The sequence below is a fragment of the Sphingomonas elodea ATCC 31461 genome (genome assembly GCF_000226955.1).
Classification (GTDB): Bacteria; Pseudomonadota; Alphaproteobacteria; order Sphingomonadales; family Sphingomonadaceae; genus Sphingomonas; species Sphingomonas elodea.
The window spans coordinates 1-46,675 of record NZ_AGFU01000032.1 but is presented as its reverse complement, the minus strand read 5'-3'; the positions used below and the strand labels follow the sequence as shown (position 1 = coordinate 46,675).

The following is a 46,675-nucleotide window of genomic DNA, read 5'->3' as shown; positions in this document are numbered from 1 at the left end:
CCCCCCGCCATGCCGGCGGTCGTGTGGCTGTGCATGATGCAGTGCGCATCGGGCAGATGGCGATGGAACAGCGCATGCTGGACGAACCCGGCGCGATTCACCGGATAGGGTGAGTCGTCCAGCTTGTTGCCGTCGATGTCGATCTTGACGAGGTTGGACGCCTTCACCTCGCTGAAGTGCAGCCCGAACGGGTTGATCAGGAACGCGCCGTCCTGGTCCGGCACCTTCACCGTGATGTGGTTGTAGATCATCTCCGACCAGCCGAGCATGTCGAACACGCGGTAGCAGGCGGCGAGCTGCTGGCGCGCCTCCCACTCGGCGTCGCTGACCCGGGGCGTGGGGGCGATCGCGGTTGCCATGGCACCTCTCCAAATTCTGTTTTCGAGCTTTGGGTATGCCATGAAGCGGCAGGGCGCCGCAAGCGTCAGCGAAAGCCGTAGGGCACGGCGCGGCGGCGATCGGGATCGATCTCGATCACCGATCCTGCGGGCGGGAAGGCGCGTTGGTCGCAGTCGAGGCGGGGGCAGATGCGGCACGAGGCGCCGATCGGCGTAGCGGCGCCGCCGGTGCGCAGCGCATCGGCATAGACGAAGTCGGCGGCGTGCGCCTCCTCGCACCCGAGAGCGACTGCATAGCGGCGCGGCGGGCGGCTGAAGCTGCCCGAGGGCTTCACCAGTCCCTTGGCCATCGAGACGTAGCGGGTGCCGTCGGGCATCTCGGCGAGCTGGACGAGAATGCGGTCCGGGATCGCCACCGCCTCGTGAACGATCCACAAGGGGCAGGCACCGCCGAGCGCCGCGAATTGCAGCCGCGTGGCTGAGTGGCGCTTGGTGATGTTGCCCGCCATGTCGACCCGGCAGAAGAATACCGGGAGCCCCTGCGCCCCCGGTCGCTGCAGCGTCGAGAGCCGATGGCAGGCCTGCTCGAAGCTCACCGCGAAGCGCTGGCGCAGGCGGTCGATGTCATGGCGCACCTCATAGGCGGCGGCGCGGAAGCGGCCATAGGGCATCAGCAACGCGCCCGCGGCATAGTTTGCCAGGCCGACGCTGAGCAGTTCGCGGGCGGCCGGCGAGGCGAGCCCGGCGCGGTCGATCACCAGCCGCATCTCGTTGGCGAATTCGTAGCGGACCAAGCGGTGGGCGAGAAGAAAAGCGCGGCTCTCCGGTGGCAGCGCATGGTTGAGCGCCAGCGTCCGCGCGCCCTCGTCGAAGCGGCTGAGCTCGCTGCCATCTCCTTGCGCACCGATCACCCGAACCCCGTGCCACAGCCGCAGCCGGTCCTCGAAGGCGCGCACGACATTGTCATCGTCGAGTGCCAGCGCGTCTGCCAGCAATTCCGCCGAGCGATCGATCGCATCGATGTAATTGCCCTCGGCCTGGAACCAGTCGCGAACTTCTTCCCAGGGCAGCGGGGCTGCGTCCCCGGAGCCGGTATCGAAGCGATCGTCGAGCACGCGCAGCTGCTCCTGGCTGCGGCGATAGGCGTCGTGCAGCGCCACCATGCGTCTGGCGAGCAGCGGCTGTTGTTCGATGCCCCGGCGGACATCGGCTTCGTCAACCCGGTCGGTGGGCACGCTGCTGTCGGTCGCGGCGTCGATCGCGCGGAGCAGCGCGGCGGTCCCGCCCTCGCCGTTGATCTCGGCTGCCTCCACCGGGAACTCGCGGGCGAGCGCAAGCAGCACCCCGTCGGTGATCGGCCGGTCGTTGTTCTCGATCTGCGAGAGATACGACACGGAAATTCCAAGCCGCTGCGCCATGCCTGCCTGGGGAATGTTCAGGCGGCGTCGCAATTCGCGCAGGCGAAAGCCTTCGAACAGGCGACGGCGGGGCAGGGGCAGGGGCGGGCACTGACCGGGCATGGCTCCGCATAGTCTGCAAAGTGTATCACCGCAACTTTGCAACATTGCATTTGCGGGCGTGGCATGTCCCGTTGCATGAGGCCTTCAACGGAGAGAAATGCCGATGTCGTCGACGATCGAGGAACTGGAACGCCGCCGTGCCGCTGCCCGCCTGGGCGGCGGCCAGAAGCGTATCGACGCCCAGCATGCCAAGGGGAAGCTGACCGCCCGCGAGCGCCTGGAAGTGCTGCTCGACCAGGGGAGCTTCGAGGAACTCGACATGTATGTCGAGCACAACTGCACCGATTTCGGCATGGAAGGTCAGGTGATCCCCGGTGACGGTGTGGTCACCGGATCGGGCACGATCAACGGCCGCCTCGTCTTCGTGTTCAGCCAGGATTTCACCGTGTTCGGCGGTTCGCTCTCGGAGCGACACGCGCAGAAGATCTGCAAGATCATGGACATGGCGATGAAGGTCGGCGCGCCCGTGATCGGCCTCAACGACAGCGGCGGCGCGCGGATCCAGGAGGGCGTGGCGTCGCTAGGCGGCTATGCCGAGGTGTTCCAGCGCAATGTGCTGGCCTCGGGCGTGGTGCCCCAGCTCAGCCTGATCATGGGGCCCTGCGCCGGCGGTGCGGTGTACAGCCCCGCCATGACGGACTTCATCTTCATGGTGAAGGATTCGTCCTACATGTTCGTCACCGGCCCGGATGTAGTGAAGACCGTTACCAACGAGATCGTCACGCAGGAGGAGCTGGGTGGAGCGGTGACGCATACCACGAAGTCGGGGGTCGCTGACGTTGCCTTCGAGAACGATATCGAGGCGCTGCTCGCAGCCCGCGACTTCGTGGACTTCCTTCCCGCCTCGAACCGCGAGGCGCCGCCCGAGCGCGCCAGCGACGATCCCTGGGATCGGATCGACGAGAGCCTCGACACGCTGATCCCGCCGAACGCCAACCAGCCGTACGACATGCACGAGCTGATCCGGAAGACACTCGACGAGGGCGAGTTCTTCGAGCTGCAGCCTGCCCATGCCGGCAACATCCTGATCGGTTTCGGCCGGATCGAGGGGCGCACGGTGGGCGTGGTGGCGAACCAGCCGATGGTGCTGGCGGGGTGCCTCGACATCAATGCCTCCAAGAAGGCGGCGCGGTTCGTGCGCTTCTGCGACGCGTTCGAGATCCCGATCGTCACCTTTGTCGACGTGCCGGGTTTCCTGCCGGGCGTGGGGCAGGAGCATTCGGGGATCATCAAGCACGGCGCCAAGCTGCTATTCGCCTATGCCGAAGCGACGGTTCCCAAGATCACGGTCATCACTCGGAAAGCCTATGGCGGCGCGTACGACGTGATGGCCTCGAAGCATCTGCGCGGCGACCTCAACTATGCCTGGCCGACCGCCGAGATCGCGGTGATGGGCGCCAAGGGCGCCGTGGAGATCATCTTCCGTGGGCGTACGCCGGAGGAAATCGCCGAGCGCACTGCCGAATATGAGCGGCGTTTCGCCAATCCGTTCGTGGCAGCGAGCAAGGGGTTCGTCGACGAGGTGATCATGCCGCACTCCACCCGCCGCCGGATCGCGCTGGGCCTGCGCAAGCTGCGGAACAAGCAGCTCGAGAACCCGTGGAAGAAGCACGACAATATCCCGCTGTGACGCGGGTATGATCGGGGAAATGCGATGAAACTCGGCCGTCTGAACCATGTCGGTATCGCCACGCCGTCGATCGTGGACTCGATTGCCTTCTACCGCGAGGTGATGGGGGCGACGGTCGTGCGCGACCCCTTCGACCTTCCCGCGCAGGGCGTGACGGTGTGCTTCGTCGATACCCCGAACAGCCAGATCGAGCTGATCGAACCGCTCGGCGAAGCGTCGCCGATCCACGGTTTCCTCGCCAAGAATCCGGCGGGTGGCCAACATCACCTGTGCTACGAGGTGCCCGACATTCACGAAGCGAAAGCCTGGTTCGAGGGCAAGGGCTGCAAGGTCCTGGGCGAACCGCGCATCGGCGCGCATGGCACGCCGATCTTCTTCGTGCATCCCAAGGATATGGGCGGTGTACTCACCGAAATCATGGAAACGCCGAAGGACGACCATTGATCATGAGCGCCGGACGCCAGGGAGAAGCAATGTGAGCAAGCCGACGCTCGATCAATGGTCCGCCGCTGCCGCCAAGGAGGTGAAGGGCAAGGACCTTAGCTGGCAAACACCGGAAGGTATCACTGTCAAGCCACTGTATACGAAGGAAGACGTGGCGGGAGTAGATCCCAGCCTTCCCGGGTTTGCACCTTTTACCCGCGGCGTGCGGGCCTCGATGTATGCCGGTCGTCCCTGGACCGTGCGCCAATATGCCGGCTTCTCCACGGCGGAGGAATCCAACGCGTTCTACCGACGCAACCTCGCCGCCGGGCAGAAGGGCCTGTCGGTCGCGTTCGATCTCGCCACGCACCGCGGTTATGACAGCGATCATCCCCGCGTGGTCGGCGATGTCGGCAAGGCCGGGGTCGCGATCGATACGGTCGAGGACATGAAGATCCTGTTCGACGGCATTCCGCTCGACCAGATGTCGGTATCGATGACGATGAACGGCGCGGTCATTCCGGTCCTGGCCTTCTTCATCGTGGCGGGCGAAGAGCAGGGGGTTCCGCAGGAGAAGCTCGAAGGCACGATCCAGAACGACATCCTCAAGGAGTTCATGGTTCGGAACACCTATATCTACCCGCCCGAACCGAGCATGCGGATCATTTCAGATATTTTCGCCTATACCAGCGCGAAGATGCCGAAATTCAACAGCATTTCCATCTCCGGCTACCATATGCAGGAAGCCGGCGCGACCCAGGTGCAGGAACTCGCCTTCACCATCGCCGACGGCATGGAATATGTGAAGTACGGCGTCGCCTCGGGCCTCGATATCGACAAGTTCGCAGGGCGCCTGAGCTTCTTCTTCGCAATCGGTATGAACTTCTTCATGGAAGTCGCGAAGCTGCGGGCCGCGCGGGTGCTGTGGCACCGGGTGATGACCAAGCTCGGCGCGCAGGACGAGCGCTCGAAGATGCTGCGCACCCATTGCCAGACCTCTGGCGTGTCGCTGACGGAGCAGGATCCGTACAACAACGTCATCCGCACCACGATCGAGGCGATGGCGGCGATGCTCGGCGGCACCCAGAGCCTCCACACCAACGCGCTCGACGAGGCGATCGCGCTACCCACCGATTTCTCCGCCCGCATCGCCCGCAACACCCAGATCGTGCTGCAGGAAGAGACGGGGATGACCAAGGTCGTCGATCCCTTGGGCGGGAGCTATTATGTCGAGAGCCTCACCCAGAGCCTGGTCGACAAGGCCTGGGAGCTCATCGAGCGCGTGGAGGCCGAAGGCGGCATGGCCAAGGCGGTCGCCGCCGGCTGGCCCAAAGCGATGATCGAGGAAGCCGCAGCGGCGCGGCAGGCGCGGGTGGATCGCGGCGAGGACGTGATCGTCGGCGTCAACAAGTACCGGCTGCCGAACGAGGATTTGATCGAGACGCTGGAGGTCGACAATGCCGCGGTCCGCGAGGCGCAGGTCGCCCGTATCCAGCGGGTGAAGGCTGCGCGGAACGAGGCGGCGTGCCGGGCGGCGCTCGATGCGCTGCGCGAGGGCGCGAAGGCTGGTGGCAACCTGCTCGAACTGGCCGTCGTGGCGGCGCGAGCGCGCGCCACGCTGGGCGAGATCAGCGCGGCCATGGAAGACGTGTTCGGCCGCTATGCCACCCGGCCGACGCCGGTGAAGGGCGTCTACGCCGCGCCCTATGCCGAGGACAATCGCTGGGCCGAGGTGGTTCGCGGCGTCAAGGCGGTCGAACGACGTCTCGGCCGCAAGCCGCGCCTGCTCGTCGCCAAGATGGGCCAGGACGGGCATGATCGCGGTGCCAACGTCATTGCCTCGGCCTTTTCCGACATGGGCTTCGAAGTTGTCAGCGGCCCCTTGTTCCAGACGCCGGAGGAGACCGTGGTGCTGGCGCTCGACAGCGGGGTCGATGTGGTCGGTGCCTCCAGCCTAGCGGCCGGGCACAAGACCCTGATCCCGGAACTCATCCAGGGACTGCGCGCCGCAGGCCGCAGTGATATCAAGGTGATCGCCGGCGGCGTGATCCCGCCCAAAGACTATGACTATCTCCGCGAAGCGGGTGTGCAGGGCATTTACGGCCCGGGCTCGAACGTCGTCGAATGCGCGGCCGACGTGCTGCGCCTGCTCGGCCACAACATGCCGCCGCTCGAGGCGGCCGCCGAATGAGCCTGGGCTTCTCCGTCGAGGCGCTGCTGTCCCGCGCGCGCGGCGGAGGGGCGCTGCGCATGGGGCTGGTGCGCGTGCCGGAGGCCGAGTGGCTGACGCCCGGGGCGGATTTAGCTGCGCGCGCGGCCGTGTTCGCGGCCGAGCCCGACTGCGTGCAGGTATTGCCGGAGGCGGAAGCGGCGGCGGCCGAAGTTGCGGCCATGCTGCGGCATCACGCCCGCACGCAAAACCGTCATCCCGGCTTTCGCCGGGATGACGGCCTAGATTGGAGGGCTGCCCCGGTCGCAGAAGCGCTGCGCAGTTCGGCCGCCGCGGTTTGGGAGGATCTCTGCATCCTCACGCCGGACGCATCCGGCCAGTACCGCCTCACCGCCGCCGCGCTGGCGTTCCCTACCGACTGGCACCTCACCGAAAAGCTCGGCCAGGCGCTCACCCCCATCCACGCCCCGATCCATGGCTATGCCGAGCAGCTGGCGGCAGGCGTCGACCATTTCTTTGCGACCCTCCAGCCCGGCCAGATCTTCGCCCGAGCCAACTGGTTCGTCGTCGCGAGCGATGCTTGGCGCTATCTGCCGCAGGAGGACCCCCAAGTCCGCTTCGCCCATGTGACTGCCGACAACGCCGGTGAAACCCTGTTCGTCCGTTGCGAGCGCCAGACGCTCCGCCGCCTGCCCCAAAGCGGGGCAGTCCTCTTCACCATCGGCATCCATGTCGAGTCGTTCGATCGCCTGAGCAATGGTGCCGTCGCGCGCGTCGCCCAGTCGGTCGCGGGGATCGGCGCGGGCGAACACGAACGTCGCGCTGCGCCCTTTTACGCCGAGGCACTCACCCGCTATGCCGAGCGGCGTAACCGTTCATCGGAGTTAGTTGCTTGACCCTCGAATCCCCCGTGCGCACCGACTGGACCCGCGACGAGATCGCCCAGCTATTCGACCTGCCGTTCACCGAACTCGTATTCCGCGCGGCGGAAGTCCACCGTGCCAACCATCCGGCGAACCAGGTCCAGCGCTCGACGCTCTTGTCGATCAAGACCGGCGGCTGCCCAGAGGATTGCGGCTATTGCAGCCAGTCGGCGTCCGCCGATACCGGCCTCAAGGCGACCAAGCTGATGGATCCGCGCGCGGTGCTGCAGGCGGCGGCGCAGGCCAAGGACCATGGCTCGACCCGCTTCTGCATGGGCGCCGCCTGGCGCAACCCCAAGGACCGCGACATGCCCGCCATCGTCGAGATGGTGAAGGGCGTCCGCGCGATGGGCATGGAAACCTGCATGACTTTGGGCATGCTCACCGATGCACAGGCCAAGACGCTCGCCGATGCCGGGCTCGATTATTACAACCACAATATCGATACCTCGCCCGAGCGCTATGGCGAGGTGATCACCACCCGCAGCTTCGAGGAGCGGCTGGAAACGCTGGAGCATGTCCGCGAGGCGGGCATCAACGTGTGCTGCGGCGGCATCGTCGGCATGGGCGAGACGCGCGGCGACCGGGTCGGCTTCATCCACGCGCTGGCGACTTTGCCGGTGCATCCGGGCAGCGTGCCGGTCAACGCGCTGGTGCCGGTGAAGGGCACCGTGCTCGGCGACATGCTGGCCGACACCCCGCTCGCCAAGATCGACGATATCGAGTTCGTCCGCACCGTGGCAGTGGCGCGCATCACCATGCCGCGCTCGATGGTCCGCCTCTCGGCCGGCCGCGAGAGCATGAGCGATGCCACCCAGGCCTTGTGCTTCCTGGCGGGCGCCAATTCGATCTTCACCGGCGACAAGCTGCTGACCGCAGGCAATGCCGGCGACGACAAGGATGCCGCGCTGTTCGCCCGCCTCGGCATCACGCCGATGGCGGCGGAGTGCAAGGTGGAGTTGGAGGCGGCGGAGTGAACTTGCCTCGCAAGCTGGCATTGGCGGGCTTTATTGTTATTACCCTGTGCTCGCTTGCGTATATTCCGCTTCTTTGGATCTCAATGAACCTGTTGAGCTATCCTTGCGAAGATCCGGCAGGCCAGCTGTCTTGCCAAGAAGTCGTGATCCGGGATTTTGCCTACCAAGTAGTTCCGCTTCTTCTGTTTTGGTTGGCCCTCGCATGGCTTTCATTCCGCAAATGGGGAAAATAGTGTTCAAGAAAATCCTCGTCGCCAACCGTGGCGAAATCGCGTGCCGGGTGATGCGTACCGCCAGGAAGATGGGCATCGCCACGGTCGCGGTCTATTCGGACGCGGATGCCCGCGCGCCGCATGTGCGGATGGCGGACGAGGCGGTGCGGCTCGGGCCCGCGCCGGCGGCGGAGAGCTATCTCAAGGCCGACCTGATCCTGCAGGCGGCCAAGGAGACCGGCGCCGACGCGATCCACCCCGGCTATGGCTTCCTCTCCGAGCGCGAGAGCTTCGCCAAGGCCTGTGCCGAGGCCGGCATCGCCTTTGTCGGCCCGCCGCCGAGCGCGATCGCGGCGATGGGCGACAAGATCGAATCCAAGAAGCTCGCCAAGCAGGCGGGGGTCAACGTCGTCCCCGGCTTCCTCGGCGAGATCGCGGACACCGAGCATGCCGTCCGGATCGCGACTGAGATCGGTTATCCGGTGATGATGAAGGCGTCGGCGGGCGGCGGCGGCAAGGGCATGCGGCTGGCCTATAGCGAGCAGGACGTCCGCGAAGGCTTCGAGGCGACCAAGCGCGAGGGGCTGGCCAGCTTCGGCGACGACCGGGTGTTCATCGAGAAGTTCATCGAGAGCCCGCGCCATATCGAGATCCAGGTGCTGGGCGACCAGCACGGCAACATCGTCTACCTCAACGAGCGCGAATGCTCGATCCAACGCCGCCACCAGAAGGTGGTCGAGGAAGCGCCGTCGCCCTTCGTCACGCCGGCGATGCGCAAGGCGATGGGCGAGCAGGCGGTCGCGCTGGCGCGGGCCGTGGGGTACTACAGCGCGGGCACGGTCGAGCTGATCGTCTCGGGCGCCGACAAGACGGGGCAGGGCTTCTACTTTCTCGAGATGAACACCCGCCTCCAGGTGGAGCATCCGGTCACCGAGGCGATCACCGGGCTCGATCTGGTCGAGCAGATGATCCGCGTGGCGGCGGGCGAGAAGCTGGCGTTCGGCCAAGACGAGGTGAAGCTGGACGGCTGGGCGATCGAGAACCGCGTCTATGCCGAGGATCCCTATCGCGGCTTCCTGCCGAGCACCGGGCGGCTGGTGCGCTACCGGCCTCCTGTGGCCGAAAATGCGGGCGAGGGCTATGTCCGCGTCGACGACGGTGTGACCGAAGGCTCCGAGATCAGCATGTTCTACGACCCGATGATCGCCAAGCTGATCACCTGGGCGCCGACCCGCGATGAGGCAGCGGACCTGCAGGTCCGCGCACTGGACCGGTTCCGCATCGACGGCATCGGCCACAATATCGATTTCCTCTCGGCGATCATGCAGCACCCGCGCTTCCGCTCGGGCGAACTGACCACCGGCTTCATCGCCGAGGAATATCCCGAGGGCTTCCACGGCGCGCCGGCGGACGCGGCGCTGGTGCGCAAGCTTGCCGCCGTGGCGGTGGTGCTCGATCTTGCCCGTACTACGCGGGCGGCGGCGATCTCCGGCCAACTGGGCGACCAGCCCGCACGGTCAACCGCCCGCTCGGTCCGCATCGGCGAGCATCAGTTCGACGCCTCGGTCGAGGATCGCGGCACCGATATGCTGGTGACGCTTTCCGGCAGCGAGGCGCCGCTTGCGGTATCGGGCACCTGGCGTGGCGGAGAGCCGCAGTTTGCGGCAACCATCAACGGCGCCGAGTTCGCCACGGCCGTCGATCGCCTCCGCACCGGCTGGAAGCTGACCGCGCATGGTGCCGCCCACCGGGTCGAGGTGCTGCCCCTGCACGTCGCGCCGCTGCGCCGGTACATGATCGAGAAGGTGCCGCCGGACATGAGCAAGTTCCTGCTCGCGCCGATGCCGGGGCTGCTCACCCGCCTGCACGTCCAGCCGGGGGACAAGGTGGAGGCCGGGCAGCCGCTCGCGGTGGTCGAGGCGATGAAGATGGAGAACATCCTCCGCGCCGAGCGCGCGGGCACCGTCAAGCTCGCTCATTTCAGCGCGGGCGACAGCTTGGCGGTGGACGCTCCTATTCTTGAATTTGAATGAGTTGCGGGGCATCGGTCCCACATCGGTACGATAACGTACGGGATTGCAGGTTGTGGATTCTCCGTTTCTGGGGTTGTCGCAGGCGCAAAGTCGTGTCTCAAATGGTCACAAATGGGACGTTCGACGGTTCGACCGACAACCACAGTCCCCACAGAGGAAAACAACGTGCAGGAAGAGGATGGCTTCACCCGCTGGATAGAGGCGTGCGCGGCGGGAGAGTTGCTCGGCCTGGCCAGCGCGGCATTGTGGTGGGTGACGGTCGATCGCTTTGATCCGGTGCCGATCGGGGCCAGCGCCGAGTGGCTGGCCTTCTTCCTCAAGGCGGGCAGCGGACTGATCCAGGGGCTGGTGCTCGGCTACCTGCAGGGCTGGGCGCTCCGTCGCCAGTTCCCGGCGCTCAACCTCCGGACCTGGGTGGCCGCGACGACGGCCGTCGGCGTGCTCGTCTGGTCCATCGCGGCCTGGTATGCGGTGTTTCCGTCGCTCGACGGCGACCGGCTGCTGCCGGCCGTTGAAACGCTGTTCCAGACCGCCGTCACGGCGGCAGGGTTCGGTCTGGGCCTCGGTCTGCTGTTCGGCATCGCCCAAGCCGTGGTTCTGCGCCGGGCGGCGGGGCAGACGCATTGGTGGATCGCGGTGAACGCGGTCGGCTGGGGCGCTTCGCTGCCGTGCATCTACATCGCGTCGGCGGTCGGCAGCACCGATCCGGGGAGCTGGGAGATCGCGCTGCGGGGACTGGTCGGCGGCATCGTCTCCGGCATCGTGCTGGGCACGATCACCGGCCTGTCCTTCGCGGTGATGCCCGCGCGCCGGCCGGCTTCAGCCGAGATGGGCCGCGAATAACATCAGCAAGCGTTCATACAGCGCGCGCTTGAAGGGCACGATCAGGTCGGGAAGGTCGGCGGGTTCCGCCCAGCGCCAGGCGCGGAACTCGGGATGATCGGTGACGATGTCGATGTCGTCATCCTCGCCGAGGAAGCGCAGCAGGAACCAGCGCTGTCGCTGCCCGCGCCACTTGCCCTTCCACACCTTGCCGATCAGGTCGTCGGGGAGGTCGTACTGCAATTCCTCGGGCGCTTCTGCGATCAACTCGGCATGGTGTCGGGCAACGCCGGTTTCTTCCCAAAGCTCGCGGAACGCAGCTTCCAGCGCGTCCTCGCCGGGGTCGATGCCGCCCTGGGGCATCTGCCAGGCCTCCAGCGTTGAATCGAGGCGCTGGCCGACGAACACGCGGCCGTCGCGGTTGAGCAACATCACGCCGGCACAGGGCCGGTAGGGGAGCGAGGCAGGATCGGTCATGCCGCTTTCCTAGGCGGAAGGCCGGCATGGCGGAAGGGCCGTCTTTCGCCGGTGCTCGCCGCTTCCTAGATCGCCCTGGTGATCCCTGTCGTCCACCATCCCGACTATGTCGCGCCGGCGCCCGCAGGCAGCGCCTATCTGTGGAACAAGAACGGCCTGGTCCGCGACCTGCTGCAGGCCGAGGGCGCCCGGGTAACCTGGCATGCGCCCGAGGCGATGCCGCGGCGCTGGCTCGAGGCGGTGCACGACCCCGATTATGTGGGCGAGGTGCTCGCCGCAGAGGTGCCGCCGCACAAGACCCGCCGGATCGGCTTTCCGGTGACGCCGGCGGTCGCGCGCCGGTCGGAGCGGGTGCCCGGCGGCACCTTCCTCGCAGCGCGGCTCGCCCAACGGGAGGGGTTCGCCGCGAACAGCGCGGGCGGCAGCCACCATGCGCTGGCCGATACCGGTGCCGGCTACTGCGTGTTCAACGATCTCGCGATCGCTGCGGTGCGGCTGGTCGAGGAGGGGCATGCTGCCCGCGTGCTGATCGTCGACTGCGACGTCCATCAGGGCGACGGCACGGCTGCGCTCACCGCCGGGCGGCCGGAGATCGCCACCTATTCGATCCATGCCGAGAAGAATTTTCCGGTTCGCAAGGCCCGCTCGACGCTCGACGTCGGCTTGCCGGACGGAACCGGAGACGCCGAGTATCTGGAGACGCTGGAGGCGACGCTGGTGCCGCTGCTCACCGGCTTCGATCCGGATCTCGTGCTGTATCAGGCCGGCGTGGATCCCTTCGCCGAAGACCGGCTGGGGCGGCTGGGGTTGAGCGGGGAGGGGCTTATCGCGCGGGATCGTTGGGTGGCGGACACGCTGCGGCGGCGCGGCATCCCGTTCGCGAGCACGCTCGGCGGCGGCTATGGCGTCGATGCGCTGGAAGTCGCGCGTCGCCACGCCACGTCGATCCTCACGCTCGGCGAAGCGGCGCTCGGCGGCGCTTGCAACGGGGGCCCGCAAGGCGCATCTGACCCGGCATGAGCCAATACCCAGCGCTTCGCCTCCGCCGCTCCCGCGCCTCGGCCTGGAGCCGACGCCTCCACGCCGAAACCGTGCTCACCCCCGCCGATCTTATCTGGCCGGTCTTCGTGACAGAGGGCAGCGCCGAGGAACCGATCGCGGCGCTGCCCGGCGTCTCGCGCTGGGGTCTGCAGGGAATCGTCGAGCGCGCGCGCGAAGCCCGCGACCTCGGCATCCCGTGCCTGGCGCTGTTCCCCAATACCCCCCATGCGCTGCGTACCGAGGACGGCCGCGAGGCGGTCAATCCCGACAATCTGATGTGCCGCGCCATCCGCGCCATCAAGGATGCGGTGCCGGAAGTAGGCGTGCTGACCGACGTGGCGCTCGATCCCTATACCAGCCACGGCCATGACGGCATCGTCGACGGCGCCGGCTATGTGCTCAACGACGAAACCTCGGCGGTGCTGACCGAGCAGGCGCTGGTGCAAGCGGCCGCCGGCGCGGACATCGTGGCACCCAGCGACATGATGGACGGCCGGGTCGGCCAGATCCGTAGCGCGCTGGAGGCGAACGGTCATGTCAACGTGCAGATCATGGCCTATGCCGCCAAATATGCCAGCGCCTTTTACGGGCCCTTCCGCGACGCGGTCGGCAGCCGGGGGCTGCTCAAGGGCGACAAGAAGACCTACCAGATGGATCCTGCCAATGCCGAGGAGGCGTTGCGGGAAGTGGCGCTCGACCTTGCCGAGGGTGCGGACAGCGTGATGGTGAAGCCGGGGCTACCTTATCTGGACATCGTGGCGCGGGTGAAGAGTGCCTTCGAAGTGCCTGTTTTCGCATATCAGGTATCCGGTGAGTATGCGATGATCGAGGCGGCGGCGGCCGTCGGCGCGGGCGATCGGGAGGCGCTGGTGCTGGAAACGCTGATGGCGTTCAAGCGCGCAGGCTGCACCGGCGTGCTGACCTATCACGCGCCGCTGGCGGCCCGGCTGCTCGGCGCGTGATCGAGACGGCGCGGCTGGTATTGCGGCCGCCCGAGCCGCGAGACTTTGACGCGCTTCACGCGATGTGGAGCGATCCGGACGTGATGCGCGATCTCGGCCCGGTGAAAACCACCGCGCATAGCCGCGCCACCATCGCGCGCCATCTGGGCTATGGGCCGAGCCACGGCCTCGGATTTCACGCGGTCGAACTGCGCGAGAATGGTGCGGTGATCGGCTTTTGCGGTCTGAAGCCGGGGGCGCCGGATACGCCGATCTCGGGTGAACTGGAGATCGGCTGGATGTTCGCGCGGTCCCACTGGGGGCGCGGCTTTGCCCGCGAGGCGGCGGCGGCGAGCCTCGACTGGGCCTGGGCGAACCGAGACGCCGCTCGCGTGGTGGCGATCACCGCCGCCTGCAACACCGCCAGCCGCACCTTGATGGAGCGGCTGGGCATGACCCGGTTCGCCGACTTCGATCACCCGATCCATGCGAAAGACAGCCATTTGCGTGCGTCCGTTGCCTATGCGATCGGGCGACCATGATCGAGACCGAACGACTGGTGCTGCGCGGTTGGCGCGATGCGGATCGCGCGCCCTTCCATGCGATGTGCAGCGACCCCCGCGTCATGGCGTTCATCGGCCCCCTCCAGACGCGCGCGGAAACGGATGCCGCCATTGACCGCCAGTTCGGCTGGCAGTCCGATCTCGGTCATTGTTTCTGGGCGATCGAGCGACGGGATGACGCGCACTTCCTGGGCTTCTGCGGCCTCAAGCCCGGCGCTGCGGGTACCCCGATCGAGGGCGAGATCGAAATCGGCTGGCGGCTGGGCTTCGAACATTGGGGCCGGGGCTATGCCCGCGAGGCTGCAGCAGCGAGCCTCGCCTGGGGCTGGGCACATCTCGCCGCGGACAGCATCGCCGCGATCACCGTCGAGGAGAATGCACGCAGCTGGGGCCTGATGGAGCGGCTGGGCATGCACCGCGTCGAGGGTGGGGATTTCGATCACCCCGCTGCCATCCCGGAACTGCGCCGCCACCGTAGCTACCGCATCGCGCGTTCATGATGGAAGCGCAGGGCGCGGCCCGACGCGGGTGGTTCGTCGCCGCGATTCTTGGCAGCTCGTTCCTGCTGTTTCTGATCCAGCCGATGGTTGCGCGCATGGCGTTACCCCGGCTGGGCGGTGCGCCGGCGGTCTGGAACTCGGCGATGCTGGTATACCAGGCATTGCTGCTGGTCGGCTATGGCTATGCCCATTGGCTCGGGCGGTTCCGGGTGCGGACTCAGGCCGTCATCCATATGGGACTGCTGGCCGTGGCCGCCTTGTGGCTGCCGATCGGTCTGGGTTCGATGCAGGTGCCGAGCGGTGCGCAGCCCGCCTTGTGGGTTCCTTGGCTGCTGGTCGCGGCCATCGGGCCCTTGTTCCTCGCCATCTCGGCGCAGGCGCCACTGCTCCAGCGCTGGTACGCCGTGTCGAGCCATGGGCGCGATCCCTATGCGCTATACGCAGCCTCCAACATCGGCAGCTTCGCCGGGCTGCTCGCCTATCCATTGCTCGTCGAGCCGCTGCTGCGGCTGCGCAGCCAGAGCTGGCTATGGACCGGGGGCTATGCGGTGGTGGTTCTTCTGGTGCTCGCCTGTGCGAGTCGACTGCCGCGCGACGAGGCGCCACCCGTCCGGCACGCCGCCGATCGCGCGCCGATCCTGCGCGATTGGGCGCAGTGGATCGTGCTCGCGCTGGTGCCTTCGGGGTTGATGCTGGCGACGACCACCTTCCTCACGACCGACATCGTCGCCGTGCCGCTGCTCTGGGTACTGCCGCTCGGCCTGTACCTGCTGAGCTTCCCCGTCGCCTTTCGCAGCTCGGCGCTGCTCGACGACCTGCTCCAGCGCTGCGGGCCGCTGGTGCTGCTGCTGTTCGGCGCGACGCTGGTCGCCGGGGATTCGCGCCTGGCCTATTTCAACGCGCTGATCGGGCTGGCACTGCTGTTCGCGGTGGCGGTCGCGTGTCATGCCCGCCTCTATGCGCTGCGCCCGCCGCCGGAACGGCTGACAGGCTTTTACCTAGCCATGGCCGTAGGGGGCGCGCTGGGCGGCGTGTTTGCCGGGCTGCTGGCGCCGGTGCTGTTCGACTGGACCTATGAATATCCACTGCTGATCCTCGCCGCCGGCCTGCTGATCCCGCAGCGCGCGCTGACCGGTCCGACGGCACGGCTCTGGTCGAGCCGGTGGCGGGTGCCCGTGGGGCTGACGCTGGGTGTCGCGGTCTTGGCGATCGTCGCCATCGGCGTCGACCCGCGATTGCTGGGGCCGATGCATGTCCAGCTCGCCTTCCTCGCCGTTGCCGCGATCGGGCTGGTGGCGATCGGGGCGCGCTGGCCGTTTGCGGTGGCGCTGGCGGGCGGGCTCTTCCTGTTCGGGGGGTATAACGCGCTCCAGACCTCGCTCAGCGGCGCGCGGACCCGCAGCTATTTCGGCGTCTACACCGTCAACGACCAGCCGGACGAGCGGCGGCTTGCCCACGGCACCACCCTGCACGGCGTGCAGCTGAAGGGCGTGCGGGCAACCCACCCGACCACCTATTACCAGGCCGGATCAGGTGTGGGGCAGGCGATGCAGGCGGTGCCTGCGCTCTACGGTCCCGCGGCGCGGATCGGGGTGGTCGGCCTCGGCACGGGGACGCTCGCCTGTTACGCAAGGCCCGGCCAGCACTGGCGCTTCTTCGAGATAGATCCGGCCGTGGTGCATCTCGCCCGCGATACCGGTGCGTTCAGTTTCCTCCGGCGGTGCGCGCCCGAAGCGGCGATCTCGGTCGGCGATGCGCGGTTGCGGCTCAGCGAACTTCCCGGCCGAAGCTTCGATCTCCTGACGCTCGATGCCTTCTCCTCGGACGCGGTGCCGATGCACCTGATGACGGCGGAAGCCTTCGCCAGCTATGCCCGGGTGCTCGCATCGGACGGGGTGCTGCTGGTCCACATCTCCAATCGCTTCCTGGCGCTCGCGCCCGTCGTCGCCGGCGCGGCGGAGGCGGGTGACTGGAAGGGGCTGCGCATGGTGCATGTGCCGAGTGCGCTCGAGCGGCAGGAAGAAGGCACTACCTCCGACTGGATCGCACTAAGCCGTTCGCCGCGGGTGCTGGCGGCGCTTCGGGCGCGGAGCGCGGAGTGGCGCCCGCTGATCGCCGAGCCCAGCTTCACCGGCTGGACCGACGACCATGCCTCGCTCGTCCCGGTGCTGCGTCTGCTGCGTACCGACGGAGAGTAGAGATCAGGCGGGGCGACCCAGTTCGCGGGCGATGGCAACGAACTCGGCGACGCTCACCGTCTCCGCACGGCGGCTGGCGTCGATGCCAAGGGTCTCCAGCGCCGCGAGCGCGCCCGGTACCGGCTTGAGGCTCTGCCGCAGCATCTTGCGCCTCTGACCGAACGCCGCCGCGGTCACCGCCTCCAGCAAGCGGAGTTGCACGCCCGCCGGCGGCTCGATCGGCACGACATGCACCACCGCGGACATCACCTTGGGCGGCGGTGTGAAGGCGGAGCGATGGACGTTCATCGCGATACGCGGCGTGCTGCGCCACTGGGCGAGGACCGCGAGCCGTCCATAATGCTCGGTACCGGCCTGGGCCACGATGCGCTCGGCGACTTCCTTCTGGAACATCAGCGTCAGGCTCGCCCACCAGGGCTGCCATTCTGCCGAGAGCCACCCGATCAGCAGCGCGGTGCCGACATTGTAGGGCAGGTTGGCGACGACATGGGGCTTGGCCGCGAAAAGCGCCGGTGCGTCGACTTCCAGGGCGTCGCCCTCGATCACACGGAGCTGATCGGGGAAGTAGGTGCCCAGTTCCTCCAACGCGGGAATGCAGCGGCGGTCGCGTTCGACGGCCGTGACCTTTGCGCCTGCCTGGAGCAGTGCGCGGGTAAGGCCGCCCGGGCCGGGGCCCACCTCGAACACCTCGGCACCGGCGAGATCGCCCGGCACCTTGGCGATGCGGCCCAGCAATTGTCCGTCGAACAGGAAGTTCTGGCCCAGCGCCTTGCTGGCGCTCAGTCCGTACTTCGCAATGACGTCACGGAGAGGGGGAAGGGTAGTCACGCTGCTGCTTCTGCCCGACGCCGGGCCGCTTCCGCCGCCATGCGGATCGCCGCAATCATTGCCCCGGGATGCGCGACGCCCTGGCCCGCGATGCCGAAGGCCGTGCCGTGATCGGGCGAAGTCCGCACGATCGGCAGGCCCAGCGTCATGTTCACGCCGTCGTCGAAATGCAGCGTCTTGATCGGGATCAGCGCCTGATCATGGTAGAGGCACAGGGCCGCGTCATAGCCGGCACGTGCCCGCGCATGGAACAGCGTGTCCGCGGCGAAGGGGCCGGTCGCGTCGATGCCCTCGGCGCGCAGCCGCTCGATCGCGGGCAGGAGTACATCGATCTCCTCGCGCCCGATCGCGCCGCCCTCGCCGGCATGGGGGTTCAGCCCGGCAAAGGCGAGGCGCGGATGGGAAATACCGAAATTCCGCTGCAACCCGCGCGCCGTCACCCGCCCTTTCGCGACTACCAGCTCGGGGCTGATCAGCGACGGCACCTGGGCCAGCGGCACATGGACGGTGATCGGCACGACCCGAAGCGTGGGGCCGGCGAGCATCATTACGGCATTGTCGGCAGTGATTCCGCAGCGCTCGGCGACGAACTCGGTCTGGCCCGGATGGGTATAGCCGATCGCATAGAGCTGCGCCTTGGATACCGGTCCGGTGACCAGCGCTCCTGCCGCGCCCACGCTGGCCAGGCCGGTCGCGAGTTCCAGCGCCTGCAACGCGACATGGGCGGTACCCAGCGATGGTGCGCCCGGCACGACGGCGCCGGTATCCCCGATCGTCAGGATCGGCAGCGCGGTGTCGAACGCCGCAAAGGCTTCGCGCGGATCGCCGATCGGCGCGATCGGGCCGTTCCACACCGCACGCACGGCAGCCGGATCGCCGACCGCGAAGAAGGGCGCGAGCCCCTCCACAGCATGCGCTTCCCACGCCTTGGCGGTGATTTCCGGCCCGATCCCCGCCGAGTCGCCCATGGCGACGGCTAGCGGAGCCAGGGTGGCGCCCCCGGCCACCACGTCAGCGATATTCGATCAGCGCATCGCGGCGCAGGTCGCGCAGCATCCGCTCGGCACGCAGGTTGACGCGCTGGTCTTCCAGCTGTTCCTGCACCTGCTCGACCGACGGCGCATTGGCGGCAGGCGGATCGTCGCGACCGCAGATCACCAGCACGCGCACGCCGTCCTCGATCGAGCCGAACGGCTGGGTCGACTGGCCGACCTGGAGCGGCAGGATCAGGTTCTGCAGCGCCGGCGGCAGATCCTTGATGACGATGTTGTCGCGATCGACGACCTCGGCACCTTCGGCCGCCGCGACCTTGCTCACGTCACCACAGCCGCGGATCGACTGGGTCGCCTTGGCGAAGGCGGCGGCACGGGTGCTGGCCTGGGCCTCGGTGGTGCCCTTGGCGAAGCTCAGCGACAGCTGGCGCAGGCTCAACCGCGCATCGCGCGGATCGGCGATGCCCACCTTGTGCTTGTCCGCCAGATACACGATCGAGAAGCCGGCAGAGAGCGGGATCGGCCCTGCCACCTGGCCCGGCTGCATTTCCTGCACGGCCTGCGCCAGTGCTTCGGGCAGCATCGCCGGCTGGATCCAGCCGAGATCGCCGCCGCGGGCCCGAGTGGAACTCTGCGAATAGGTGCGGGCGAGATAGTCGAACGGCGTGCCCTGGCGCATCTGCTCGATCATCTTCTGCATGCCGCCGGACACTTCCTGCGCACGATCGGGCGTTGCGTTCTGATAGATTTCGTAGACGTGATACTCGTCGGTGCCCTTCTGGGCGGTCAGGCGATCGATCATCGCCTTCACCTCGGCCTCGCCGACATTCACGTTGACGCGGCGGCGCAGCAGGCGGCTCCAGGCCAGTTCGGCCTCGACCTGGCGCTTGATCGAGCGCTCGGACGAACCGATTTCGCGCAGCCAGCTGCGCATCTGCTCCGGCGTCTTCTGAAAACGCGCGGCCACGCGGCTGAAACTCGATTCCACTTCTCGCGGTTCGATCTTGATCTCGTTGGCCTTGGCCTCCTGGATCTCCAGCGTCTCGTCGATCAGCTGGCGGAGCATCGCGAGCTTGAGCTGCTCGCGCTCTTCCGGCTTCAGGGTGAGCTTCTGCATGCCGGTGACCAGCGCCACGCGCTGATCGACCTCGGTGCCGGTAATCACATAGTCGTTGACGATCGCGGTCGGCTTGCGGACGTTCGGGTCGGCCTTGCCGAAGATCTCCAGCGTGCTCGGCAGATCGAGCCCGTTGTTCGGGGTGGCCTGGCTGTCCTGGCCGGGCGCCGTCTGCGCTGCCGCCATCGTCGCGAGCGCGGCAAGTCCTGCGCCCACCAGCCACTTGGCACTCGTTCCCGAAATTCTGCCCAAACCCATCATCACTTCAGAACGACCCTTATCCTCAAACGGGAAGCAGCGCTTAATGCGCAATTGTGCCTGAACCAAGGCTGAGCGCCGAATCCCCCCAGACCCGATCTTCTAGCGACCGAGGTTCTTGAAGGCGAGGGTAAGCAGGTAGGAGTTGCCGCGCTGCGCGTCACCGGTGGTGGCATAGTCGCGCCGCCAGGTGGTGCCGATGCGCAGGCAATCATCCTCGTAGAACAGGCCGATGCGGTGGCGGATCGGCTGGAAGCCGTTGGCGCGCGAGGTCGGGTCCTCCTGCTTGTCGGTCAGATCGATCAGCGTCGAGCCGGACAGCGACCAGAAGCGCGCGAACTGCACGCGCGCCCCCAGGCGCAGTTCCTCGCGATCCTGCAAGTCCTCCAGTGCCGGATCGACATTGCGGTTGAGCCGCAGATAGCCGACCTGAACATAGGTGGCGCGCGAGCCGAGAGTCATGTCGATTTCGTTGCGCCGCACCGCCAGCCCGTCCTTGTCGAGCCGGTAACGGTGGGTGAGGCTGAGGAAGTCGTGGAAGCGCACCACGGTCCTGCCGACGATGTCCGACAGCCGATCGGTAAGCCCGGTGCCGTCCGGCAGCAGGGTCGGGCGGTTGGTCAGGCGATAGCTCTGGCCGACATTGGCCTCGACACTGAAACCAGACAGGTAGAGCGCATAGTCCACCCCATAGGTAAAGCGGGTCGAATCCTCGAACCGGTCGTAGCCGGCGAAGCGGTTGAGCGCGAAGAGGTTGGAGTCCTCGAGGTCGACGGCGCGGGCGTCCTCGTTGGGGATGTCCATGTTGGCGAGATGCGGCGCCGCGACCATCTGGACGCGCGGCATGATCCGCTGCGAGCCGCCGAGGAAATCGCCGACGAACGGCCATTTCACATCGACCGCGGCGGCGGCGATGCCGCGCGTGTGGAAGCCTTCGGTGCCGCGATAGTTGACCACCGTGGTCGCCGCGGTGCCCGTCGTGTTGTAGAGGTCGCCGCGCAGATAGGCGGTCAGGCTCACTTCCTGGCCCCAGTCGGTCAGCCGGCGGACATTCCACTGCGCGCTGGTGAAGGCGCGCTGGGTATCCTGACCGCCGGTGCGGGTGAGTGCCAGCGTGTTCACCTGGAAATCGAACTTGCCGCCCAGCAGTCCGTCGTCGAGCCGCCGACGATAGTCGATCTCCGGCAGCGCCACCGGCTGGAGGCCCTGGCGATCCCCGACCCGCAGCGTCTGCACCGCCCAGGCGTTGATCACGAAATAGCTGTCGGCGTCGATGCGTTCGATCGCGAGATTGTTGCGAAGCCGGTCGTCGCGCGACACATCGTAGCGGCGCAGGAAGGTACGGTCGCTGGCGACGCGGAATGAGGCGCTTACGCTCCAGCTGGGATCGAGCTGATAGCGGCCGACCAGGTCGAGATAGCCGCGAAAGTCGTTCCGCAGGGTCGCCGGAGTGGGGGCGACGGTCAGGTCGTCGGCGCGGCGGCTGTAGGTGCCATAGGCCTGGACGCGAAACGAACCGAGGCTGTTGAGCTCGCGATAGTCGGCCTGCAGCATCGGCAGCGTGTCGGTGAACACGCGCGGCGTGACGGTCAGGTCGCGATTGGGGGCGAAGCTGAAGAAATAGGGCAGCGCCACCTGGAAGCCGTTGGTGCGGCTGTAGCGCGCATCCGGCGTAAGGAAACCGGAGTCGCTCTGCCCGCCCGCCGGGTGGGAAAACGCCGGCAGCGGAATCGTCGCGAAGCCGAAGACGGAGATCCGCGCGCCCTTGTAGCGCAGTCGATGCTTCGCGGGATCATAGATCACCCGGTCGGCGGTGATCTTCCATGACGGTTCCTTTGGGCAGCCCGAACTGTCGGTTACGCTGCACGGGGTGTAGGCGGCGTTCTCGACGGTAATGACCCCGCCGTCGCTCCGCGACCCCCGCTGGGCGGCAATGCGTCCGCCCGCCTCGAGCACGACGAGCATGTTGTCGACCACGCCGTCCTTCAGCGTATCGGTCAACTCGATGCTGTCGCCATACGCGGCATCGCCCTGCGGATTGGCCACGACGATGTTGCCGGTCGCCATCACCTTGCCGGTGCGCCGATCCCAGGTGACCTTGTCGGCGCGCAGGCGATTGCTCTCGCGGTACAGCCGAACGTCGCCGCTCGCCGTCACAACATCGCTGTTCATGTCGTAATCGAGCTGGTCGGCGGTGAACTGCACCTGGTTCGGATCGTCGGGCAGGCCGGTGGGCGAGGGCGGCGCCGGTTCGACCGGGCGATCCTGCAGGTCCGGCCCGGCCGCCGGCGCGCCGGTTGCCTGGTCCGCCGAGGGCGGGCGCGAGTCGGGCGCTTGCTGGGCGCGAGCCTGCGCCGCAAGACACAGACCTAGCGCGGCCGGGAAGAACATGGCCTTGCGCTTCACGAAAACTCCCACCTTTATCGTCACTCCCCGGCAGACGGGCTCCTGCCCTATCGCAGCGATTGCGCCTCCGCAACGGCAGCCGCGTTGGCCGAAACGCACATCCGGGCTAAGGGACCCGCATGCAGGTCGATTTCTATCACCTTACCCTGGCGCCGCTGGACCGCGTGCTGCCTTCGATCGCCGAAAAGGTGCTGGGAAGCGGCGGGCGGCTGCTGGTCGTCGCCGCGGATCCGGCCGTGCGGGCGCGGATCGACCAGTTGCTGTGGACCTACAATCCGGCGAGCTTTCTGCCCCATGGAGAGGCCGGCGGCGACTGGGACTCGGAACAGCCGGTGCTGATCGCGGACGGGACGCATCCCGCCAACGACGCGCGCAACGTCGCGCTGGTCGACGGGGTCTGGCGCGAGGAAGCGCTGGCGTTCGAACGCGCCTTCCACCTGTTCGACGAAGATAGCATCGTGCCGGCTCGCGCCGCCTGGCGCGCCCTCGGCGAACGCGAGGGCGTCGAGCGACGCTATTGGCGGCAGGACGAGAACGGACGCTGGGCGCAGATCGCCTGAGCTTGCAAAGCACTCGCGGCAGGACTAGGGAGCCGCCACTTCCATCCATCACCAAGTATAGGAGCCGCACGGCCATGGCCGCGACCCGGACCTTTTCGATCATCAAGCCCGATGCCACCCGCCGCAACCTGACCGGCGCCGTCACCAAGATGCTGGAAGAGGCTGGCCTGCGCGTCGTCGCCTCCAAGCGCATCCAGATGAGCCGCGAGCAGGCAGAAGGCTTCTACGGCGTCCACAAGGAGCGCCCCTTCTTCAACGACCTCGTCGAGTTCATGATCTCGGGTCCGGTCGTGGTGCAGGTGCTCGAGGGCGAGAACGCCGTGCAGCGCAACCGCGACATCATGGGCGCCACCAACCCGGCGAACGCCGAGCCCGGCACGATCCGCAAGGAACTGGCCGAGTCGATCGAAGCCAACTCGGTCCATGGTTCGGATTCGGAAGAGAATGCCGCGATCGAGATCGCCTTCTTCTTCAAGCCGGAAGAAATCGTCGGCTGATCCGCTGACAATCTGACGGTACAGAAGGGCTGCGCTTCCGCTGAGGAGCGCGGCCCTTTTTGTGTTCCCCGTGACCTTTCGTGCGAGGAGGGGGCTTACGCCAAACTCACCGTGGCAGGGTGATGGTCGCGGTCAGCCCTCCGCCGTCGCGATTGGTCAGGGCGATGGTGCCCCCGGCGTCATGCACAATGGCCCGGGCGAGTGCGAGCCCGAGCCCAATTCCGCCCGTTTCGCGGTTGCGCGATTCCTCCAATCGGGTGAACGGGTTGAACACAGCTTCGAGTTTCTCCGGCGGGATGCCGGGGCCGCGATCGCACACTTCGATGGTTACCCGCTGTGCCTCCGGGACCAGGCGCACTTCGGCGCCATCGCCATATTTCACGGCATTCTCGATGAGGTTGCGCACTGCACGGCGCATCAGCGTCGGCCGCAGTCGCATTTTCAGCCGGGGCGGCTCCTCGAATTGCACATCATGGTCGAGGTCGCGGAAATCCTCGACCACCGCATCGACCAGCGCGCCGAGGTCGACGTCCGTGTTGGGCTCGCTCGGTCGACCGAGCCGTGCCAGCGACAGGATGTCGTCCAGCGTGCGGCTCATCTCGTCGACCGTGTCTGCCATGCGGGCACGATCGTCCTCGTCATCGACGGACTCGATCCGCACCCGCAGTGCCTGGAGCGGCGTGCGCAGGTCGTGGCCGATCGCGCCCAGCATCCGATCCTTCTCGTCAAGCATCGTCGTGACCCGCCGGCTCAGCGCGTTGTACGCGGCGATCAGCGCGCGGACGTCACTCGGGCCGCGCTCCCGGAGCGGCGGGGGGTCGTCGCCCGGGCGGAAGGTGCGTGCGGCGTCGGTCAGCGTGCGCAGCGGCCGGGCGATGCGCCCGCCGACCAGCAGCACCGGCACCAGCACGACGACATAGAGGATCAGCGTCTGTGCGATCAGCTGCCAGATCAGGTCGAAATCGGTTCGTGGCCAGGGCGTGGTGAGCGTCAGCCAACCCTTGCCGGGCACTTCGACCGCGACCAGCATCTCGGCTCCCATCCGGCGCAGCCGCTCGGCACGGATCGGGTCGAGCTTGGGATCGAGCAGCCGCTGCGGGCTGACGGGGCGAAGCGCCGCGACGATCGTGCCCGCCTTCAGGCCCGCATCGGCAAGGCCGCGGCGCAGGTCCCGCTCTACATCATTGCGCCGGAAGTGATCCTCGGCTGCGAAGGGATTGTCGGCATGCAGCCGCACATGGGTGCGCGGATCGGACAGGAAGCGGCGCTTCGCTGCCCGCGGCTGGAGCGGCGTTTCCCGCTGGAGCGCGAGCAACCGCTCGGCGGCATCGGCAAGGCGGGTGGTGGCCGGTACGATCACCAAGGCGAAGCGGGCTTTTTGCCGCTCGTGCAGCAGCAGCCCGAAATTGATCGCCTGCGCGACGAACAGCGCAGCGGCGACGAGCAGGGCGATCCGGGCGACGAGGCTCGTCGGCAGAAAGCGCCTCAAAGCCGGGTGACCTCGGCGGCCAGCGTGTAGCCGCCGCCCCACACGGTCTTGATGATCGTTGGGTTCTTCGCGTCCGGCTCGATCTTCTTCCGCAGTCGGCTTATCTGGTTGTCGATCGCACGATCGAAGGCGGCGGCCTCGCGGCCTTGGGTCAGATCGAGCAACTGGTCCCGGGTCAGCACTTGCCGAGGGCGGGTGACGAGCGCGTGGAGCAGGTTGTACTCGCCGGTCGACAGCGGCACCGACACGCCCTCTCGGTCGATCAGCGCCCGCTCACCGGTGCGCAGCACCCAGCCGGCAAAGGCGAAGGAGCCGGATTCCGGTGCGTGCTGCTTTGCGCCGCCCGCCGACCAGCGGCGCAGCACCACCTTGATGCGAGCCGACAATTCGCGCGGGCTGAATGGCTTCACGACATAGTCGTCGGCGCCCATCTCCAGCCCCACGATGCGATCCGTCTCCTCGCTGCGCGCAGTGAGCAGGATGACCGGCGTGTCGCTGGTCTCGCGGATATGGCGGCACAGGCTAAGCCCGTCCTCGCCCGGCATCATGATGTCGAGCACCACCAGGTCGATTGCATAGGCGTTGAGGCGCGCACGCGCGCTCTCGGCATCGCCCGCCTGGGTGATGCGGAAGCCCTGCTTGGTGAGATACTGGGCCAGCGGCTCGCGGATCGATCGTTCGTCGTCGACCAGCAGCAGATGTGGAACCTCGGACATGGTCAACAGCGTAGCGCCTTTATGCGCGGAGGAAAGAGCCGGGCGGGAGGGAGGAGATACGCGGCCTTCGCGGTGAAGCGACAGGGGAGGCGCTTCGGCTTCCGACGGGGACGGCAGCGGAGAAGGCTGCGACGCTCCCGCCCGGCTTCCCTTGCCGCGTCAGTTGCCGTCGGCGGGGGGAGGAGGTGGCGGCATATCGCCCGACGCGCCGCGACGGCCGCGCCAGCCGCCCGGGCCGCCGCTCAGGCGCATCATCCGCTGGGCTGCCGCCTGGCGCTCGGTCGCGTCGATCTTGCCGTCGTGATTGGTGTCCACCCGATCGAACATCTTGCCCGCACGGGCCTGCTCGTCGGCGAGCGTCATGTCCTTGGGCGCGCGGAGCCGACTGCCGCCCATCCGGGCGCGCATCGCCGCGGTGTAGCGTTCGCGCTCCTCAGCGGTGACCTTGCCGTCATGATCGGCATCCATTGCCTTGAAGCGCGTTTCGACCCCGGCGAGCATTTCCGCGCGGGTTACGACACCGTCCTTGTCCTTGTCGGCCATGGCAAGCGGATCCGGCCGGGGGCGCATCGGCGGGCCGTCCTGCGGCGCCTGCTGGCCCGCATGGGCCGCACCGGCGAGCAGCGTCGCGCCGAGTGCGGCAAGCGTGAAACGTTTCAGCATCCGAGACTCCTGCGTGGAAGGGCGGGGTGCCGGGGGCGGGGGCAGACCCCCGACACGACGCCCTTGTCTCCATTGCCTGTCGCACGGGTTTGTCATCGCCTGCACGAAAGTGTCGCAAATTGTCGCGCAGCCTCGCGGTTCGCGCTCGTGCCGCTATTCCGCCGCCGCTGGGGCAACCCGCGGCACCACCTTCCACGCGATCAGCAGCAAGGCGGCGAGAGCAAGAATGGCGGCTACGGCAAAATTGCCCCCGCGAAAGCCATGCTCGGTGCCGAGCGCCAGCGCCTGGCTGAGCAGCAGCGGCCCGAGGATCAGCGCAACGCTGCTCAGCGCGGACATGCCGCCCTGCAGTGCGCCCTGATGGGACGGGTCGGTCAGCCGCGAAAGCAGCGCGTTGATCGACGGGAAAGCGAGGCCCTGAAACGCCGCGAACGGGATGATGACGAACACCATCCACGTTTCGCGCGCGAAACAATAGCAGAGGAAGGCGAGCCCCCCGGCGAGCATGCCGAGCACCACCGTCCGCTCCTCGCCCCAGGCGGCGATGGCGCGCCCGGTGACGAAGGTCTGGACCAGCGCCATGCAGATGCCGGACGCGGCGAGCGACCAGCCGATCATCCGCTCGTCCCAGCCGAGCGCGATCTCCCCGAAAAATGCCCACGTAGCCGGATAGACCATGTGGGCGAGCTGCCAGAGGAAAGCCGCGAGGAGCAGCGGCTTAGCGTTGCCCGCGTCGAACAGCGGGCGGAAGGCGGCGAAGACATGGGCGTCGCGAAGACGGAACGGGCGTCGCCGCTCGGGCGTGATCGTCTCCGGCAGCAGCACCAGGATCCAGAGCGCATTGAGTCCGGCGAGTGCTGCGGCCGCAACGAAGGGTGCGCGCGGGCCCAGACTGGCGAGCAGCCCGCCGATCGCCGGCCCCAGGATGAAGCCGATACCGAACGCCGCGCCCATCATGCCGAAGGTGGCGCCGCGCTTGTCCGGCGGAGTGACGTCCGCCAGCACTGCGTTTGCCGGACCATAGACCGCGCCCGCGATCCCGGCGACGACGCGGCCGACGAACAGCCAGCCGATCGTCGGCGCCGCCGCCATCAGCAGATAGTCGACCGCGAAGGCCGCCATCGAGAACAGGAGCACCGGTCGCCGCCCGACGCTGTCGCCCAGCGAGCCTAGCACCGGCCCCGCGATGAACTGGGCGATGGCGAAAGCGGCGAGCATCCAGCCGCCGATCCGCGCGGCATCGTCCAGGCCGGTCTGCGACAGGGTAAGGATCAGTCGGGGCAGTACCGGCAGGATCACGCCGAAGCCGATCGAGTCGATCAGCACCGCCGCCAAGACGATCGGCACGGCACGATGATGAAACGTCATGGCCCTTTCCCCTTTCCCAAGACGCGGGAGTGTAGAATGGCGGCCCGCATCCCGCCACCATGCTTTCTCGACAAGCCGAATGGCGGCGTCGCCATCGTTCCGGACTTTGCCGGAGGCGCGACGACCAGGGGTGGGGCGTAAGCAATTGCCGGCCCGCGAGATCTGCCGTTCCGTAGCGGCAGGTGTCCGCCCGCGCGCCGATCCGGTTCGGGGGCACTGTGCTTTCTGCGCAACGATCCTATTCAAGTCGCATTTTGCAACTTGAGTTTTGCTTGACGCTGCTGACGCGAAGGCGTGTATTCGAGCCTCGGGTATGGAGCATCAACAAAGCTCCAACCTCGGTGGAGAGGATAGATATGCGGCTACGCCTTATGTCGGCCTGTGCAGTGCCGGCACTCGTGATGGCGCTCGCAGCGCCAGCCCATGCGCAAGAAACGGCTTCGTCACCCCAGGACGCGTCCGACCGGTCGGCCCAGACGGACAACGAGATCATCGTGACCGCCCAGGGGCGTGCCCAAGCACTCTCCGACGTACCCGTGGCGGTATCCGCGGTCAGCGCCGAGATGTTGCAGCAGACCGGCGCCAACGACATCCGCGCGCTGAACCAGATTGCGCCGTCGCTGCTGGTGTCCTCGACGGGCAGCGAAGCCAATGGCTCCGCCCGCATTCGCGGTATCGGCACCGTCGGTGACAATCCCGGCCTCGAAAGCTCGGTCGCGGTGTTCATCGACGGCGTCTACCGCTCGCGTTCCGGCATCGGCCTGAGCGAACTCGGCGATCTCGAGCGGATCGAAGTGCTGCGCGGCCCGCAGGGCACGCTGTTCGGGCGCAATGCTTCAGCGGGCATCATCAACATCGTCTCGAAGATGCCGGAGGCGAACTTCTCCGCCGGCGGCGAGGCGACCTACGGCAATTACGAGACGATCCGGCTGCAGGGCTTCGTCAACGTGCCGCTCAGCACCCATGTTTCGGGCCGTCTGGACGGCGTGTACATGAAGCGCGACGGCTTCTACCGCGACGTGACCAACAATCGCGACGTCAACAATCGCGACCGCTATTTCCTGCGTGGCCAGTTGCTGTTCGAGCCGTCGAACGACCTGCGGGTACGCCTGATCGGCGACTATACGCACCGCAACGAGGATTGCTGCGGCGCCGTCTATGTCGACTCCTCGATCAACCCCTATATCGGCGACCTGAACAACCCGTCGTCGAACAACATCGTGCGCGTGTTGCGGGACATGGGTCAGCCGATGGAGGCGTTCAGCAACCCGTACAGTCGCAACCTCTACATCTCCCGGGGGCGCAGCTATGGCGGCATCACCGAGGATTGGGGCGGTTCGGTCCAGGTCGACTGGACGCTGGGCGACGTGAAGCTCACCTCGATCACCGGCTATCGCAACTATTTCGCCAGCCAGGGTGCCGATACCGACTATAGCGCGATAGACATCCTCTATCGCGCGCCGAATGCCAGCTCCTCGCGAGCATTCGAGACCTTCAGCCAGGAACTGCGGCTGAACGGCACGGCCTTCGACAACAAGCTCGACTGGCTCGTCGGCGGCTATTACGCCAATGAAGACCTGACACTGGTCGACAATCTTCGCTTCGGCAGCCAATATGGCCGCTTCGCCACCTGCCGTATCGTCTCGGGCGGCGCGCTGGCGGCGCTGTACAATCCGGCGGCAGCGGGCTGCCTTGCGGCGCGTCCTGCGGCCTTCGGCGCGGCATCACCGCTGATCTATGCCGCGTTCGACCGGCTGGACGGCATCAACGACCGCGGCACCACCAACGACCTGTTCAAGCAGAACAGCCGCAACTGGGCGCTGTTCACCCACAATATCTTCCACGTTACCAATCGCTTGGACCTGACGGTGGGCCTGCGCTACACCAATGAGCGCAAGCGGCTGAACGCCACGTTCGGCAACGACAACACCGCCTGCGTCGCCAACCAGTCTTCGCTGCTGCCGCTACGCTCGGTCGCCTCGCTGACCGCGGTGGTCGACGCGATCGTCGGCCTGTCGTGCCAGGGCAATTCCACGTCCGAACTCAACGGTGTATCCGTGCGCGACACGCGCAAGGAAGACCAGTTCACCGGCACCGCGATCGTCTCGTACAAGCCGACCGACGACGTCCTGCTCTACGGCAGCTACTCGCGCGGCTACAAGGCGGGCGGCTTCAACCTCGACAAGTCGGCACTCAAGGTACCGATCCTCACCTTCGCGTCGGTCGGCGGTGCCCAGGCGCTGACCGGCAACCTCCAGTTTGCACCGGAGACCAACGACGCGTTCGAACTGGGCCTGAAATATTCGAGCCGCGCGTTCACCCTGAACGTTTCGGCCTTCCGGCAGCAGTTCAAGAACTTCCAGCTGAACACGTTCAACGGGACCGTCTTCCTCGTCCAGAACATCAATGGCTGCACGGCGAGCCTGAACGGCGGCGATCGCGACCAGAGCAAGTTCTCGGCGGCCAGCAACTTCAACGCCGCGGCGTCGACCACCGGCGCCTGCTCGGCCGCGAACACCAGCTACGGCGTGGTCTCCCAGGGCGTCGAACTCGAAGCCTCGCTGGTGCCGGTGCGCGATGTCCGCGTGGGACTGGGCTTCACCTATGCCGATACCCATTATCGCAGCCAGCTCGTCGGCAGCGATACCGGTGCCCCGCTCGACCAGGCGCTGCGCCTGCTGCCGGGGCGGCAGCTCTCCAATGCGCCCGAGACGGTAACCACCGCCTCGATCGCCTGGACGCCGCAGATCGGAAATTCGGGGCTGAGCGGCCTGATCTACTTCGACACCCGCATGACCGGAGACTTTAATACCGGGTCGGACCTGTTCCCGCAGAAGATCCAAGACGGCTTCGCACTGGTCAACGGCCGCATCGGCATCCGTGGCAAGGACGAGCGCTGGGCGATCGAAATCTGGGGGCAGAACCTGTTCAACCAAAACAATGCCCAGGTCGTGTTCAACTCGCCGTTCCAGGAAGGCGCGACCAGCGCGCCCTTCATCGATCCTCAATATCCCGGCGGTCGCCAGATCTTCTCGGCCTATCTCGCCGAGCCGCGGACCTATGGCGTGACGCTGCGTACCCGTTTCTGAAGCCTTTCCTGGGGAGGAAAGCACTGGGCCGGAGGTGAAAGCCTCCGGCCCTATTTTTGTCTGCGCACCCTCCCGCGTTGCCGGTGCAATAAATCGCCGCGCAGGTTTCTCGTTAATCCTTCATTCGTCTAAATGAAGAACGGATTATTCGCGGCATCGATTGCAGGAGATGAGGCATGTCAGTCACCAACCTCTCGGCCATGCCTGCAGATCTCACTGCCGTGGGACCGCTTGCCGTAGCGACGGTAGCGGCAGCGCCCGACGCACCGGACGCGATCGAGGCGATCGTCGCAGCTTCCTCCAGCCGAAGCGCGAAGCTTTCGACCAGCATGACGCAGCTGCTGCTCGAAACGCCCGCAGATACCGGACACAACCGATTGATCTCGTTGAAAGCGCTGTTCCGGCCGAAGCGCTGACGGTGTCAGGCCGACAGCACGCGATCGTCGAACAGGCCGAAGGCTAGCGTGGAAGCGTAGAAGGTCACGGCCCGCTCGCGCGGCATGGTGCTTGCCCACTTCCGCATGTCGAACGCAGCGTTCTGCAGCGCCATCACGGCCTGGCTCGCGACCAGCGGGTCGATCGGGCGGATCGTCCCTTCCGCGATGCCGTCCGACAGCATGCCGGCGAAGCGGCGGGCGATGCGGTTCGAGCGGTCGAGCATCGTGTTGCGCACCGCCACCGGCAGACCCGAAAGTGCCGTGGTGCGCAACAGAGGGCCCCGTTCCGAGAACTGATAGTCGAGCAGCGTGGCGATCGTGCTCTCCAGTCGCTGCCAGTGGCTGCCGGCATGGCGCTCGGCCAATCGCTGCGCATCGACGAGGATGTCGAAGCTGCGCTTGTAGCAGGCGGCCACCAGATCGTCCTTGGCATCGAGGTGATGGTAGAAGCTGCCCTTGGTCACGTTCAGCTCCGAGGCGATCCGCTGCACCGAGGCGCCGCGATAGCCCAGCTCGTTGATCAGTCGCGTAGCGGCGAGCAGGAACGCTTCTCGCCCGGGCTCGGGCTCCTCATGGACCAGATCGAACAGCGCGGGCTCCCAGGCCTGCCCCGGGGCTGCGATGCCGCGGCGAAACACGTCCATCAGTCGCGCCTCGACGCGCGGATATTCGTCGATCTCGTAGCGCGACATCCAGGCGTTGAGCCAGAAACTGTTCTCCAGCAGCACATGCGCCCGGGCACTGCGCAGGTCGGTCTCGGCACGGCTGCCTTCATTGCCCCAAAGACTGCGCGTCTTGCGGAAGACGTTGCGCCAGCCGGTGAGCAGCTTGCCCTTCAGCGGCTCCTCCATCGCGCGCAGATCGGACAGGATTGCGACTGCCTGCTCCTCGCCGCGGCCGATCCGTGCCAGCCGTTCCATGTTGATGGCAAGGAAGCGGGCGACGCGCGCCTCCGGCGTCGGCTCGGCCAGTGCATGGTCGAGAATTCCGTCGAGCCAGGCCAGCGTCTGTTCGAACGCGGCGGCGGCGAGATCCTCCTTGCGCTTGAAATAATAGGTGACCGACGTGGTATTCAGCCCTACGCGCCGCGCAACGTCGGCAAAGGTCATGCCTTTGGCGCTCTGCTCGTTGATCGCGGCGGCGGCGGCGGCGAGGATCGCGTCGCGCTTGGCCTGGAACCGCTTCGTGCTGGTGGTCTCGATCTTGGGCTGCGACGATTGCATGACGCGAGCTTAGCCGTTTCCCGCGCGCGCCAAAACGGTTTTTTGAAGTCCGCGTGTGCTCATTTTGATGCGGAGCGACCCTTTACCGAATATTGGGTACGGTATAGGCTCGACCTGAGAGAACGTCAGGAGAGCGATGCCATGGACTTCACGCTGAATGCGCGCGAGACCCATTTCCGCGATCGGGTGAAGGCCTTTGTTGATGCCGAAATCCGCCCGAGGGAGACTGACTTTCGTGCGGCCGCAGCGACAGCGGATCGCTGGTCGGTCAACCCGGTACTCGAAGCGGTGAAGGCGCGCGCCAAGGCCGCGGGCCTGTGGAACTTCTTCATGCCGCCGCACTCGGGCCAGAGCCATGTCGACGACAGCTTCGTGTTCGAAGGCGAGCAGCTCACCAATCTGGAATATGCCCTGTGCGCCGAGGAAATGGGTCGGGTTGGTTGGGCATCGGAGGTGTTCAATTGCTCCGCGCCGGATACCGGCAACATGGAGGTGCTGCACCGCTACGGCACCCGTGCGCAGAAGGACACATGGCTTGCGCCGCTGATGCGGGGCGAGATCCGCTCCGCCTTCCTCATGACCGAACCCGACGTTGCCTCGTCCGACGCAACCAACATCGAAACGCGGATCGAGCGCGACGGCGACCAGTATGTGATCAACGGCCGGAAATGGTGGTCGTCGGGCGCTGGCGATCCGCGCTGCAAGATCGCGATCCTGATGGGCAAGACGGATTTCAGTGCCGCCAAACATGCCCAGCAGAGCATGATCCTGGTGCCGCTGGACACCCCGGGCGTGACCATCGAGCGGATGCTTTCGGTTTTCGGGTATGATCACGCGCCGCATGGCCATGCCGAAATCCTACTGCGCGACGTGCGCGTGCCGGTGGAGAACCTGCTGCTGGGCGAAGGTCGCGGCTTCGAGATCGCGCAAGGCCGGCTGGGGCCGGGGCGGATCCACCATTGCATGCGCACCATCGGCGTGGCGGAGGAGGCGATCGCCGCCATGGCCAAGCGGCTGGTCTCGCGTGTCGCGTTCGGCAAGCGCATCGCCGATCATTCGATCTGGGAGCAGCGTGTAGCCCGCGCGCGCATCGACATCGAGATGACGCGACTGCTCTGCCTCAAGGCGGCCGACATGATGGACAAGGCGGGCAACAAGGCGGCCCAGCTCGAGATCGCGATGATCAAGGTACAGGCGCCGGCCATGGCGTTGCAGATCCTGGACGACGCGGTCCAGGCGCATGGCGGGGCAGGGGTGAGCGACGATTTCGATCTCGCGCACAATTGGGGCAGCATCCGTACGCTGCGGCTCGCCGATGGACCGGACGAGGTCCATGCCCGCGCCATCGCCCGTGCCGAATTCGGCAAATATGCCGCGCACAAGGGCGACCGGGCCAGTTCCGGCGATCTTGGCGTCAGCCGGTAAGGGGTGCTCATGAAGGCTGCCGTTCTGTTTGAGGCCAATACCCCCCTCCAGATCGAGGAGGTGGAGGTCTCCAGTCCCGGACCGCGCGAGGTGTTGATCCGCACCGCGGCGGTGGGTGTCTGCCGGTCCGACCTCCATTTCGTCGACGGCGCCTTCCCGCACCCGGTGCCGACGGTACCGGGGCATGAAGCTGCGGGGGTCGTGGAAGCGGTCGGCTCGGACGTGGCGCGGTTGCGGCCCGGCGACCATGTCATCACCTTCTTCACGGCCTTTTGCGGTTCGTGCGAGCTGTGCGTGACCGGGCGGCCCTCGCTGTGCGTCGACCCATCGACGCAGCGTCCGGCCGATGCCGAACCGCGGCTGAAGCTGAAGAGCGGCACGCCGCTGGCCCCCTTCCTCAATCTTTCCGCCTTTGCCGAAATGATGCTGGTGCACGAAAATGCGTGCGTCGCGATCAGCAAGGCGATGCCGCTCGATCGCGCCGCGCTGCTCGGCTGCGCGGTCATCACCGGGGCGGGAGCGATCTTCAACGACAGTCGCGTGCGCCCTGGTGAGAGCGTGGCGGTGATCGGTGCCGGGGGCATCGGCCTGGCGGCGGTCAATGCCGCCAGGATTGCCGGCGCCGGGCAGATCATCGCACTCGATCCCGTGGAGGAAAAACGCGCGCTTGCGAGGAAGATGGGCGCCACCCATGTCTTGGATCCGGGGGCGGAAGGAGTCGTGAAGCAGCTGCTCGCCCTGACCGGCGGCGGCGTGCACTATGCAATCGAGGCGGTGGGCCGCCCCGCCACGGCCGAACTCGCCTGGCAGATCTTGCGGCGCGGTGGCACCGCGACGATCCTCGGCATGATCGCGCCGGGCCAGGGCGTCAGCCTGCCCGGCCCCAGCTTCCTCACCGGCAAGAAGATCCAAGGGTCGCTGCTCGGCAGCACGCGCTTCCCGATCGACATGCCGCGGCTCGTCCAGCTCTATCTCGATGGCGTGCTCGATCTGGACACCATGGTCGCCGAACGAATCCGCCTGCCCCAGGTGAACGACGCGCTGGACAAGCTGCGCCAGGGCACGAGCGTCCGCTCCGTGATCGAATTCGCATGAGCGACCTCGACGAAACCCGGCTGGCGACCTGGGCGCAGGCCCATGTGCCCGGATTTGGCGAAGCGGTGACGGTCGCCAAGTTCCCAGGTGGACAAAGCAACCCTACGTACTGCGTTGAAACTGATGCAGGTTATTATGTACTCAGGCGCAAGCCGTTCGGCACGATCCTGCCGTCCGCGCATGCTGTTGAGCGAGAGTATCGGCTGATCGCCGCGCTGCATCCGGCCGGTTTCCCGGTGGCACGTCCCTATGCGCTGTGCGAAGATCGGCAGGTTATCGGTGCCCCGTTCTATCTGATGGAGAAGGTCGAAGGGCGCACGCTGTGGGACGGCGCCTTGCCCGGCATGACTCCGTCGGAGCGAACGGCGATCTACCATGCGATGGTCGATACGCTAGCAGCGCTCCACCGGATCGACCCCGAGACGGTCGGCCTCGGCAACTATGGCAAGCCGGGCAATTACTTCGCCCGCCAGGTCGAGCGCTGGACCCGCCAGTATCGCGCCAGCCAGACGGACAAGTTGCCGGAGGTGGAGGCGCTGGTCGACTTCCTGCCGCGTACCGTGCCGATCCAGACCCGTACCAGCATCGTCCATGGCGATTATCGGATCGACAACATGATCTTCGCCGACGATCGGCCCGAGGTCCTGGCGGTACTCGACTGGGAATTGTCGACGCTGGGCGACCCGCTCGCGGACTTCTCCTATTTCCTGATGAACTGGGTCACCGAGCCGGAGGGCCGGTCAGGCGTCAAGGGTCTGGCGGGACCGGAGACCGGCATTCCGACGATCGAGGACATGGTCGCGCGCTATTGCGCCGCCACCGGTTGCGACGGGGTGCCTGATCTGGACTGGTACTTCGCCTACAACCTCTTCCGCCTCACCGGCATCGTGCAGGGGATCAAGAAGCGGATGATCGACGGCAACGCCTCGAGCGCGCAGGCCGCTGCGACGGTCGAGCGGTTGCCGGGGCTGGCCGCCGCGGCGTGGCATTTCGCGCAAAGGGCAGGTGCATGAGCGACGGCTTCGATTTCACTGGCAAGGTTGCGGTCGTGACCGGCGCCGCCTCGGGCATTGGCCGGGCGACGGTGCGCGCGTTCGCTGCGGCAGGCGCGCAGGTGGTGGCGGCGGACCGCGCAGCCGCGGTGCACGAGACGGTTGTCGGACTTCGCGATACGTTGGCGGTGGAAATGGACGCTGGAGACGAAGGGGACATCCAGCGACTTGTGGAAGCCGCCTGCGACCGCTTCGGCGGCATCGACATTTTCTATGCCAATGCCGGTATCTCGGGCGGAGCGGCGGGAATTTTCGATGCGGACATAGCGCTTTGGACCGAAGTGTTACGGGTCAATCTCATCGGCCCGGCGCTCGCCATCAAGCATGCCGCACCGCACATCGTCCAACGCGGAGGCGGGGCGATCCTGTGTACCGCGAGCGTCGCCGGGCTCCGCTCGGGGGCAGGGGGAACGCCCTATTCGGCATCCAAGGCCGGCGTGATCAATCTGGTGCAGACCGCTGCCCAGCAACTCGCCACATCGTGTGTGCGGGTCAACGCGATTTGCCCGGGCCTGATCGAGACCGGCATGACCCAGCGCGCCTTCGACCATGCTCGCGAGCGCGACAAGGAGGACAAGCTCGGCCAGCTCAACCCGCTTCGCCGCGCGGGCCGGCCTGATGAGATTGCACAGGTGGCGCTGTTCCTCGCCTCCGATGCGGCGAGCTATGTCAACGGCCAAGCGATCGCGGTCGATGGCGGGCTTTCCGCCAGTCACCCGGTGACTCGACAGGAATTCGGCCGCGCGGCCTTCTGATCCGGTGGCCGGGGGCATCGCTTCGGGCTTGTCTTGTCCGTTGCGGAGGGGCAGGATGATAGCGCTATCTTGCGCAGAGCGAGGCCTCGCCCTGTGCAGGATCGGAGAGGAGAATGCGTCCTGCGATCGTTCGGCTGGGCGCGGGAGCGCACGATCCGGATTGACGCCGCAGCCCATGGGATAGTCGTACGCCGTGCCGACAGCAAAGGTCGTCGCTTATTCTGCGACCGTTGATCACATTGGGCACGCATCGCACCGCGCGTTGAGGAAAGTTTAGCGCATGTCCGGTTAGGCTTGGCATATTATTTGTCTGGCCAATATCGTCACTCTTGACAGCGCTGGTGAGATTGGTCAGGCCGATTGCAATGCTCAGCCTAGTAGGGATAGCTCCATGAAGATCACTTCGGCCAAGGTTATCGTGACCTGCCCCGGCCGCAATTTCGTGACCCTGAAGATCCACACCGACCAGGGTGTGTACGGCATCGGCGACGGCACGCTTAACGGCCGCGAGCTTTCCGTGGTCTCCTATCTCCAGGACCATGTTATTCCGTGCCTGATCGGCATGGATCCGCGCCGCATCGAGGATATCTGGCAGTATCTCTATCGCGGTGCCTATTGGCGTCGCGGCCCGGTCACCATGCGCGCGATCGCCGCAGTCGACATGGCGCTCTGGGACATCAAGGGCAAGATGGCCGGCATGCCGGTGTACCAGCTTCTCGGCGGTCGCAGCCGCGACGGCGTGATGGTGTACGGTCATGCCAATGGCAGCGACATCGAGGAGACGGTGGATGCCGTCGGCCAGTATATCGACATGGGCTATAAGGCCATTCGCGCGCAGACCGGCGTGCCGGGCATCAAAGATGCCTATGGCGTCGGCCGCGGCAAACTTTATTACGAGCCCGCCGATGCAGCGCTGCCTTCGGTCACCGGCTGGGATACGCGCAAGTCGCTGAACTATGTGCCGAAGCTGTTCGAGAAGCTTCGTGCGACCTATGGCTTCGACCATCACCTGCTGCATGACGGCCACCACCGCTATACGCCGCAGGAAGCCGCGAACCTCGGCAAGATGCTCGAGCCCTACCAGCTGTTCTGGTTGGAGGACGTGACCCCGGCCGAGAACCAGGAAGCGTTCAAGCTGATCCGCCAGCACACCGTCACCCCGCTGGCGGTGGGCGAGATCTTCAACACGATCTGGGACGCCAAGGACCTGATCCAGAACCAGCTGATCGACTATCTGCGCGCCACCGTGGTCGGCGCCGGCGGCCTGACCCATCTGCGCCGCCTGGCCGATCTCGCCAGCCTCTATCAGATCCGCACCGGCTGCCACGGTGCGACGGACCTGTCGCCGGTGACGATGGGCTGTGCGCTCCACTTCGATACCTGGGTCCCGAACTTCGGCATCCAGGAGTATATGCGTCATTCGGACGAGACCGATGCGGTGTTCCCGCACGACTATCACTTCGACAAGGGCTATCTGTTCTGCGGCGAGGCGCCGGGCCACGGCGTCGACATCGACGAGGATCTGGCGGCGAAATACCCGTACAAGCCGGCCTATCTGCCCGTCGCTCGTCTCGAAGACGGTACGATGTGGAACTGGTGACCTGGCGGGGCGGCCGTGGCGCCGCCCCGATGTCCGCCGGGCGAGGGTCCGGTGCACACAAGAAAAAAGCGGCCGTGGGATACACGGCCGCTTTTTTTCGTCGCACGCGCGAGGCGGAAGCTCAGTCCTTCCACGCCCACCAGAGCTGCGCCGGTGGAATGTTCCACCATTCCATCGCGTGCTCGATATTGTCCCAATGCGGCGTCAGGAAATTCCGGACATTCGGGTTGTACTGGTAGACCAGGAACGCGCCGCCGGGCCGCAGGATGTCCTTGGTCGCCTTGGCGATCGCATCGCCCACGCCGTCGGGCAGAGTCGAGAAGGGCAGGCCTGACGCGATAAAGTCGGCATGCTCGAATCCGTTGTCGCGGACGATCTTCTGCACGTCCGCCGCCGAACCGAGAACCGGAATGAAACGCGGATCGTCGATCGTCTGGCGCAGATAGCGGATGAAATCCGGATTGGTGTCGATCACGATCAGCTTGCCGTTCGGCCCGAGGCGATCGAGAATCGGGCGAGAGAAGGTGCCGACGCCCGGGCCATATTCGACGAACAACCGCGTGTTCGCCCAATCGACCCGATCGAGCATCCGGCGAATCACTCGGCCCGAGGACTGGGCCACGGCGCCGACCATCACCGGGCGCTTCAGAAACTGCTGCAGGAAGAACATCGTCGGCGAGGGCACACCTGCGGGGCGGCTGCGGCGGGCGCTGCGTCGCTTGGCGGTGGCAGTCGAAGGGGGCATGGGCTTCCTTACGAAAATATTACGCGTGAGCTACATCGCCTGCGCAAATTCGGGCGAACATGCAAGCGATCCGCACGCAAAATCATCCCGTTCCTGGCCATACCACAACGCGGCAGGGCGGGAATGTTGCCCCGAAAATCCCCGGAGGTGAGGATAGTCTATGAAAGAGGCGGTGGTAGCGCTACACCCTCGCGCATGACATCGCTCGATAAGCCCCCGGTCGGTACCTCGACGGTGAAGTGGCGTTTCCCCGATATCCACCCCGAAGGCCGCAAATATGTGCTGATCGCCGCCGCGATCGCCGTTGCCAGTCTGTGGGTGTGGGACGTCCTCACCTGGCCGCTCCTGTTCCTGACGCTTGGCGTCGCCGCCTTCTTTCGGGATCCCGTCCGCGTGACGCCGGTGGAGGAGGGCGTTCTCGTCGCCCCCGCCGACGGCCTCGTCACCATGATCCAGCGCGTGCCGCTGCCGCCGGAACTGGCCGGTCCGCATGCTCTCGGCACCGAGCCGATGGTGCGCGTCTCGATCTTCATGAGCGTGTTCGACGTGCACGTGAACCGCACCCCGATCACTGGCACGATCCGCCACGTCATCTATATCTCCGGCAAGTTCCTCAACGCCGATCTCGACAAGGCCAGCGACGAGAATGAGCGCCAGCACATGGTGGTCGAGGACCGTGACGGCTTGCGCATCGGCTTCACCCAGATCGCCGGGCTGGTCGCCCGCCGCATCGTTGCCTTCGTCAAGCCCGGCGACATGGTCGTTGCGGGCCAGCGTATCGGCCTTATTCGCTTCGGCAGTCGCGTCGACGTGTTCCTCCCCGAGGAATATGGCGCGCAGGTGATCCTGGGACAGCGCACCATCGCCGGCGAAACGATCATCGCGCGTCGCAACATCCAGAACGCCACCGGGGTGGCGCAATGAGCGACCGTCGCCCGCGCATGCCGCGCGGGTTGGGGCGCAGGCCGGCGATGCCGCGCGGCATTCCGCTGCGCGCCGTTCTGCCCAATGCCGTCACTGCGCTTGCCTTGTGTTCGGGCTTGACCGGCATCCGCTTTGCCATCCTGGGCAACTGGGAGGCGGCGGTGCTGATGGTGCTCGCCGCTGCCGTACTTGATGGCATCGACGGTCGCATTGCGCGACTGGTACGTGCCGAGAGCCGCTTCGGCGCGGAACTGGACAGCCTGTCCGACGCGATTTCGTTCGGCGTCGCGCCGGCACTAATCCTGTACCTCTGGTCGCTGCAGGCGCTCGGACGCTTCGGCTGGCTGGTCGCCCTACTCCACGCGCTGTTCTGCGCATTGCGGCTCGCACGATTCAATGCCCAGATCGATCTTGTCGAGCAGCCACACAAGTCCGCCGGCTTCCTCACCGGCGTGCCCGCTCCCGCGGGGGCCGCGCTGGCGCTGACGCCGCTCTATCTCTGGCTGTGGACCGGCGAGGCACTGACCCGCGCGCCCGTCGTCATCGCCGTCTGGACCGTACTGATTGCGATCCTGATGGTATCGAGCGTCGCCACGTTCGGCCCGAAGATCCGGCTGCGCCAGAACGTCCGTTTCGAGGCGATCGCCGTGCTGGTGGCACTTGCCGCCGCCCTCGTCTCGGCACCCTGGACGACTCTGGCGATCGTGGCGATCGCCTATCTCGTCAGCATTCCCTTCAGCATCCGCTCCTATCGCCGGATCAGGCGACTGCGCGCTGCGGACGGAGGCGCGGCATCCGGGCCGGAACCGATCGTACCCTGACGCGCGACAGGCGCGGCGAGGGGGCAGGAAGCGCTACCGGCCGCGCCATGCCGAACAGTTCGGCGAAGCGATGCAGCTGTGGATGAATGCTTGCATAGATCGTCCAGCATGCCGCCACGAAGGACGAGCCGAACAGAAAAAAGACAGCGAATCCAGTCATTACCCGGCTCCTGATCTTCAACGCTGATCCCCCGGAACCCATGATCCTCGAACCGTCGAGAGTCCTGCCTGTTCCATCAGTCGCGTTCTGATCGCTGTATGTTCCATTCCTGTTCTGTCGTCAAGCGATGTTCCATCAATGTTCCAGCTTGTGTCTGGGGCAAAGATCAACTAAGCGGCCCGCCTCAACCCCGCATGGGAAGCGTCATAACCCGGTGTCCGGCGCAATTCGGATTCCTGCTTCCCAGAGGATCAACCGGAAGGAGTTATCCCTATGGCGGCACCCGTCGTCACCATGCAGCAGCTGCTCGAATCGGGCGCACACTTCGGTCACCAGACCCATCGCTGGAACCCGAAGATGAAGCCCTACATCTTCGGTGAGCGCAACGGCGTTCACATCATCGACCTGTCGCAGACCGTTCCGCTCTTCGCCCGCGCGCTCGAGTTCGTCAGCTCCACCGTCGCCGCCGGCGGCAAGGTGCTGTTCGTCGGCACCAAGCGCCAGGCGCAGGAGCCGATCGCCGAGGCCGCGCGTCGTGCGGGCCAGCACTTCGTCAACCACCGCTGGCTGGGCGGCATGCTCACCAACTGGAAGACCATCAGCAACTCGATCAAGCGCCTCAAGACGCTCGAGGAGCAGCTGTCGGGCGACACGCACGGCCTCACCAAGAAGGAAGTGCTGCAGCTTACCCGTGAGCGTGACAAGCTCGAGCTCTCGCTCGGCGGCATCCGCGACATGGGCGGCATCCCCGACATCATGTTCGTGATCGACGCGAACAAGGAAGAGCTGGCGATCAAGGAAGCCAACACCCTTGGCATCCCCGTCGTCGCCGTGCTCGATTCGAACGTTTCGCCGGACGGCATCGCGTTCCCGGTTCCGGGCAACGACGACGCCAGCCGCGCCATCCGCCTGTACTGCGAAGCCATCGCCATCGCCGCGACCCGCGGCGGCCGTGAGGCGCTGATGCAGCAGGGCTATGACTTCGGTGCTGCCGAGCAGCCGCCGGTCGAGGAAGCCGTCGAAGGCTGATCGCCCGCGTCATCGAACCGTAATCGGGGCGGGGCAGGGCGACACGCACTGCTCCGCCCGACTTTTAACTGAGGAATAGAGACATGGCCGAGATCACCGCAGCCGCCGTCAAGGAACTCCGCGAAAAGAGCGGCGCCGGCATGATGGATTGCAAGAAGGCGCTCTCCGAGACCAATGGCGACATGGAAGCCGCTGCCGACTGGCTGCGCGCCAAGGGCCTCGCTGCTGCCGCCAAGAAGTCGAGCCGCACCGCTGCCGAGGGCCTGGTGGGCCTGGCAGTCGCCGGCACCAAGGGTGTCGCCGTCGAGGTGAACTCGCAGACCGACTTCGTCGCCAAGAACGAGATCTTCCAGAACTTCGTTCGCGAGACCACCGCGCTGGCGCTGGAAGCCGGCGACGACATCGCGACCATCAAGGGCGCGAAGATGGAGTCGGGCCAGACCGTCGACGAGACGCTGACCGCCAACATCGCCACCATCGGCGAGAACCAGGTGCTGCGTCGCGCCAAGAAGGTCGAAGTCGCCAAGGGTGCGGTGATCCCGTACGTGCACAACGCGGCGGCCCCGGGCCTCGGTAAGATCGGCGTGCTTGTCGCGCTCGAATCCGAAGCCGGTGTCGACGTGCTCGAGCCGCTCGGCAAGCAGCTGGCGATGCACATCGCCGCGGCCTTCCCGCTGGCGCTCGACGAGAGCGGCCTGGACCAGGACGTGCTCGCCCGTGAGCGTGCGATCGCGGCCGAAAAGGCTTCCGAGAGCGGCAAGCCGGCCGAGATCATCGAGAAGATGGTCGACGGCGCGGTGAAGAAGTTCGCCAAGGAGAACGCCCTGCTCAGCCAGCTGTTCGTGATGGACGGCAAGACCCCGGTATCGGACGTCATCGCCAAGGCGGCGAAGGACTCGGGTTCGGCGATCGTGCTGAAGGACTATGTCCGCTTCCAGCTCGGCGAAGGCATCGAGAAGGAAGAGAGCGACTTCGCTGCCGAAGTGGCGGCGACCGCCGGGCTCACCAAGTAATCAGGCGCGCCGGGGCAGGCCGTTTCGACGGCGTTTCCCCGGCATCCCCGCTTGTTCGCGCGGCGCGGCTCCTCTAGGGTCCGCGCCGCTTCGCTGTCCGCTCCACAGACTTTCAGGATTATCATGACCGCACCGACCTTCCGCCGCATTCTTCTCAAGCTGTCGGGGGAGGTCCTGATGGGCCAGGGCCAGTTCGGCATCGATCCGGAAACCTGCGAGCGCGTCGCGCTCGAGGTGAAGGAGGCCAAGGAAAGCGGCCTCGAAATCTGCATGACGGTGGGCGGCGGCAACATCTTCCGCGGCATCGCCGGCGCAGCCCAGGGCTTCGACCGCGCGAGCGCCGATTATATGGGCATGCTCGCCACCGTGATGAACGCGCTGGCGATGCAGAATGCGTTGGAGAAGGTGGGCGTCGAGACCCGCGTCCAGTCCGCCATCCCGATGGCCAGCGTGTGCGAGCCCTATATCCGCCGCCGCGCCGAGCGGCATATGGAGAAGGGCCGCGTCGTGCTGTTCGCGGCCGGCACCGGCCTGCCGTTCTTCACCACCGACACCACCGCCGCGCTCCGCGCCGCCGAGATGAAGTGCGATGCGCTGTTCAAGGGTACCTCGGTCGACGGCGTGTACGACGCCGATCCCAAGAAGGTGCCGACCGCGACCCGCTACGAGACGCTCAGCTACGACCGCGTCCTTGCCGACAATCTGAAGGTGATGGATGCGTCCGCCGTCGCGCTGTGCCGCGACAACCATATCCCGATCGTGGTGTTCAACATCCGCGGCGAGGGCAACCTCGCCTCGGTGCTCCGGGGCGAGGGGACTTCCACCATCGTCCAGGACGCGAACGCCGCGTAACCCAACGACCCCAAGTTTCAAGGAAAGCCGAAAATGGCCGCTTACGACAAGGCAGATCTCGAGCGCCGCATGGCCGGTGCCGTGGAATCGCTCAAGCACGATCTCGTCGGTCTGCGCACCGGCCGCGCGTCGACCACGCTGCTCGATCCGGTGACGGTCGAGGTCTATGGTTCGCACATGCCGATCACCCAGGTGGCGACCGTCTCGGCGCCCGAGCCGCGCATGCTCTCGGTGCAGGTGTGGGACAAGTCGAACGTCGGCCCCGTCGACAAGGCGATCCGCTCGGCCGGCCTCGGCCTCAATCCGATCGTCGACGGCCAGACGCTGCGCCTGCCGATCCCCGACCTGACCGAGGAGCGCCGCAAGGAACTCGCCAAGCTCGCCAACCAATATGCGGAGAAGGCCCGCATCGCCGCGCGCAACGTGCGCCGCGACGGCATGGACAGCCTGAAGACCGACGAGAAGAAGGGCGTGTTCGGCGAGGACGAGCGCAAGCGCCACGAAACCGAAGTCCAGAAGCTGACCGATGCGACCATCGCCGATATCGACGCGGCGGCGGCGGCGAAGGAAAAGGAAATCCTGGGCAAGTGATCCGCGCCGGGGGGTCTGGTGCGGCCGAAAGGGCAGGGCGCGGTGGCCGTTAAGCTGGCCTCCGCGTCGGGCGGCGAGGCGCCGCCGCCCCGTCATGTCGCGATCATCATGGACGGCAATGGGCGCTGGGCGAAGAAGCGGCTGCTGCCGCGCATCGCCGGCCATCGCCAGGGCGTGGAGGCGGTACGCCGCGTCGCGCGTGCGGCGCGCACGCTCGGCATCGAGGTGCTGACGCTCTACGCCTTCTCGTCCGAGAACTGGCGGCGGCCCGAGGAAGAAGTCGGCGCGCTGATGGGGTTGCTGCGGCAGTTCCTCGCCAGCGAGCTGGACGAACTGATCTCTGAAGGCGTGAAGCTGAAGGTGATCGGTGACTGGCACCAGCTCTCGCCGGACCTGGTCGCGATGATCGACGGAGCCATCGCCCGCACCGCCGGCAACCCCGGCCCGACGCTGGCGATCGCGCTCAACTACGGCGCGCAGGCCGAGATCCTCGCGGCGACGCGGCGCATTGCCGAGCAGGTGCGCAACGGCACGCTCGATCCCGCCGCGATCGACGAGGCGCGGTTCGATAGCGAGCTGGAGACGGCGGGGCTGCCGCCGCTCGACCTGCTGATCCGCACCTCGGGTGAGCAGCGGCTTTCCAACTTCCTGCTGTGGCAGGCCGCCTATGCCGAGCTGTTGTTCGTCGACACGCTCTGGCCCGATTTCGACGAGCGGGCGCTCGCCGACGCGCTGGCCCAGTTCGGGCGGCGCCAGCGCCGTTTCGGAGGGTTGTGAGCAAGAATTCGGATCTGCCGAAACGCGCCGTCGTCGGGCTTGCGCTGGTCGGGCTGGCGCTGGCTGCACTATGGGCAGGCGGCTGGGGCTTCTGGCTGGTCGTGACCGTCATGGCCGTGCTGATGATCGGCGAATGGGCGCTGCTGGCCGGCGACACGTCGAAGCGCCGCCTCTCGCAACATGTGCTGATGGTCCCGCTGGCGATTCTCAGTCCGGCAGCCGCCGGCCCGGGGTTCCTGGCGCTCGGTCTGGTGTTCGGGGCCTTTTTCTTCATCGCGGTCGTGACGCGCAATGCGAAGCTCGCAGGCGGCCAGGTCTATGTCGGGCTGCCGGTGCTGGCGCTGTTGCTGCTGCGGGAGCATCCCCAGGGCTTCGCCGCCACCTTGTGGGCGATGGCGATCGTCTGGGTGTGCGACAGCGGTGCCTATTTCGCCGGGCGGGCGATCGGCGGACCGAAGCTGGCGCCGTCGATCAGCCCCAACAAGACCTGGGCAGGCTTTGTCGGCGGGCTCGTCGCGGCAGTGCTGTTCTCGGCGGCATTCGCGGCGCTGGCGCCGGGCGAGGCGATCGGCTGGTGGCTGGTGCTCGTCTCGCCGGTCGTGGCCGTCGCGTCGCAGATCGGCGACCTGTACGAGAGCCACCTGAAGCGGGTGGCCGGCGTCAAGGATTCCGGCACGCTGCTGCCGGGCCATGGCGGCATTCTCGATCGGCTGGACGGGCTGGTCTTTGCGGCGCCGGTAGCGGCGCTGTGCTTTGCGATCCATCATCAGATGGTCTTGGGAGGTTTCTGGTGGTGAAGCGCGTCACGGTTCTGGGCGCGACCGGATCGGTCGGCACGTCGACGCTCGACCTGATCGAGCGCAATCCGCAGGCGTTCGAGGTCGTCGCGCTGACCGCCAATGGCGATGTCGAGAAGCTCGCCGCCGCGGCGATCCGCACGCGTGCCCGCTTCGCGGTGGTGGCGAACGAGACGTGCCTGCCGGCACTGCGGGAACGGCTGGCCGGCACCGGCGTCGAGGCGCTGGGCGGCGCCCATGCGGTCTGCGACGTGGCGCGGATGGGCGCCGACTGGACGATGGCCGCGATCGTCGGCTCGGCCGGGTTGAAACCCGTGATGGCGGCGCTGGAAGGTGGCGGCACCGTCGCGCTGGCGAACAAGGAATCGCTGGTCTCCGCGGGCGACGTGATGATGGCGGCAGCGCGGACCCACGGCGCGACGCTGCTTCCGGTCGATTCGGAGCATAATGCCGTGTTCCAGTGCCTCGACCGTACCGCGCCCAAGGGCGTGCGCCGGATCATCCTCACCGCCAGCGGCGGTCCGTTCCGCGCGACGCCCAAGGAGGCGATGCGCGACATCACCCCCGCCCAGGCCGTGGCGCATCCCAACTGGTCGATGGGCGCCAAGATCTCGGTCGATTCGGCGAC

Annotated in this window: 43 protein-coding genes and 1 pseudogene; 31 read left to right on the top strand and 13 right to left on the bottom strand. The window is 66.6% G+C overall.

The genetic code is table 11. The features are described from left to right. Both KK7_RS0110430 and KK7_RS0110425 read right to left on the bottom strand, forming a co-directional pair. Nucleotides 1–359, bottom strand: a 359-nt coding sequence (locus KK7_RS0110430; RefSeq protein WP_010544594.1) for a class II aldolase/adducin family protein, incomplete at its 3' end; no start/stop codon positions are given. Between the two features lie 65 nt (nucleotides 360–424). After that, nucleotides 425–1,858, bottom strand: coding sequence for a helix-turn-helix domain-containing protein (locus KK7_RS0110425; RefSeq protein WP_010544593.1), 1,434 nt, complete (start codon nucleotides 1,856–1,858; stop codon nucleotides 425–427). A 103-nt stretch (nucleotides 1,859–1,961) separates the two neighbouring features. Between KK7_RS0110425 and KK7_RS0110420 the strand changes: the two genes are divergently transcribed. The 8 genes from KK7_RS0110420 to KK7_RS0110390 all read left to right on the top strand — a co-directional run bounded on the left by KK7_RS0110420 (nucleotide 1,962) and on the right by KK7_RS0110390 (nucleotide 11,069). Next, a complete protein-coding gene (locus KK7_RS0110420; protein ID WP_010544592.1) occupies nucleotides 1,962–3,488 on the top strand; it encodes an acyl-CoA carboxylase subunit beta in 1,527 nt (508 codons plus the stop codon). 24 nt (nucleotides 3,489–3,512) lie between these two features. Beyond that, nucleotides 3,513–3,932, top strand: coding sequence for a methylmalonyl-CoA epimerase (gene mce / locus KK7_RS0110415; protein ID WP_010544591.1), 420 nt, complete (start codon nucleotides 3,513–3,515; stop codon nucleotides 3,930–3,932). Between the two features lie 31 nt (nucleotides 3,933–3,963). Next, nucleotides 3,964–6,102: a methylmalonyl-CoA mutase gene (gene scpA, locus KK7_RS0110410; protein WP_010544590.1), complete on the top strand. Its 2,139-nt coding sequence runs from the start codon at nucleotides 3,964–3,966 to the stop codon at nucleotides 6,100–6,102. Then, on the top strand, nucleotides 6,099–6,977 hold the full coding sequence (locus tag KK7_RS0110405) for a heme-dependent oxidative N-demethylase family protein (RefSeq protein ID WP_010544589.1): 879 nt from the start codon (nucleotides 6,099–6,101) through the stop codon (nucleotides 6,975–6,977). The genes scpA and KK7_RS0110405 overlap by 4 nt, the downstream gene beginning before the upstream one ends. Then, on the top strand, nucleotides 6,974–7,981 hold the full coding sequence (bioB, locus tag KK7_RS0110400; RefSeq protein ID WP_010544588.1) for a biotin synthase BioB: 1,008 nt from the start codon (nucleotides 6,974–6,976) through the stop codon (nucleotides 7,979–7,981). The genes KK7_RS0110405 and bioB overlap by 4 nt, the downstream gene beginning before the upstream one ends. Beyond that, nucleotides 7,978–8,214, top strand: a complete 237-nt coding sequence (locus KK7_RS22555) for a hypothetical protein (protein WP_138983946.1) — start codon at nucleotides 7,978–7,980, stop codon at nucleotides 8,212–8,214. Before bioB ends, KK7_RS22555 begins: the two co-directional genes overlap by 4 nt. Continuing rightward, nucleotides 8,214–10,226: an acetyl-CoA carboxylase biotin carboxylase subunit gene (locus KK7_RS0110395; protein WP_010544587.1), complete on the top strand. Its 2,013-nt coding sequence runs from the start codon at nucleotides 8,214–8,216 to the stop codon at nucleotides 10,224–10,226. Before KK7_RS22555 ends, KK7_RS0110395 begins: the two co-directional genes overlap by 1 nt. 165 nt (nucleotides 10,227–10,391) lie before the next feature. Then, a complete protein-coding gene (locus tag KK7_RS0110390) occupies nucleotides 10,392–11,069 on the top strand; it encodes a hypothetical protein (protein ID WP_010544586.1) in 678 nt (225 codons plus the stop codon). Here the strand turns inward: KK7_RS0110390 and KK7_RS0110385 are convergent. Next, on the bottom strand, nucleotides 11,046–11,525 hold the full coding sequence (locus KK7_RS0110385) for an RNA pyrophosphohydrolase (protein ID WP_010544585.1): 480 nt from the start codon (nucleotides 11,523–11,525) through the stop codon (nucleotides 11,046–11,048). The two genes, KK7_RS0110390 and KK7_RS0110385, sit on opposite strands and share 24 nt — an antisense overlap. Nucleotides 11,526–11,603: 78 nt before the next feature. Between KK7_RS0110385 and KK7_RS0110380 the strand changes: the two genes are divergently transcribed. Genes KK7_RS0110380 through KK7_RS0110360 form a run of 5 tightly spaced genes read left to right on the top strand, consistent with a single transcriptional unit; the run spans nucleotide 11,604 to nucleotide 16,768 of the window. Next, entirely contained in the window at nucleotides 11,604–12,545 is a 942-nt protein-coding gene (locus tag KK7_RS0110380; RefSeq protein ID WP_010544584.1) for a histone deacetylase family protein, read from the top strand. Continuing rightward, nucleotides 12,542–13,528 (top strand): porphobilinogen synthase, encoded by a 987-nt coding sequence (gene hemB / locus KK7_RS0110375; protein ID WP_010544583.1) that lies wholly within the window; start codon nucleotides 12,542–12,544, stop codon nucleotides 13,526–13,528. Before KK7_RS0110380 ends, hemB begins: the two co-directional genes overlap by 4 nt. Then, nucleotides 13,525–14,049, top strand: coding sequence for a GNAT family N-acetyltransferase (locus tag KK7_RS0110370; protein WP_029623171.1), 525 nt, complete (start codon nucleotides 13,525–13,527; stop codon nucleotides 14,047–14,049). The genes hemB and KK7_RS0110370 overlap by 4 nt, the downstream gene beginning before the upstream one ends. Continuing rightward, complete coding sequence (locus KK7_RS0110365; RefSeq protein WP_010544581.1) at nucleotides 14,046–14,570, top strand: GNAT family N-acetyltransferase; 525 nt, start codon at nucleotides 14,046–14,048, stop codon at nucleotides 14,568–14,570. The genes KK7_RS0110370 and KK7_RS0110365 overlap by 4 nt, the downstream gene beginning before the upstream one ends. Continuing rightward, nucleotides 14,570–16,768: a fused MFS/spermidine synthase gene (locus KK7_RS0110360; RefSeq protein WP_010544580.1), complete on the top strand. Its 2,199-nt coding sequence runs from the start codon at nucleotides 14,570–14,572 to the stop codon at nucleotides 16,766–16,768. The genes KK7_RS0110365 and KK7_RS0110360 overlap by 1 nt, the downstream gene beginning before the upstream one ends. A 3-nt stretch (nucleotides 16,769–16,771) precedes the next feature. Here KK7_RS0110360 and rsmA read toward each other — a convergent pair whose 3' ends face one another. From rsmA to KK7_RS0110340, 4 genes are all read right to left on the bottom strand, one after another. Further along, nucleotides 16,772–17,596: a 16S rRNA (adenine(1518)-N(6)/adenine(1519)-N(6))-dimethyltransferase RsmA gene (gene rsmA / locus KK7_RS0110355; RefSeq protein WP_010544579.1), complete on the bottom strand. Its 825-nt coding sequence runs from the start codon at nucleotides 17,594–17,596 to the stop codon at nucleotides 16,772–16,774. Beyond that, complete coding sequence (gene pdxA, locus KK7_RS0110350) at nucleotides 17,593–18,606, bottom strand: 4-hydroxythreonine-4-phosphate dehydrogenase PdxA (protein WP_337459577.1); 1,014 nt, start codon at nucleotides 18,604–18,606, stop codon at nucleotides 17,593–17,595. The genes rsmA and pdxA overlap by 4 nt, the downstream gene beginning before the upstream one ends. A 1-nt stretch (nucleotide 18,607) precedes the next feature. After that, nucleotides 18,608–19,921 (bottom strand): peptidylprolyl isomerase, encoded by a 1,314-nt coding sequence (locus KK7_RS0110345; RefSeq protein WP_010544577.1) that lies wholly within the window; start codon nucleotides 19,919–19,921, stop codon nucleotides 18,608–18,610. Between the two features lie 144 nt (nucleotides 19,922–20,065). Further along, nucleotides 20,066–22,354 (bottom strand): LPS-assembly protein LptD, encoded by a 2,289-nt coding sequence (locus KK7_RS0110340; protein ID WP_083836075.1) that lies wholly within the window; start codon nucleotides 22,352–22,354, stop codon nucleotides 20,066–20,068. A 134-nt stretch (nucleotides 22,355–22,488) separates the two neighbouring features. Here KK7_RS0110340 and KK7_RS0110335 point away from each other — a divergent pair, with 134 nt between their 5' ends. Then, nucleotides 22,489–22,929 (top strand): DNA polymerase III subunit chi, encoded by a 441-nt coding sequence (locus tag KK7_RS0110335; RefSeq protein WP_010544575.1) that lies wholly within the window; start codon nucleotides 22,489–22,491, stop codon nucleotides 22,927–22,929. A gap of 74 nt (nucleotides 22,930–23,003) precedes the next feature. Next, on the top strand, nucleotides 23,004–23,426 hold the full coding sequence (gene ndk, locus KK7_RS0110330; protein ID WP_010544574.1) for a nucleoside-diphosphate kinase: 423 nt from the start codon (nucleotides 23,004–23,006) through the stop codon (nucleotides 23,424–23,426). 106 nt (nucleotides 23,427–23,532) lie between these two features. On the opposite strand, the gene KK7_RS0110325 is transcribed toward ndk, so the two are convergent. From KK7_RS0110325 to KK7_RS0110310, 4 genes are all read right to left on the bottom strand, one after another. Next, a complete protein-coding gene (locus tag KK7_RS0110325; RefSeq protein ID WP_010544573.1) occupies nucleotides 23,533–24,915 on the bottom strand; it encodes a sensor histidine kinase in 1,383 nt (460 codons plus the stop codon). After that, on the bottom strand, nucleotides 24,912–25,631 hold the full coding sequence (locus KK7_RS0110320) for a response regulator (protein WP_029623169.1): 720 nt from the start codon (nucleotides 25,629–25,631) through the stop codon (nucleotides 24,912–24,914). The genes KK7_RS0110325 and KK7_RS0110320 overlap by 4 nt, the downstream gene beginning before the upstream one ends. Before the next feature lie 159 nt (nucleotides 25,632–25,790). Continuing rightward, nucleotides 25,791–26,294 (bottom strand): EF-hand domain-containing protein, encoded by a 504-nt coding sequence (locus tag KK7_RS0110315; RefSeq protein WP_010544571.1) that lies wholly within the window; start codon nucleotides 26,292–26,294, stop codon nucleotides 25,791–25,793. A 153-nt stretch (nucleotides 26,295–26,447) separates the two neighbouring features. Continuing rightward, entirely contained in the window at nucleotides 26,448–27,662 is a 1,215-nt protein-coding gene (locus KK7_RS0110310; protein ID WP_010544570.1) for an MFS transporter, read from the bottom strand. 356 nt (nucleotides 27,663–28,018) lie between these two features. On the opposite strand from KK7_RS0110310, the gene KK7_RS0110305 reads away from it, so the two are divergent. Continuing rightward, nucleotides 28,019–30,751 carry a TonB-dependent receptor gene (locus KK7_RS0110305; RefSeq protein WP_029623167.1) on the top strand — a complete coding sequence of 911 codons (2,733 nt, stop codon included), beginning with the start codon at nucleotides 28,019–28,021 and terminating at the stop codon, nucleotides 30,749–30,751. A 176-nt stretch (nucleotides 30,752–30,927) separates the two neighbouring features. Further along, nucleotides 30,928–31,167, top strand: coding sequence for a hypothetical protein (locus KK7_RS0110300; RefSeq protein WP_010544568.1), 240 nt, complete (start codon nucleotides 30,928–30,930; stop codon nucleotides 31,165–31,167). Between the two features lie 5 nt (nucleotides 31,168–31,172). Here the strand turns inward: KK7_RS0110300 and KK7_RS0110295 are convergent, their stop codons facing one another. Continuing rightward, nucleotides 31,173–32,411, bottom strand: coding sequence for a TetR/AcrR family transcriptional regulator (locus KK7_RS0110295; protein ID WP_010544567.1), 1,239 nt, complete (start codon nucleotides 32,409–32,411; stop codon nucleotides 31,173–31,175). A 141-nt stretch (nucleotides 32,412–32,552) separates the two neighbouring features. Here KK7_RS0110295 and KK7_RS0110290 point away from each other — a divergent pair, with 141 nt between their 5' ends. The 5 genes from KK7_RS0110290 (at nucleotide 32,553) to manD (ending at nucleotide 38,338) form a co-directional block, all read left to right on the top strand. Continuing rightward, complete coding sequence (locus KK7_RS0110290; protein WP_010544566.1) at nucleotides 32,553–33,836, top strand: acyl-CoA dehydrogenase family protein; 1,284 nt, start codon at nucleotides 32,553–32,555, stop codon at nucleotides 33,834–33,836. A gap of 9 nt (nucleotides 33,837–33,845) precedes the next feature. Beyond that, nucleotides 33,846–34,931: a Zn-dependent alcohol dehydrogenase gene (locus tag KK7_RS0110285; RefSeq protein WP_010544565.1), complete on the top strand. Its 1,086-nt coding sequence runs from the start codon at nucleotides 33,846–33,848 to the stop codon at nucleotides 34,929–34,931. Next, nucleotides 34,928–35,944, top strand: coding sequence for a phosphotransferase family protein (locus tag KK7_RS0110280; protein ID WP_010544564.1), 1,017 nt, complete (start codon nucleotides 34,928–34,930; stop codon nucleotides 35,942–35,944). The genes KK7_RS0110285 and KK7_RS0110280 overlap by 4 nt, the downstream gene beginning before the upstream one ends. Further along, nucleotides 35,941–36,738, top strand: coding sequence for an SDR family NAD(P)-dependent oxidoreductase (locus KK7_RS0110275; RefSeq protein WP_010544563.1), 798 nt, complete (start codon nucleotides 35,941–35,943; stop codon nucleotides 36,736–36,738). Before KK7_RS0110280 ends, KK7_RS0110275 begins: the two co-directional genes overlap by 4 nt. Before the next feature lie 391 nt (nucleotides 36,739–37,129). Then, a complete protein-coding gene (manD, locus tag KK7_RS0110270; protein WP_010544562.1) occupies nucleotides 37,130–38,338 on the top strand; it encodes a D-mannonate dehydratase ManD in 1,209 nt (402 codons plus the stop codon). Between the two features lie 121 nt (nucleotides 38,339–38,459). On the opposite strand, the gene KK7_RS0110265 is transcribed toward manD, so the two are convergent. Then, nucleotides 38,460–39,083, bottom strand: a complete 624-nt coding sequence (locus KK7_RS0110265) for a class I SAM-dependent methyltransferase (protein WP_010544561.1) — start codon at nucleotides 39,081–39,083, stop codon at nucleotides 38,460–38,462. A gap of 195 nt (nucleotides 39,084–39,278) precedes the next feature. On the opposite strand from KK7_RS0110265, the gene KK7_RS0110260 reads away from it, so the two are divergent. The 9 genes and pseudogenes from KK7_RS0110260 to KK7_RS0110220 form a co-directional block, all read left to right on the top strand. Beyond that, nucleotides 39,279–40,007, top strand: a complete 729-nt coding sequence (locus KK7_RS0110260) for a phosphatidylserine decarboxylase (RefSeq protein WP_010544560.1) — start codon at nucleotides 39,279–39,281, stop codon at nucleotides 40,005–40,007. Next, nucleotides 40,004–40,828: a CDP-diacylglycerol--serine O-phosphatidyltransferase gene (gene pssA, locus KK7_RS0110255; protein ID WP_051121302.1), complete on the top strand. Its 825-nt coding sequence runs from the start codon at nucleotides 40,004–40,006 to the stop codon at nucleotides 40,826–40,828. The genes KK7_RS0110260 and pssA overlap by 4 nt, the downstream gene beginning before the upstream one ends. A gap of 433 nt (nucleotides 40,829–41,261) precedes the next feature. Beyond that, on the top strand, nucleotides 41,262–42,017 hold the full coding sequence (gene rpsB / locus KK7_RS0110250; protein WP_010544558.1) for a 30S ribosomal protein S2: 756 nt from the start codon (nucleotides 41,262–41,264) through the stop codon (nucleotides 42,015–42,017). A gap of 83 nt (nucleotides 42,018–42,100) precedes the next feature. Next, nucleotides 42,101–43,030: a translation elongation factor Ts gene (tsf, locus tag KK7_RS0110245; protein ID WP_010544557.1), complete on the top strand. Its 930-nt coding sequence runs from the start codon at nucleotides 42,101–42,103 to the stop codon at nucleotides 43,028–43,030. 123 nt (nucleotides 43,031–43,153) lie between these two features. After that, nucleotides 43,154–43,882 (top strand): UMP kinase, encoded by a 729-nt coding sequence (gene pyrH / locus KK7_RS0110240; RefSeq protein ID WP_010544556.1) that lies wholly within the window; start codon nucleotides 43,154–43,156, stop codon nucleotides 43,880–43,882. A 33-nt stretch (nucleotides 43,883–43,915) separates the two neighbouring features. After that, a complete protein-coding gene (gene frr / locus KK7_RS0110235) occupies nucleotides 43,916–44,473 on the top strand; it encodes a ribosome recycling factor (RefSeq protein ID WP_010544555.1) in 558 nt (185 codons plus the stop codon). Nucleotides 44,474–44,581: 108 nt separating this feature from the next. Next, nucleotides 44,582–45,250, top strand: coding sequence for a polyprenyl diphosphate synthase (gene uppS, locus KK7_RS0110230; RefSeq protein WP_051121304.1), 669 nt, complete (start codon nucleotides 44,582–44,584; stop codon nucleotides 45,248–45,250). Beyond that, nucleotides 45,247–46,047, top strand: a complete 801-nt coding sequence (locus tag KK7_RS0110225; RefSeq protein WP_010544553.1) for a phosphatidate cytidylyltransferase — start codon at nucleotides 45,247–45,249, stop codon at nucleotides 46,045–46,047. The genes uppS and KK7_RS0110225 overlap by 4 nt, the downstream gene beginning before the upstream one ends. After that, nucleotides 46,044–46,675 (top strand): annotated as a pseudogene (locus KK7_RS0110220) (1-deoxy-D-xylulose-5-phosphate reductoisomerase); the annotation flags it as partial. The gene KK7_RS0110225 and the pseudogene KK7_RS0110220, both read left to right, overlap by 4 nt.

Coding starts and splice junctions, on each gene's coding strand:
- KK7_RS0110425 (WP_010544593.1), bottom strand. CDS start 1,858: ATGCCCGGTCAGTGCCCGCCCCTGCCCCTGCCCCGCCGTCGCCTGTTC.
- KK7_RS0110420 (WP_010544592.1), top strand. CDS start 1,962: ATGTCGTCGACGATCGAGGAACTGGAACGCCGCCGTGCCGCTGCCCGC.
- mce (WP_010544591.1), top strand. CDS start 3,513: ATGAAACTCGGCCGTCTGAACCATGTCGGTATCGCCACGCCGTCGATC.
- KK7_RS0110405 (WP_010544589.1), top strand. CDS start 6,099: ATGAGCCTGGGCTTCTCCGTCGAGGCGCTGCTGTCCCGCGCGCGCGGC.
- KK7_RS0110385 (WP_010544585.1), bottom strand. CDS start 11,525: ATGACCGATCCTGCCTCGCTCCCCTACCGGCCCTGTGCCGGCGTGATG.
- hemB (WP_010544583.1), top strand. CDS start 12,542: ATGAGCCAATACCCAGCGCTTCGCCTCCGCCGCTCCCGCGCCTCGGCC.
- KK7_RS0110365 (WP_010544581.1), top strand. CDS start 14,046: ATGATCGAGACCGAACGACTGGTGCTGCGCGGTTGGCGCGATGCGGAT.
- KK7_RS0110360 (WP_010544580.1), top strand. CDS start 14,570: ATGGAAGCGCAGGGCGCGGCCCGACGCGGGTGGTTCGTCGCCGCGATT.
- KK7_RS0110340 (WP_083836075.1), bottom strand. CDS start 22,354: ATGTTCTTCCCGGCCGCGCTAGGTCTGTGTCTTGCGGCGCAGGCTCGC.
- KK7_RS0110335 (WP_010544575.1), top strand. CDS start 22,489: ATGCAGGTCGATTTCTATCACCTTACCCTGGCGCCGCTGGACCGCGTG.
- ndk (WP_010544574.1), top strand. CDS start 23,004: ATGGCCGCGACCCGGACCTTTTCGATCATCAAGCCCGATGCCACCCGC.
- KK7_RS0110320 (WP_029623169.1), bottom strand. CDS start 25,631: ATGTCCGAGGTTCCACATCTGCTGCTGGTCGACGACGAACGATCGATC.
- KK7_RS0110315 (WP_010544571.1), bottom strand. CDS start 26,294: ATGCTGAAACGTTTCACGCTTGCCGCACTCGGCGCGACGCTGCTCGCC.
- KK7_RS0110310 (WP_010544570.1), bottom strand. CDS start 27,662: ATGACGTTTCATCATCGTGCCGTGCCGATCGTCTTGGCGGCGGTGCTG.
- KK7_RS0110305 (WP_029623167.1), top strand. CDS start 28,019: ATGCGGCTACGCCTTATGTCGGCCTGTGCAGTGCCGGCACTCGTGATG.
- KK7_RS0110300 (WP_010544568.1), top strand. CDS start 30,928: ATGTCAGTCACCAACCTCTCGGCCATGCCTGCAGATCTCACTGCCGTG.
- KK7_RS0110295 (WP_010544567.1), bottom strand. CDS start 32,411: ATGCAATCGTCGCAGCCCAAGATCGAGACCACCAGCACGAAGCGGTTC.
- KK7_RS0110290 (WP_010544566.1), top strand. CDS start 32,553: ATGGACTTCACGCTGAATGCGCGCGAGACCCATTTCCGCGATCGGGTG.
- KK7_RS0110285 (WP_010544565.1), top strand. CDS start 33,846: ATGAAGGCTGCCGTTCTGTTTGAGGCCAATACCCCCCTCCAGATCGAG.
- KK7_RS0110280 (WP_010544564.1), top strand. CDS start 34,928: ATGAGCGACCTCGACGAAACCCGGCTGGCGACCTGGGCGCAGGCCCAT.
- KK7_RS0110275 (WP_010544563.1), top strand. CDS start 35,941: ATGAGCGACGGCTTCGATTTCACTGGCAAGGTTGCGGTCGTGACCGGC.
- manD (WP_010544562.1), top strand. CDS start 37,130: ATGAAGATCACTTCGGCCAAGGTTATCGTGACCTGCCCCGGCCGCAAT.
- KK7_RS0110265 (WP_010544561.1), bottom strand. CDS start 39,083: ATGCCCCCTTCGACTGCCACCGCCAAGCGACGCAGCGCCCGCCGCAGC.
- KK7_RS0110260 (WP_010544560.1), top strand. CDS start 39,279: ATGACATCGCTCGATAAGCCCCCGGTCGGTACCTCGACGGTGAAGTGG.
- pssA (WP_051121302.1), top strand. CDS start 40,004: ATGAGCGACCGTCGCCCGCGCATGCCGCGCGGGTTGGGGCGCAGGCCG.
- rpsB (WP_010544558.1), top strand. CDS start 41,262: ATGGCGGCACCCGTCGTCACCATGCAGCAGCTGCTCGAATCGGGCGCA.
- tsf (WP_010544557.1), top strand. CDS start 42,101: ATGGCCGAGATCACCGCAGCCGCCGTCAAGGAACTCCGCGAAAAGAGC.
- pyrH (WP_010544556.1), top strand. CDS start 43,154: ATGACCGCACCGACCTTCCGCCGCATTCTTCTCAAGCTGTCGGGGGAG.
- frr (WP_010544555.1), top strand. CDS start 43,916: ATGGCCGCTTACGACAAGGCAGATCTCGAGCGCCGCATGGCCGGTGCC.
- uppS (WP_051121304.1), top strand. CDS start 44,582: ATGGACGGCAATGGGCGCTGGGCGAAGAAGCGGCTGCTGCCGCGCATC.